Source organism: Halalkalicoccus subterraneus (genome assembly GCF_003697815.1).
In the GTDB taxonomy this organism is placed as follows: Archaea; Halobacteriota; Halobacteria; order Halobacteriales; family Halalkalicoccaceae; genus Halalkalicoccus; species Halalkalicoccus subterraneus.
Genome location: NZ_RDQG01000066.1, coordinates 1 through 49,239, shown reverse-complemented (window position 1 = coordinate 49,239; position 49,239 = coordinate 1). Strand labels below are relative to the sequence as shown.

The window sequence follows — 49,239 nt, the reverse complement described above, 5'->3', positions numbered from 1 at the left end:
CCGCTGACCGATGTCGAGATACGGCGTGATCTCGTCGAGGAAGTAGAAGTCGGCGTCCCGCGCCAGACACGCCGCGATCGCCACCCGTTGAAGCTCCCCGCCCGAGAGCTCGTCGATGCCCTGATCCATGACGGGTGAGATCGAGAGACGCTCGACGAGTTCATCGAGCGCGCCGCGCTCGTCGGTGTGTTCGAGCAACTGGCGGGTGTTGCCGTCGAACTGTTTGGGGATCTGGTCGACGTACTGGGGCTTTCGCGCGACGTTGACCTCGCCGTCGCGCACCTCGCGGATGTACTCCTGCAGTTCGGTGCCGCGATAGGCGTCCAGCACGGCGTCCCAACCGGGCGGCTCCTCGTACTGGCCGAGGTTCGGCGTGAGCTCGCCCGAGAGGATGTTGACTGCCGTGGACTTCCCGATCCCGTTGGGACCCAAAATCCCGGTGACCTGACCCTCGATGGGGATCGGGAGACCATAGAGTGAAAAGGCGTTTTCTCCATACCTATGGACGGGTTCGTCCTGCAGTTCCTGGGGCAGGTTGATGATCTCGATGGCGTCGAAGGGGCACTTCTCGACGCAGATCCCGCAGGTCTCGCCGAGACAGATCTCCTCCGAGATGCGGATCTGGTCGGGGCCGCCCTCCTCTGCGTCCTCACCGCGCTGGGTGATACACTCCTTTCCCGTCCGGTTGGGCGGGCAGTAGTTCGCACACTCGTAGCTACAGCGGTCGGGCTGACATCTGTCGAGGTCGACCACTGCGATGCTGTCGTCGGCCATCTCAGATCGAGGCCCCGGTGGTCAGCAGGATGCCCCAGGTGACGAACCAGAGACAGAACGTCATGAACACGACGAACACCCGGTCCTTGCCCGAGAACTCCTCGACGATTCCCGTCCCCTTCAACAGGGGAAACTGCACCAGAACGAGCGCACCGAGCACCGCGAGGGCGATGGGATCGCCGGCGTTGCTCGCGAGCGCCGAGGAGGCGACCCCCGCGCCGACGCCCGCGAGCGAGGCGATCGCCGTGACCGTCACCGCCCGGATATGGGCCGTGCGCTGTTCGACCGCTTCGGTTGCCATACACGAAAGTCGGCCACCGGGGCTCAAAAGCCGTTCGCTTACGCCCGCGAGACGGTGTGAGACGGATGCTCAACCTTTATACTCGTGGCGCGTTTCGGTTCGTAGTGATGACCGGAACGGATGCGGAAACGATCGAGGACCTCCCGCCGAGCGCGAAACTCGTCTTCAAAGTGCTCGAGTATAACGGGTCGCTCACCCAGAAACAGATCGTCGGCGAGTCGATGCTCTCGGCGCGAACGGTTCGCTACGCATTAGAGCGCCTCGAGCGCATCGACATCGTCGAGGAGGACATCTACTTCGCCGATGCCCGCCAGAACCTCTATACGCTCGACGAGCAGGCGGTCGTCGCCGACGGCGGCCCCGACGAAGCCTGCTGTGCCGAGTAGACTCACGGACCGTTTTCTGCGTCGGATTTCCTCGCGTGCCGAAGGCACGCTGCGGGAACCGTTCGTTGAAAAACCTCCGCGAAAAAACCGCCCCGCTCGTGTTGTGCCGAGTGATCAGGCGCCGACGACCGTGATCTGCTGACTCCTGTCGATCGCCCGCTCTAGCTCCTCTGCGATCGCGCTGCCCCGTGAGACCTGAATGTCGCCGCCGCGGCCGACGGTCGCGGTGAAGAGGTACTCCTCGCCGGCCTTCACCTCGACGGTCTGGCCCGTCTCGGCGCTCTCGACGGTGAGGCGGATGTGCCGGGAGGTGATCTCCGGGGTGACGACCTGCCCACGTTCCTGGCCGGTCGATCCGCTTGATCCACTGGAGTTCGGGTTCTCGTCGTGGGTCCGAACGTCGATGTCGATCCCGAGCCTGTTCTCGACGTCGGTGATCCGGCCGCCACCTTTGCCGATCACCGAGGAGATGTCGTCGTCCTCGACGTAGACGACCGCCGTGTTCGAGCCCCGGAGCTCGACGTCGACGTAGCCTTGGGCGATCGAGCGGATCTCGCGTTCGATCTCCTGGCGGGCGATCCGATCGACGCCGCCCTCGCTTTCCTCCTGTCCGTCGAGCGGGACGGTCACGACCTGGCGGTTGAACGTGTAGATCTCGTAGGCCGGCTCGCCCGTCTCGAAGTCCTCGATGACGATGACGGGTCGGGCGAGGTCCTCCTCGGTGAGCCCCGCAGGAACCTTCACCTCGGTGGTCACGTCGTAGACCGTGTGGACTTCTCCGGCCTCGATATATACGACGGTGTCGACGACCTGCGGGATCATACCCAACTCGACCCGGCCTACTAATCGCTGGAGGGCGTCGATCGCGCGGGTCGCGTGAACGACGCCGATCATCCCGACGCCAGCGAGGCGCATGTCCGCAAAGACCTCGAAGTCGTCGGTCTTCCTGACCTCGTCGTAGATGGTGTAGTCGGGCCTGACCATAAGTAAGGAATCGGCGGTTTTGGCCATCGACCCGCCGAGTTCGGTGTACTGGGTGATCTCGGGGCCGACCTGTAGGTCGCGGGGTTTCTCCATCGTCTTCACCGAGTAGCCCGAGTCGTTGAGGAACTCGGCGACCGCCTGCGCGAACGTCGACTTCCCGGCCCCGGGCGAGCCCGAGATCAGGATGCCGCGCTGGCGTTCGAGCATCCGCTCACGCAGTTCGTCGGCGGAGTCGTAGTCGTCGAGGTCGGTCTTGACCAGCGGGCGAACCGCGGTGATCTCGATGCCGTCCGCGAAGGGTGGGCGGGCGATCGCGATCCGGTAGTCGCGAAACTGGACGATCCTCATGCCCGGCTCCGAGAGTTCGATGAAGCCCTCGCTCGACTGTTTCGCGCCGTTTTCGATCTCGCGGGCGATCTCCTCGATCTCCGCTTCGGTCTGGACCTCCTCGCGGACGCGCTCGAAGCGCATCTCGCCGACGTCGCCGCGTTTGGCCATCGGCGCGACACCGGCCTTGAGGTGGACGCTCATGGTCTGGTCGTCGAAGAACTCCTCGACATCGAGGGTCCCGACGTCCTCGACCTCGGGCGAGATGTACTCGACGTCGAGCCCCTTGGCCTCGGCGACCTCGCTCTGGACGACGTCGCTCGTGACGAACGTGGCCTCCTGCTCGGCCGCGAGGTCACGAATGAGCGCGTCGATCTCGCCCTCCACCGCTTGCCCTTTCTCGATCGCGTCGGGCCTGCGGCCCACGTATTCGAGCTCGATCTCGCCGGCGTCCGCGAGTTCGGCGAGCGTCTTCAGCTCCTCCAACCCGCTCCACCCGCTGTCGATGCCCTCGTTGGCCTGGTGTTCGAGCTCGCCGACGACCGCCTCGGGGACGAGCACGGTCGCGCCGGCGAAGTCGCCGTCGCGGACCCGCGCGGAGACGCGCCCGTCGATGACAACGCTGGTGTCCGGAAGAACCTTCATACCTCCTCTAATAGCCGGACCGTTGATAAGGGTATTTCATCGGGAGGTCGGCCAGAAGAGATATCTATTCGGAATATCAGATGGACGTATGCCAACGACCCGACCCGCCCATATCGCCGAGCGGCCACGAGTGTGGATCGGGGTGTTCCTGTTCACGACGGCGGCGGTCGGCCTGTTGACCGTGCGGACGCCCGGCGACCTCGTCTACGCGCCGCTGATCGGAGCGATCGTGACCCTCTGTGGGGTTCTCGCGGCCATAGCCAATCAGGCCTTCTTCGGCGAGCGGACCGAGCACGTCGCGACGCACCAGCGCCTCTGGGCCGGCGTCCTCCTTGGAACCACGACGGTCGTCGGGGCGTTCGAGGTGGCGGACGGCGAGTCGGTGCTGTACGGAGCGTTCCTCGGGCTGTTCGTTGCGCTGCCGGTAAGCGTCGCCCTCCTGCTCGCCGCGAAGGTGAACCAGTGGCTCGTTCAGGGCCGCCGGACCGTATAGGAGAGTTCCTCGCTCTCTGCGGTGATCGTTCCCTCGTCGTGGTCGAACGCGAGGGTGTGGATTCGGCCGTCGAACTCGTGGAGCGGCATGCTACCCTCTAGACGGCCGTTAGCGTGGATCTCGACCGTGGCGTTTCCGATCGTACAGCCCACCAGATCGCTCTCGGTATGGAGATGGCCGTCCACATAGAAGCGCTCGATCTCGGTGACGGCCCCCTCCCAGTCGTCGATTCCGACGGTACGGTTGTGTTCGTCCATGGCCCTCGTAGGTCATCCACCTCGATAGCGGTTGATACCGGAACACGCAGGAGACGGCACCACGCTCACGGGTGTCGCGGATCTATCGAACGACGATGCTCGAACTCTACCAGGCGGAGGACTGCCCGAACTCCCGGGACGTCCGCGAGAAACTGAGCGAACTGGGGCTCTCCTATGTCGCGCACAACCCGCGGCTGGCGGAGGGAGAGGTGAAAAACGAGACCACGAAGGGGGCAATGGAGGCGATCGGCGGCGAGGACCAGATCCCATTCCTCGTCGACACGGATCGAGGAGAGGCGATCTACGGGAGCGACGTGATCGTCGAGCACCTCGAGAGTCACTACGCATGAGCGATCCCGATCTCGACCGAGTGTAGCCGGAGCGCCAGCACGCCCGTAGAAAGGATACCGGCGACCTCAGTGAATCGCTGCACGACATCACCCAGGCGTTCGACCGACTCGGCGAGGAGGGAAGCGAGCCGAACCCGAGTATCTGGATTCGACCACGACGAACCCGTGGGGCCCAAGAAGACGGCGAGGACCGGCGCTCCTCGAGCAGCCACGCAGTCCGGCGCCCACGAGGCGAGAATCCGCTAACACCTCGTGCGGACGTGCGATCACGTCCGACTGTATCGCGAGAACGCCGGCGAACTGAGCGAGGAGTGATTCTAAGGGGGCCGGCCCCCTCGGGTCGGATATGACTGACGACGTTCGCGACCTCACGCGAGATCTGGTTTCGATCCCGAGCCATGTCGATGAAACCGCCGCGGGCGATTTCATCGAGGACTGGCTGCGCGAGGAGACCGACGGCGAGGTGACCCGCGACGAGGCGGGAAACGTCTTCGCTCGAAGAGGATCGAAGCAGGGTCCGACGCTCGCGCTCGTGGGCCACCACGACGTGGTGCCGCCCGCCGAATCCCAGATCGAAAGCGGCGAATACGTCGTCGAGGAGCGCGACGGGCGCCTCTACGGCCGCGGGACTGCCGACATGAAAGGGGCAGTGGCCGCGGCGATGTGTGCCTTCCGCACCGCGGAGCCGACGGGCAAACTCGTCTTCGTCAGCTTCGTCGGCGAGGAAAGCGGGGGGATCGGTGCGCGACACGCCATCGAGAACGGGTTCGCGCCCGAATACGCGATCGTCTGTGAGGGCTCGACGAACTACTCGAAACCGGGCGTGACCGACGTGGTGGTCGCCCACAAGGGCCGTCGGGGCAGTACGATCACCGCCCGCGGTGCGGCGAGCCACGCGAGCGAACCCGAGGCGGGCGAGAACGCGATCTACCGGGCCTGCGAGGCCGTCGACGTGGTGAAGGGAATCGACGCACCCGAGGCCACGGTGCTCGGAAACCACCTCTCGGGATCGGTTGCGGTCACCGAGATCGAGGGCGGGTCGGCGATGAACGTGATCCCGGATCGCTGTACGGTGACGGTCGACGAGCGCACCGTCCCGGGCGAGCGCGCGCCCATAGAACGGGTGACGGAGCTGGAGGGCGTCGAGTGGACGATCGACCAGGACCTCCCGGCGATGGCCTGCTCGGACGATGGATTCGCAAAGCGGGTGCTTGAGGCCGCTCGGGCGACTCAAGAGGGGATTCCCGAACTCGTCTCGAAACCCCACGCGACGGACGCGGGCTGGCTCGCGGAAGCGGGGACCGCCTGCGTGGTCTGTGGCGCCTCCGAACCGGGTGAAGCCCATACGAAAGACGAGAGCGTCGCGCTCACGGTGCTGGACCGGTGTTACCACCTGTATCGCGAGTCGGCGCGGTTCGTATAGCTCGTTGATAGTTATGACGGCGGAGAGACAGATATTTGCACGTCGGCACGTAATCGGTGGGTGACGTGAGTCGCTCTCAGTCCCCCGGCCCGCCGCGGCCGAAACAGCGTCCCGAGACCGAAGAGACCGACACTGCCGACTGGAGACGCCCTCAACAGGTGTTGCTGGTCGCCGGCATCGCGCTGTTCGCGATCGGCATCATCGCGACGGTCGGGCTCCCAGCGCTGGATCTCGGTGCGTTCGGTACCGACAGCCCCGGCGGGGGCGGCGACTCGCCGCCCGGCCTCACGGACAACGACACCGACGGAGGGGCCGGTGACGCCGGCGGGAACGACACCGCCAGCGGCGGGGACAACGCTACCGAGAGAGACACGAATGACGCGAGCGACGACGCGGGCGATGACACCACCGACCCGCCGGACGACAGCGATGATACCGACGCCGACGGGAGCGACAGCAGCGACGCCGGTGACGAGGGAGACGGCGAGGATAGCAGCGATACGGGTGGGAGTGCCGACGAGGGCACCGACGACGGACAGGACGCGCCCGACGACGACGGCGATACCGACGCCGACGAGGGCGATGCGAGCGACGAAGAGGACGAGAACGACGGCGGCCTGCCGATCTTCGACGGCGGTGACAGCGGTGATGAGGAGGACCAAGATAGTCCGGAAACAGGCGATACAGACGATAGTAGTAACGACGTAGAAGATGAGGAAACCACAGGAGGGGAAGACGAAAATGTCGATACGACTGGTCAGGAAGGTGGAGAACTCTCTGTGTCGGGTAGAAATGTTGATCAAGGAGATGCAAATACCCAAAATGAATGGGTCGAATTTGAAAACACAGGTAATCAGGCACTTGATTTAACAGGATGGTCTGTGGATGAGGGGAATGGCGTTTCTATAGATCCATATACATTCTCAGAAACGATACTTGAACCAGGAGAAAGTATTCGTCTTGTGACGGGAGAAGGAGAAGATAGTTCAGAGACGGTGTACTGGAATAGTGAAAGACCAGTATGGGACGAAGAACAAGACACAATCACCGTTGAAAACGCGGCCAGTGAAGAAGTGCTTACAGAATCCTATGACAATTCTGGCGAAAATGAAGGATCTAGCAATGGGGAGAGTGGTTCGGGAGATAACGGTAGCAATACTAACGAACCTATTGAGGGCAACGAGACAGACAATAACAGTGACGACATGGATAGCGTCCAGAACGATTCCGACCAAAACAACGGAGCAGGCGACGGTGAGGCGGGAAATGAGAGCAGCGGCGTGAGCGACGGCGACGACGAGAGCGATACGGGCGAAGTCGCTCCCGACACCGAAACCAACGAAACCGAGGAAAGCGACGATCCGTCGGCCGGCGACGAGAACGACACCGAGGCCGGTTCGGGAAATGAAAATGGCTCCGGGGGCGAGGGCGTCACCGGGGCCGACGGTGAGGGCGACAGCAACGAAAGCGAAAACGACGGCCAAGACGCCGGTGGGACGGGAAATGAGAGCGGCAACGAGAGCGACGGCCAAGACGGGGACGACGTTGGAGACGAAAGCGGTGGGAGCGAGAACGGATCCGACGTGACCGACACGGACGACACCGATTCGCAGCCGTCGTTCGGCGAGCCGAACGACACCGACGACGAGGGAGAGAACGCGACGGAAAACCAGTCGGACGACACCGATAACGGCTCCGCGGACGGAAACGACACCGACGGCCTAGCCGTCGTCACCGGCTGATCGGATCGCCGCGACCACCGGGTTCTTGACGACCCGTTTCGAAACGTAGGTATGGCACAGTCCACGACGGACGGCGATACCTATGAGCAGTTCCTCGAGAAAGTACGGCGCATCGAGAACCTCGGCGCCGGCGCGGGCGTCCTGCAGTGGGACCAGGAGGTCAAGATGCCCGACGAGGGGATCGAGGCCCGCTCCCAGCAGCTTTCGACCTTGTCGGCGGTGATCCACGAGGAGTTCACCGACGAGGAGATGGGCGAGTACCTCGCGGACCTCGAACCGACGGCTCTCGACGACGAGCAGGCGGCAGTCGTTCGCGAGATCCGCCGCCAGTACGAGCGAAAGACGCACGTACCCACCGAACTGGTCGAGGAGATCTCCCGGACGACCTCCGAAGCGCTCCCGAAATGGAAGGAGGCCAAAGCCGAGGACGACTTCTCGATCTTCGCGCCGGTTCTGGAGGAGCTGATCGAACTGAAAAAGGAGTACGCGGAACACATCGACCCCGACGCCGACCCCTACGCGGTGCTCTTTGCGGACTACGAACCGTATATCGAGCTGGAGAAAGCCGAGGAGATGCTCACGCGACTGCGCGAGGAGCTCGTCCCGCTGATCGATTCGGTCGCTGACTCGGAGGCCGACCTCGCGGTCGACGCCTTCTCCGGCGAGTTCGATCCCGAAACACAGGAAGCACTGGCTCGGGACGCGCTCGATACCCTCGGATACGACTGGAATCGTGGGCGGCTGGACACCGCACCCCATCCCTTCTCGACGGGCAACCAGTTCGACGCCCGCGTGACGACGCGCTTCGACGAGACGGATCTCTTAGGAGGGCTCACCAGCACGATCCACGAGTTCGGCCACGCGACCTATACGCTGGGATTGCCCGACGAGCACTACGCCACGCCGCTCGGCGACTCGCGGGACCTCACCGTCCACGAGTCCCAGTCCCGGCTTTGGGAGAACCACGTCGGGCGCTCGTGGGCGTTCTGGGAACGATTCCTCCCGCAGGTCGAGGAACGCTTTCCCGATGTCGACGCGACCGTCGAGGACGCCTACGAGGCCGCCAATCAGGTCCACGACGACAACCTCATTCGCGTCGAGGCGGACGAGCTAACCTACCACATGCACATCGTCCTCCGGTTCGAGATCGAGCGCGAGCTCATCGAGGGCGACCTCTCGGTCGAGGAGATCCCCGAGACGTGGAACGAGAAGATGGAGGAGTACCTCGGGGTGCGCCCCGACACCGATTCCGAGGGATGCTTGCAAGACATCCACTGGTCGCACGGCTCCTTCGGCTACTTCCCGACCTACTCGCTGGGGAGCGTGCTGGCCGCCCAGCTGTACGCGAACGCCGACGAGGACATCGACGACCTCGACGGGAAGATCCGGCAGGGGGAGTTCGACCCGCTTCGCGACTGGCTCGTCGAGAACGTCCACCGCCACGGCGCGCGCTACACCACGCCCGAACTGATCGAGGAAGCCACCGGCGAGTCCTTCACCGCCGACTACTTCCTCGACTACGTACAGGGGAAGTACGGCGAACTGTACGATCTCTAGGAAGCACTCGCCGGCACAGGTGTTACCCGACCGGGGACTGAAACGACCATATGGCAGATATCGGCAGTCCGTTCGGTGTCGACCTCGCGACCACGACCTTTGGGGCGGGACTCTCGCTCGTGCTCTCGGCGGCAGTCATGCGATACGGCTACCGGATCCCCGAGTACAACAGCACGGAACTGCTGGGAATCGCGGGGCTCGGTCTCGTCGCGGCAGGGTTCCTGCTGGGGATCGTCATGGTGCTACGCGGGCTTCGATGAGCCGAATTACTCGACGCCGATGAGATAGATCGCGAGCGCGGCGAAAGCGATTCCCAGTAGCTTTCTCGCGGTGAGCGGCTCGTCGAGGACGGCGATACCGAGCAGCGAACTCGTCACGACGAACATCCCGAACAGGGGCACGACGACGCTGACCGGGCCGACCGACAACGCGTAGTAGTACGCGAGCAGGCCGACGGTGAGCGCGAGCGCCGCCGCGTACATGTACGTCGCCCCGGGCGAGACGAGGTGCGGCGTGACGCGCTCGCCACGATAGACGACGACGCCCGCCGCACCCAGCGCGAACGTCGAGGCGGCGATCAGCGTCACGACCGCGCTCGGAACGCTTCGGGTCGCGAGGTTCACGAGCGGCGGGAAGACGGTGTACGCCACCAGCGCGAGGACCGTCCAGCCGACGTAGTTCATACCCGACGGTCGGGCGCGGCGGACAGAAGCGTTGGGAAAGGCGACGGCGTGGTGCGCGGGTTCAGAGCCGCTCGGCCACCCACTCGGCGACGGCCCGGATCTCCTCGGGATGGGTACCGTGGCCCACCGGATAGACCTCGAAACGCACGTCCGCGCCCGCCTCCTCCAGCAGTTCTGCGGCGCGCTCGGCGCGCTCGACGGGGATGACCTGATCGCTCTCGCCCGCGCCGATGAACACCGGCCTATCGCGGGCGTTATCCACGCTGTCCTCGTGTGATTCGGCGAGATAGCCGTTCAGCGCGACCACCCAGTCGTATCGCTCGGGGCGCTCACAGAGCGCCGCGAGGCTCGTGATCGACCCCTGACTGAATCCCAGCAGGCCGATCCTGTCGGGATCGAGGTCGTACTCTTCGAGTGCCCATTCGACGAAGTCGTGGACGAGGTCGAGGCTCCGGCGGAACTCCTCGGGGTGGGGCTGGCTCGCGTGCAGCCCGCCCGCCGAGAGGTCGAGTTCGTACCAGGTGTAGCCGCCCTGAAGCCGATCGGGCGCGCGGACGCTCAGGACGTGGAGCTCGTCGGGCAGTCGCTCCGCGATCGGGAGCAGGTCCTGCTCGTTCGTCCCCCGGCCGTGGATCAACACGACCGCCGGAGCGGGGCCGTCGGTCGGGGTCTCGGGTGCGTTGCTGACGTGTTCGAGCGGGGCGTCGGCCATACCCCGCCTACGATCCCTCGATATAAACATCTGGCCGGCCCGAAAGGTTATGTACTGTCGTGTCATACCATACCACGTATGGCCACCGCACCCGACGGCGACGACATGTTCGACCAGTTCCTGTCCCAGCGCGGACACGAAACGGAACCGGTAGGGTGGGACACCGACTATAACAAGAAGCAATGTCCCGACTGTGGCGGCCTTCACGATCAGGCCGCGTCGAACTGTAGCGTCTGCGGCTGGGCGCCCCAGTAGCCGAGGGTCGACGGGCGGAACTGTTTATTGGTCGCAGTGTGTGAGGACGAACCGAATGCCCGAGTGTCAGAACTGTGGCTCGTTCGTGACCGAGGCGTACGTCCGGGTGTTCACGCCGCCGGACGTGGACGAACCGCGCGTCTGTCCGGACTGTGAGGACCTGATCCGCGACGGCGCGGAGATACGGGAGGCACGCTCCACACGGGGCGGCTGAGCGAATCCACCGGGCTTATCACCCACAGGCCCGTGAGTTGGTGCAATGGCTGACACACAGGTCACCCGACTGTTCGGTGGGCCGGGCAGCGGGAAGACGACGGCGCTGCTCGACCGTGTCGAGGAGATCCTCGAGGACGGTTCGGTCGACGTCCGTGACATACTGGTCGTCTCCTACACCCGGGCGGCCGCCGCCGAGATCCGCGACCGGCTCGCCGAACGCCTCGACATCTCGCCGCGAAGCCTGCAGGGCAACGTCTGTACGATGCACGCGAAGGCCTACGAGCTGCTCGACCTCTCGCGGGGCGACGTCGTCGGCGAGAAGCAGAAAAAGGAGTTCTGTGAGTCCTATGGGCTCGAATTCGAGGACGAGTACAGCGGCGCGGGCCGCCGGACCGCCCGCTCGACCACGCTCGGCAACAAGATCATCGCGACGAGCCAGTGGCTCCAGCGAACGGATAGAGAAGTCGGCGACTGGTACGACGTGCCCTTCCAGTGGAACGACGAGGAGGTGCGTCTCCCCCCCGAGCTCGACGAGAACTCGATGTCGGGCAACAAGTACACCCCGACGTGGCCCTCTGATGACGACCGGATCGACATCCCCGAGGCGATCCGCGCGTGGCGCGGGTTCAAGGGCGAGGAGAACCTCGTCGGCTTCGCGGACATGCTCGAACGGGTCAAGCAGCGCTCGTTGGTCCCGAACGTCGAGTATCTGGTGATCGACGAGTTCCAGGACATCACTACCCTACAGTACGCCGTCTACGAGGAGTGGAAACCCCACATGAGGGGCGTGTTGATCGCGGGCGACGACGACCAGGTCGTCTACGCCTGGCAGGGCGCGGACCCCGCGCTCCTGCTCGACGCCCAGGTCGACGAGGACGTCGTCCTGCCCAACTCCTATCGGCTCCCCTCGCGCATCCTCGACGTCGTGAACAGAGAAGTACGGCACATCGAGAAGCGCCAGGAGAAGGACCTCAACCCCCGCAAGGAGGGCGGGTTGGTCGAGGCCGTCGAGAGCCCCTCGATGCTGGATCTGGTGCGAAACGTCCGGGCGACGGTCGCGGAGACACCGGACGAAACGATGATGGTGCTCTTTCGGGCGCGCTACCAGATGTTCCAGTTCCTCGATGAGTTCATCAGCGAGGGGATGCCCTTCGAGCTGCTGACCGACCAGCGGATGTGGACCGACCGGCTCCAGCAGTTCATCGCCGCCGTCGAGAAGGTCGATAACGGCGAGGAGATCAACGGGCTCGAAGCCCGTCGTCTCGCGGACATGCTCGCCGATTCGGCCTTCAGCACGAACGAGCGCGACGACCTCTTCGACGAGATCGACGAACGAGAGGAGGCCGCGGGCGTCGACAGCGTCGCCGAGATCACCATCGAGCCCGAGGTGATCCGCGAGTACGCCCCGTTCGTCCCCGATCCGGTCTCGGCGGCGGACATGTCGAGAAAGATCACGAGCTTCCAGCGAAAGAGCGTCAAGGCCTACTTCGCGACGGGCACCTACGAGGGCGCGGACCCCGAGCGGATTCGAATCGGGACGATCCACTCGGCGAAGGGGCGTGAGGCCGACCACGTCTTCGTCGCGACCGATTTGACCGAAAAGGTCGTCGAACAGATGGCCGCAACGATCGAGCAGGAGCAGGTCCCCATGGAGGAGGAGTTCACCCGAACGACGAGCCCGGTACCGATGTTGACCGACAACGAGCGCCGGGTCTTCTACGTCGGGATGAGTCGGGCCCGCGAACGCCTCGTGTTGCTCGAGAACCTCGTCAACGGCGCGCCGACGCTGCCGCTCGACGTGTTGCTCTGCAACGAGCCCCGCGAGGAGTCCATCGAGGAGCTGATCGCGGAGGCCGACGCCCCCGAGGCCGAAGTCCACTAGATGAACGACGGGCCGCTCGATTCCGAACTCCAGGAGCGAAACGCCGACGCCTTCGTTCACGTCGGCGACTGCTTCGACGACGACCTCAGGTACCTCACTGGCTTTTCCGGCCCGGATCGCGACTACGCCTACGTTTACGACGGTGAGAACGGCGGGGCGACCCTCTGTACGCCCCGGCTGTTCGAGGAACAGGCCCGCGAGGAGTTCTCCGGTCGGGTGGTGAGTGTCGCCGAGCAGTCGTCGAGGACCGCGGGCGAGCGCGCCGCGGAACTCGTTTCGGGGACCGTGTTGGTCCCACAGGGAATCCCCCACGACGCCGCGCTCTGGCTCGAACGTGCGGGCTGCGGGATCGAATCGACCGACGTCGTCGAACGGATGCGGGTACGGAAAACCGAGGAAGAAATCGAGCGAATCAGTGGAGTACAAGACGCCGCTCAGGCGGGGATGGCCCTCGCCGAGACGGTGCTGGCCTCGGCCGAGGTCGGGGACGGAACTCTCAACTGGGACGGCGAGTCGCTCACCACCGAACGCCTGCGCCGCGAGGTAAACGCCGCGATGGCCCGCGAGGGCGCCGCCCCGGCGGGAAACACCGTGATCGGGGCCAGGGAAAGCTGTGCGGATCTCCACTTCACCGGCGACGTACCGATAGGACCCGGAGAAACCGTCCTGATCGATCTCTCGCCGCGCGGGCCGGCAGGCTACTACGGCGACCTCTCCCGAACGTTCGTCGTCGATTCGGAGGGCGGCTGGGAGCGACGGGCGTACGTCGCCGTCGAGCGCGCACAGGACGCCGCCTTCGAGGTGCTCTCGGCGGGAGCGGGGACGGTCGCGAGCGCGGTCCACGGGGAGACCGCCGCCGAGATCAGTGCATATGGATTTCGGCCCGACGGATCGCCGGGCTTCACCCACGGAGCGGGCCATGGCGTCGGGATGAGCCTCCACGAGGCGCCGTCGCTCCGGGCGGACCGGGAACTAGAGGCGGGAATGGTGCTGACGGTCGAACCGGGCGTCTACGACCCCGAAAAAGGAGGTGTTCGTATCGAGGACCTCGTGGTCGTCCGCGAGGAGGGGTTCGAGAACCTGACCGACTATCCCCGGTCGCTCGTCCCGCAGGTCAGGTCGTCCGACCAGTAACGGTTTCGACGACGGCTCCTGAGAGGATCGGATCCGGGTTCTACCTGTTGTGGCTCTCGTCAGTCGCCCCGGCGGAAGGGAACGAGCCCGCGAAGCCAGTCGCGGGGGCTGCCGATCCGGCGGACGATGTACTCGGGCAGAAAGAGCATCGCGACGGCGACGAGCAAGAACCCGGCGCCGAAGACCGGCCGGCCGGACGTCAGAAACTCGACGCCGATGACGCCGAGCGGGACGGCGAAGATCAGCCCCGAGCCCAGCTGGATCATGCTCAGGATGCCGGGGAGTTTCATGCCTCGCGTTGATCGTCGACGGCTAAAAACCCTGCCGGCCCCGAAGGGTCAACCCGCAAAGATCACTCCGAGCCGTCACGTTCGTCGTCCTCCTCGGGCGTCTTGGCGACCGTCCCGACGGCGGCTCCCGCGATGTCCCCGGGGAGGTCCATCGGCGTCGTGAGCGTCTGGGGGAGCCACACCATCGCCACCGCGACGACGACCAGCCCGCCGCCCAGTATCGTCTGGCCGTCGAGAAGCCGGTTCAGCCCGAACACGCCGACCGGAAGGGCGAACACGAGCGAGCCCGCCAGTCCGATCATATCCAGAATCCCCAGGTTCGCCATCGGCCGTCGGTAGACGCCCGATGACCATAACGTATCTGGCTCCCCGAACCGATGTCGGAACCCCGACGGAACCCTTTCGTGTCGACCACTCCAAGCCGAGGTATGTTCACCGGGATCGTCGAGGCGACCGGCGAGGTCCTCGTGAGGACCGAAACCGACGACGGGCTGCGCCTGCGGATCGGCTGTCCGTTCGCGAGCGAGCTCGAGGGCGGCCAGAGCGTGAGCGTCAACGGCGCGTGTCTGACCGTCGAGGAGAGCAGTGCCGAGGGATTTTCGGTCTTTCTCGCCGCCGAAACCGTCTCTCGAACCTATCTGGGTGAGCTCCGGGAGGGCGAGCGGGTCAACCTCGAACGCGCGATGCCCGCCGACGGCCGGTTCGACGGTCACGTCGTGCAGGGTCACGTCGACGGCGTGAGCGAGGTCCGAAGAATCGAAGGAGTCGGCGAGGACTGGCGCTTTTCGTTCTCCTTGCCCGACGACCTCGCGAACTACGTCGTCGAGAAGGGCTCCGTTACGGTGGACGGCATCAGCCTCACCGTCGCGGACCTCTCGAAGGGGGAGTTTACGGTCGCGATCATTCCGACGACCTACGAGGAGACGACGCTTCCGGGGAAGGAGGTGGGCGATCCCGTCCATCTGGAGGCCGACGTGATCGCGAAGTACGTCGAGCGGGTTAGCGCCCCGTATCTGGATCGAACTCGGTGAGTTCGGGGGTCGGCTCGTCCTCGTCGCCGCGCCGGACCCCGGCGTCGGCGTACGCCCGCCGGTAGGCCGAGATCTTCCGGTAGAGAAAGTAGCCCACCAGGCCGTCGTAGACGACGATGAAGCCGATCAGCGCGACGGCGGGCGTGATCCAGCTCGCCGCTCCGACGAGCAGGATCGGAACGACCCCCGAGAGCGTGTTGTACAGCGCGTGAAAGACCGCCGCGATCAACAGCCCCTTGATCACGATCGGGCCCCAGTCGTCGGGGTTGAACTTCGCCAGTCCGAGGTAGAAGCCCGCGATCGCCGAGTAGAGCACGTGACCCGGCCCCGCGAGCGCACGCACGGCGGCGGTGTCGCCCGCCATGCCGATGATCTCCGTGCCCGCCACGCCGGCTTCGAGCCCCTGCGTGATGTACAGCGCGTTCTCGATCGTTGCGAAACCCAGTCCGGCCGCGGCGCCGTAGACCGCCCCGTCGATGACGGCGTCGAAGCGGACGTCGCGGTAGGCATACAGACGCACCGCGAGCAGTTTGACCGTCTCCTCGACGGGGCCGACGACGAGGAAGAAGAACAGCGGCAGGCCGATCACCGCCGGAAGCACGTTGAACGCCGGCTGGAGGAGGGAGTTGACGACGGCAGCGAACATCGCGAACAGGATCGCCAGCAGAAAGCTCGCGACGAGCAACGAGAGGGGTTCCTCGGTGGTGACGTCCATATACCAGACGTACGCGGCGATGGCGAAGGCGGGAACCACCGAGAGCGCGACCAGCACGCCCACGATCGGGTCGGCGACCGCACCCAACCCACCGAGAACCAGCTGAACGATCAGGAAGGCAAGCGCCAGCAGCACGACGAGCGCCTTCGTGCCCGCGACGCCGATCCGATAGATCCACGCCGCGAGCGAGTCGAGCGCCGACCGGCGCTCCCACGTCGAAATCTCGTAGAGGTCGCGCGAGCCGCGCGTCTCGCGTTCGACCGGGTCTCGCTTCATACCCACAGTACGGAACGACACACCCCTAATCCTTTGGCCCAGCACGTAGCCCAGCGGTCAGTACGACGATACCCGCTTTCGCCGACGACTAGTCAGACTCAAACCGACCGCGACACGAACCCCAGTATGCACTTCGATCAGCGCACCCAGCGAGCGCTCCGCGAGGCCGGCCTCGACCAGGACGCGATCATCGAGGTCTCCGACCGCGTCGCCGAACTCGTCGAGGAGGACGCCACCCAGTTGGAGGCGTTCTTCGCCGAGCACGACACCGTTTACTCCGACATGGAGCTCGCCCACGGCCGCGAGGAGTTCCCCGAGCACGCCGTCGAGTTCTGCGATCTGTTCACCCACGGCGCCGATATCAGAGGGTATCTCCGCTTCGATACGTGGGGCGTGCCCGTCGAGGGTGGGCGGGTGCTCTCCGACGGGCTCGTCGAGCTCTCGCTCGGCCCGACGGTCGACGCCCGCGTGAAGTTCGCGGCCTCGCGCGACGCCCTATGAGGGTCGCGCTCCGGGGAATCTACACGACCGCGCTCTCCCGGCTGTTCTCCGAGGCGGGCCACGAAGTGGTGCAGGCAACTGAGCCGATCCACGAGCGTTTCGCGGAGGAGTTCCCGGATGGCCCCGCCAATCTCTCCTGTGCTACGAGTCGCGACCGCCAGGGCGTCTCGCTGTCGGGCGATCCGGACGCGGTCGCGGAGGCGAAAGAGCTGCTCGCCGTCGGGCGCGACGCCTTCCGGTGGGACGACCCGACCCCGCTGGGCTCGATCCACGAGGGGACCGTCGAGGGGACCCGCGGCGGCGGGGCGGTCGTCTCGCTCGACGGGGGCCGGAGCTACCTGCCCTTCGACGACACAGAGGGGTACGTCGAGAAGGGCGACACCCTTCGAGTCCAAGTCACGGATCCCGCCGCCCCCTGGAGCGGCGACGATCCACGCGTGTCGACGGCGATCAGCGCACGAACGCCCGGCGGGCTGGCGGCGCTTCGCGAGGGAGAGTCGGGGATCGACGCGCCCGACGCCGAGACCGCCGGACTGGTCGATCTGCTGTCGGTGGAGGTCCCGGACGGCTGGGGCGTCTCGCTCGGCCGGCGTGCGCGGGGGGCGGGCCTCGACGACCTGGACGAGGCGCTCTCGCGGGCGGCGGTCCTCGCCGGGGAGATCGAGGAGGGCGAGTCGAACCCGTACGCGGGTGCGTGGTGCTGGTTCGGTCGCGAGAGCCGGTTCTCGCTCGATGACGTTCGACGAGAGGTCACGACCACGATGGCGGGCCACCACCGGATCAAGGCCGGCTCGAACCGCGCGAGCGACGCCGTGGACTTCGCGGAGGCGCTCTGTGAGCCCGAAGGGTTCCCCTTCGACGCGGTCGCGAGCCAGTTCGGCCCTCAAACGGGCGACGGGCTCGCCATCGAGCACGGCAAACCTACTGGACGGGTGATCACGCTCGGACGCGGCGAGGTGACCGAGTACGACCCCGAAGGCTCGATCACGCTGCGCCGCGAGATGACCGCGGGCGGGAGCTACGACGCGCTCGACGTGCCCCGCGAGTCGGGTGACGTCGCGATCACCACCCTCAAAGAGGGGCGCTGGTGGTATCCGACGGTCTACGAGACCGGAGACGGCGAGACGAAGGGGACCTACGTCAACGTCTGTACGCCCGTCGAACTTTTTCCGAACAGCGCACGATACGTCGACCTGCACGTCGACGTGATCAGGAGAACGGACGGGACCGTCGAGCGCGTCGACGACGACGAACTGGACGCGGCGGTCGCTACAGGGCTCGTACGCGACGAGCTGGCCGAAAAAGCTCGCGACGTGGCGACGGCGATCGAGCGCGCGCTCAGCTAGCGTCGGGGACGTCGGTGTCCTTGTCCTCGACGTCTCGTTTCATCGACTCGCGGCGCGATTTGGCGTCCCGACCCGTTGCTTCGAGCAGGAAGCTGTTCTTGGCGTCGACCGCGTCGGCGGCGGCGTCGGCGTTGCCCTCGGCGATGACGTCCTCTGCGGGGCGTTCCTCGAAGTGGACCGCGAGTTTGTCCTTCTTGCCGCTGTAGGCGACCGCCCCGGCGACGATCCGCTTGAAGACGGGGTTGTCGGGGTCGTCGACCACGTGGAGGTCGCTGCCGTTGAACTCCTCGGTGTCGGTGATCGAGCCGAAGTACTCCTCGATGGTCCCCTCCATGTCGGGGATCCGCTCCTCGAGGTGCTCGCCGCGTCGCATCTTGTACTCTCGCATTGGCCTCCGTTCGACAGCGGCGGATTTACGGGTTTCGTCTCAGCGCTCGCCTTCGGAGAGATACCCCTTGTGACACTCCGGACAGATGTCGCCCGCCCGAAGCGACTCCCGGTCGTCGAGGCCGGAGGTCCCACAGTTCGGACAGAAAAGCGTCGTCTCACTGGCCGATTCGGGCGGCCGGTCCGGGGCGGGCCGCGGCCCCGCACTGACGAACGTCGGCTCCGTATCGCCAGCGTCCGTGCTCGACCCGCCCGAAGAGTCGATGATCTCCGCACCCTGGTCCGTCTGCGGGGTCAGCCCGCCGCCGAACTCGAGATCCGTCTTGCCGTCGGGCGCCTCCGCGTCGAACCCCTCGTCCTCGCCGTCGGTCTCGGGCCACCCGCTGGATCCGTCTCCACCCCGCGCGTCCTCCACGTCGGGCCAGGCACCCGAGTCGCGCTCGGTCCCGTCCGGTCCGTCGGCGGGCGCCCCGTCGACGATTTCGGTGTCCTCGTCGGCGGGATCGGCGTCGGCCCTCGCGTGGGAGTCCGTCCGCGGTCGGCTGTCGACTGGGCGGTCGGCTTGCGGGGACGGGGACGCGACGTCGGGACGGGGCCTGATCCCCGGTCCCCCGGTCTGCGCTTCGGCCGACTGCGGGGTGTCCTCCCGGATGGACTCGGTTCGCGATCCGGTGCGCTGGGTGACCTCGGTGTTCTCGCTGATGGTCTTTGCCTTCCCACAGTGGACGCAGCGTTCGAGTTCGACCACGCTGATGACGACCTCGTTGCCCCGCTCTTCGCGCTCGCGTTCGATCTCGCTTTCCCCGTACTCGTGTCCGAGAAGGGAACACCGAAGGCTCATGGCAGTACCTACCCGGTCAGGGCTAAAAGAGTACTGCTCCGTCAGAGGTCGGCGACCCGAGCGGCCCACAGTATAAATCCCCTCCCGACGGAGTGGGGGGTATGGGCGCAAAGCGGGTGCACCGGAACCGCACCGACAGCGAGGTCGCCGTCATCGACGCGCTCGTCGAGCGGCCGGACGGCGGGATGACTGTCCTCGAACTGCGGACCCGTGCGGACGTGACCATCGACCAACTCGAAACCGCGCTGAGCGAGCTGAAGCGCGACGACCTGATCGCCGTCGAGAAGAACGGCGACCGCACCGTCATCCGCCCCGACGAATCGGTCCTTCCCGACCCCGAGGCGGACTCGCCGTCGCTCCTCGACCGGCTGCGTGATCGCCTCCCGTTCTAAGCGCCACGCTTTACCGCCGCGACCACCGATTCGGAGTATGAGCGACACAGCGAGGGGACGACGGTGACCGTCCTCGAACCGTTCCACGAGAACCACGGTGCCACCTTCGAGGAGCGCGGCGGCCGACGGGTACCGCGCCACTACGGCCGCCCCGAGCGCACGCATCAGGCGGTGAGAAACGGCGTCGGGGTCATCGAGATGGCCTACGGCGTCCTGACGATCACCGGCGAGGACAGGGTGGAATACGTCGACAACGTCGTCTCGAACCACGTCCCGACGGACGACGGCGAGGGCACCTATGCGCTGTTGTGTGATCCTCAAGGCCGGATCGAACTCGATCTCTACGTCTACAACGCCGGCGAGCGTCTCCTGCTTTTCGTCCCGCCCGGACGAGCCCAGGAGCTGGCCGATGAGTGGCGCGAGAAGGTGTTCATTCAGGACGTCGAGATCGACGTCGCGAGCGACGACCTCGCGGTGTTCGGGGTTCATGGGCCGAAAGCGACCGAGAAAGTCGCGAGCGTGCTCAACAAGATCGGCGTCCCCGAGGGCGAACTCGTCTTCGACCGGGGGACGATCCACGACGTGGGCGTCACCGTCATCGCGGGCGACGACCTCGCCGGCGAGGACAGCTACGAGATCGTCTGTAGCGTCGCGGAGGCCGACACCGTCCTCGATACCCTGATCAACTACGGGTCCGGGGCGGTCCCCTTCGGTACCCGGACCTACGAAACGCTGACGCTGGAGGCCGGAACCCCGCTCTTCGCGAGCGAATTGAAGGGCCGGATCCCGAACGTGCTGGGGCTCAGGAACGCCGTGGACTTCGAGAAGGGCTGTTTCGTCGGCCAAGAGGTCATCAGCCGCGTCGAAAATCGAGGGGAGCCCAGCAAGCGCCTCGTCGGCCTGCGGTGTGAGGCGGTTCCCGAGGCGGGTGCGTCAGTTTCGGCCGACGAGGTGGTCGGGGAGGTGACCCGCGCGATCGAGAGCCCCTCGCTCGACGAACCGATCGCGTTCGCGCTCGTGGAGTTCGGGCTCGAAAGCGAAGAGGTGACGGTCGGGGACGAGACAGTGGCCGCGATCGTGAGCGAACTACCGTTCGTCGAGGGCAGCGGGCGCTCGGCGCGGGTTCCGAGCTATTAGGACCGCGAGAACAGCGCCTTCAGTTGGGCGCGCGAAAAGAGCGAGCTCGGACGGTCCATGTGAACGCCGATCTCGCCCGAGAGCGCACCGAGCCCCGCTTTCTGTACCGGCTCGGGCAGCGAGTAGGCCCGCCGGAGCCAGCCGCCCATCCGGATCTCACGGGAGAGGTCCGTGCGCCACGCTTTTTCGTAGGCTTTGAGGCTCGTCGGGTCCTCGGGGTCGATCCGCTCGGCGGCGTGGTCGGCGGCGGTCATTCCATACAGAATCCCGCCGCCGGTGAACGGTTTCGTCTGAGCGGCCGCGTCGCCGATCAGGAAGCCCCGGTCGCTGGTGACTCGCTTGGGTGGGCCGATCGGGATCATCCCCGAACAGACGTTCTCCGTGTCGGCGCCGTATCCCTCGGTGAACTCCTCGAACAGCCCGCGGACTTCCCGGCCCGGTGGGGCGCCGAGGCCGTACTCGACGCCGGCTTCGCCCCGTGGAATGCGCCACGCGAAGAATCGCGGGACGGTCAGGTGGACGTCGACGCGGTCGCCGTGGTCGGTCTCGTCGGTGAAGCCGAGCACGCCGTGGAGCAGCTCGTCGGGCTCGTCGATCCCGAGGTCGCGTCGAGTTCGAGAGATAGGTCCGTCACAGCCCGCGACCATCCGCGCGCGGAACTGCGCCGACCCGTCGGGCGTGCTCGCCGCGACGACGACGTGGTCGTCCTCCTCGATGACCGCCGTGACGGTGTGGCCTTCCCGCAGATCGGCGCCGGCATCGCGGGCGGCCGCCGCGAGGTGCCGGTCGAGCCCCACGCGGTCGATCACGTTCGAGATCGGCTCCTCCCGATAGAAGGGGTGGGACTCGCTTCCGGGTCCGTCGAGGTGGAACCGCGCGCCCGTGATCTCGTTCTGGAGCAGTTCCTCACGAGCGCCGTCGGTCGTGTATTCCCAGATGTCGGTGCTGACGTGGCCCGAACAGGCCAAGGGCTCGCCGACGGAGCCCTGCTCCAACGCGAGTACGTCGTAGCCCTCCTCGGCGGCGCGGCGGGCGAAGCGCGAACCGGCGGGACCGGCCCCGACCACGACGAAGTCGTACATGGACTGACTCTACCGGAGCACCGACTAAATACCTTCTCGCTTCCGCGGCGGAAACGAACGGAAACCGATCACCGGTTTCGAAGGCGGAAAGCGAACCGACGAAGGCCTTTGACCGGGTTTTTCAGACGACGACCAGCCCGCGCGGCGCCTGTCGCTCGAACTCCTCGGACCAGTCGATCGGGAGACGCGCCCAGGACTCCCCACCGTCCTCGGAGCGAAAGAGCCCGCGGTTGTTCGCGGCGTAGAACTCGCCCTCGTGGACCGCCAGCACCGCCCGGACGACGCCCTCACCCATAGGAAGCCCCCGATCATGGAGGCGCTCCCAGATGCCGTCCCGCCGACGATAGACGTACGAATCGGCAGAACCGGGGGAGTGGGCCGAGCGCGCCCCGCTCGCACTCGAAACGAGGACGGCATCGGGGTCGCTCGGATCGGGGCACACGCTCCAGCAGTAGCGGTGATCCAACCCTTCCTGCAGGTGAGTCCACGACTCGCCGCCGTCGTGGCTCTCGGCGTAGCCGTCGCCCGCCGCGGAGTAGACCCGTCCCGGGTCATCGGGATGGGTCGAAAGCGAGTGGTTGTCCCGGCGCGATCCGGGGGGACGCTCGCGCCACGTCCCGCCGGCGTCGTCGCTCACGAGTAGCGCGCCGAGTTCGATCCCGACGTACACTCGCCGAGGATCGTGCGGATCGAGTTCGATCCACCGGACGTGGTGGGTGTCCGGTCTGGGCGGGAAGTACCACTCGGGCTCGGAGGGCTGGTCGGTGATCCCCTCCACTCGCTCCCAACTGTCGCCGGCGTCCCGGGAGCGGTAGACCGCGCTCGGTTCGGTGCCGACCCAGACCGCCTCGGGGTCGTGGGGACTGACGGTCGCGCTCATCACCCGGTCGGCGTCGATTCCATCGCCGACTCGCTCGAACGAACGCCCGCCGTCGGCGCTTCTGAGGGGACCGTTCTCGAAGGTGCCGACGAAGACCCGCTCAGGAGCCTCGGGCGAGACGGCGAGACACTGGAGGTCGTACTCGCCGAGGCGGCGTTCGCTTCGCCAGCCGCTGTCGTCGTCCCCGCGGGCGACGAGCAGCGTGTTCCGCATGGCCGCATAGACGGTGGTCATACTCTGAACTACGGGATGCAAGGAAAAGAAGGCGCGGACGACCGAGCTTCCGCGGATCAGTCGTCGTCGGCGATCGCCGGCCGACGCTCGTCGGCGCGGGGGCCCTCGATGTCGACCGCGGGAAGCAGGTCCCGGAGGTAGCGACCCGTGTGTGAGGCCTCGATCTCGGCGACCGCTTCGGGCGTTCCCTCGGCGACGATTTTCCCTCCATTCTCGCCGCCCTCGGGGCCCAGGTCGACGATGTGGTCGGCGTTCTTCACGAGGTCGAGTTCGTGTTCGACCACGACGACCGAGTTGCCGTTGTCGACCAGCCGCTGAAGCACGCTGATGAGCTTTCGCTCGTCCTCGCTATGGAGGCCCGTCGTGGGTTCGTCGAGCAGGTAGAGCGTGTCACCGGTGTTTCGCTTGCCCAATTCCTCGGCGAGTTTGATACGCTGGGCCTCACCTCCCGAAAGCGTCGTCGAGGGCTGGCCCAGTCGCATGTAGTCGAGTCCCACGTCCGAGAGGAGCTGGAGGCGGCTCTTGAGCCGCGTGTCGTGTTCGAAGAATTCGAGGGCCTCCTCGACGCTCATGTCGAGGACGTCCGCGATGGTCTCGCCCTTGTACTCGACGTCGAGGGTCGCGTCGTTGTACCGCGATCCTCCACATGCCTCACAGGGCACGTAGACGTCCGAGAGGAAGTTCATCTCGATCTTCACAGTACCTTGCCCGCCACACTCCTCGCAGCGCCCGCCCTTAACGTTGAAGGAGAAGCGGCCCTTCTCGTAGCCACGCTGTTTCGCGAGGCTCGTCTCGGCGAACAGCTCGCGGACGTAGTCAAAGACGCCGGTGTACGTCGCGGGGTTCGACCGCGGGGTCCGGCCAATGGGCGACTGGTCGATCAACCGGACCTTCTCGATGGTCTCGATGCCCTCGACGTCGTCGTGGTCGCCGGGGTCGACTGACGTATTGTCGTTCATCCGGCGCGCGAGCGCCTTGTAGAGGATCTCGAACATCAGGGTGGACTTGCCCGACCCCGAGACGCCCGTGATCGCCGTGAACGCTCCCACGGGGATCTCGACGTCTATGTCCTTCAGGTTGTGCTGGCGCGCGCCCCTGATCGTCAGCGTCTCCTCGAACTCTCGCCGGGTTTCGGGCACCGGAATCGCCTTGCGCCCCGAGAGGTAATCGCCGGTGATCGACCGCTCCGCGGCACAGATCTCGTCGAAGTCGCCCTCGGCGACGACCTCGCCGCCGCGCTTTCCGGGGCCGGGGCCCATGTCGACGATGGTGTCCGCGCGGCGCATCGTCGCCTCGTCGTGTTCGACGACGATCAGGGTGTTGCCCAGATCGCGCAGCCCTTCGAGGGTGTTCAGAAGGCGGTCGTTGTCGCGCTGGTGAAGTCCAATGGACGGTTCGTCGAGCACGTAGAGCACGCCCACCAGTCCCGATCCCACTTGGGTCGCAAGCCGGATGCGCTGGCTCTCACCGCCCGACAGCGAGGAGGCCTCCCGATCGAGGGTGAGATATTCGAGGCCGACTTCCTCCATGAAACCGAGACGGGCACGGATCTCCTTGAGGATCTCCTCGGCGATCGTCAGATCGCGCTCGGAGAGGTTCGCCTCCATTCCCTCGAAGTGCGCAAGGGCGTCGCCGATGCTCATTCGATTGACCTCGGTGATCGCAGTGTCGTCGACGAGGACGTGTCTCGATTGTTCCTTCAGCCGGGTGCCCTCGCAGGCAGGGCACTCGGTGACGGCCATGTACTTCTCGATGTGCTCGCGCGTCGAGTCCGAGTCGGTCTCGACGTGGCGCCGGTCGAGGTTCGGGATAACGCCCTCGAAGCGTTTCTCCTTCCGCCGGGTGCCGTTTCGCGTCGAGCGCTTGAACACCACTTGCGAGTTCGTCCCGTAGAGGAACTGCTCTTGGACATCGTCGGAAAGCTCCTCGAAGGGTATCGACGGGCTCACGCCGAAGTGCTCCGCAACGGCGTCGATTCTCGTTCTGTAGTACGAGCGGTTGTAGCTCCAGGGTTCGAAGACGTTCTTCAGGGACTTCGAAGAGTCCCGGACGACGAGCGACTCGTCGACTTCCTTCGTTTTTCCGAGCCCCTCGCACTCCGGGCAGGCCCCGTAGGGGCTGTTGAAGGAGAACGACCGGGTCTCGATCGCCGAGAAGCGGAAGTCGCTGTTGGGGTTTCCGAGTTCCTCGGAGAACTCGATTACCACGCGCTCGTCGCCCTCGCCGGCGAGCGAGCCAGTCGAGCGGGTGTTCGAGCCCAGATCCATCCCATCGGGCGGATCGGGCACGATGAGTTTGAGGACGCCGTCGGCCTCCTCCAGCGCGGTCTCGACGCTGTCGGCGATCCGCGAGCGCGCGTCGGGCGCGATCTCGATGCGGTCGACGATCACGTCGATGGTGTGATCGTAGTTCTTGTCCAGATCGGGTTTCTCGAGCGTGAGGTCGTAGCTCTCGCCGTCGACCTCGACTCTGGAATAGCCCTCGCTGACGAGCTCGTCGAAGAGATCCTCGAAGGCGCCCTTCTGGTCGCGTGCGACCGGCGCGGCGATCATCGCCCGGGTCCCCTCGGGTAACGAAAGGATCCCGCGGACCATGTCCTGAGCGCTCTGCTCGCCGACCTCCTCACCCGTAATTGGGTCGTACTGCGTGCCGACCCGCGCGTACAGCAGTCGGAGGTAGTCGTGGAGTTCGGTGACGGTGCCGACGGTCGAACGAGGGTTGTTCGCGGCGTTCTTCTGGTCGATGCTGATCGCCGGCGAGAGCCCCTCGACCGACTCCACCTGCGGCTTGTCCATCTGCCCGAGGAAGTTCCGGGCGTAGGCGCTGAGCGACTCGATGTAGCGGCGCTGGCCCTCGGCGTAGATCGTCTCGAAGGCGAGCGAGGACTTGCCCGATCCGGAGAGACCAGTAACGACCGTGAACTCCTCGCGTGGGATCGACACGTCGAGGTCCTTGAGATTATGTTCCTCTGCCCCTTTGACCTCAATAAAATCCCGACTCATTGGGAGAACGGTATGGGTGCGGAGAGGGTATAGTCATCGGTTTCAGCGGCAAGCAGTGGGGACTAGTAGCACGATAGAACGGGAAACGGGGAGACGAACTGGCCGGCGGAATTAGCGCCGCGGCGGTGGTGACGGCTGGCCTCCTCGCCGTCGTCGGGACGATCTATCGTCGAACGCGTCGTCCTCGCCGTCTACCCCAATGTCACTTGCCGGTAGAGGGCCGCGGTTCGTTCGCCGATGGGTCCCCATGGGAACTCTGCCGCCCGCTCGTAGCTGTGTTCCTCCATTGCATCGAGACCCTCGCGTGCCTCGTAGGCGGCCGTCATCGCGTCGCGCAGTCCATCGGAATCCGTCGGGGAGTAGAGAAACGCCCCCTGCTCGCCGACGAGCGCGGGAATACAGCCCAATCGCGGTGCAACGAGCGGCTTGCCGAACGAGAGCCCCAACATCACCGATCCGGAGGTCATGATCTCCCGGTAGGGAAGGACGAGGACGTCCGCGGCGTTGACGTACGTCTGGATCTCCCCGTCGGGGACGAACTCGAGGACGCCCGCGGCGTCGGGCATCGTCGCGAGCCGTTCGACGAGTCGCTCGCGCAGTTCGTCGTCGCTCGGTCGCCCGGCGACGAGCAGTTTCGCAGAGAAATCGAGTTCGTCGAAGGCGTCGAGCAGGCCCGGTACGTCCTTGTACGGGCGGATCTGTCCGAAGAAGACGAACAGGAAGGTCTCCGGGTCGATCCCGAGGCGTTCGCGCGCCTCCGCGGTACTCATCTCGTCCGGATACGAGCCGATGTAGTTGCCCTCCTCGATGATCAGGACCGTCTCGGGATCGGCACGAAACAGCTCGACGACGGTTTCCTTCGCGCTCGGACACGAGACGGTGATCCGGTCGACGAGCGTGGAGAGGACGCGGCTGACGGCGTGATCGAGGCGGACGTGATGGCGCTCGTGGTTGTGTTTGTTGTGGACCGTCCAGACGAGGCCGACTCCCAAGAGTTTGAGCACCAGAACGTCGAGGAGAAACGCGACAGCCCGCAGGGCCGACCGGAGGAACTGGACCGCCCCTTCGAGCCGTGACTCGGAGTAGCTGGGGACGACGAAAAAGGGGTGAGTCCAATGGAGGTGAAGGACGTCGAAGCGCTCGCGGCGGTAGTTCCGGACGAACGGGAAGTACTCCATTGACTCCCCGATTAGGAGTGGGATACCCTGTTTCTCGACGCTTTCGAGCAGTCGGTTCTGGTAGTCGTTGCTCTCGAAATACGGGAGATGGAGCACTTTCATCGAGTTCGAGGACGGGATCGGGTGGGATATAATCGTCTATGGAGCGACCCGAGACAGCAATAGCGGTGTCTTGATATCCATAGATGGCGTTTTCAGTCGGTGCTAATGGAACTCGGAGGCTACATCCCTTACTGTGACGACCACCCCGAGAAGGCGTTCGCGGTGAACCTCCTCGGAACGCGGCGGCTACTGGAAGCCACACAGAGCGTGCCGTCGATCGAAAGAATGGTCTTCACATCGTCCACAGCGGTCTATTCGGCGCTCGACGGGCCGCCCTCGCAGGGCCAACTCGTCGACGACCCCGGGGGGATCACCGGATGAGCGAATGGCTCCCAGCGAGGGCCCGCGATCTGAGCCTCCGTACGCGAGAAGCCTATCGTGTGGGCGGGATCCGTCGTCTCGCGTGGAAGACGCTCGAAAAAGCGCTGTTCGGCTACCGGTGGCTTCCAAGCGATCTCTACTGGTGGCTCGCCCCGCGATACTACCGCCGGAGTCGGTCGTTCGAGACGGCTCGATATAACGCGCCGCTAGACCCGCTCAAGATCGAGTGGGTCGACCCGGCCCTGATCACCCACAACACGATGCGACCCCATCCCGCCTGGGCGGATCGGAAGGCGGGATTGGGATCGGTTCGAGGCGGCGACTGGGACCGGCCGGATCCGGACCACCCGATGCCGACGCTGGTCAGTGAGACGGACACCTACAAAATGCTCGAACAGCGCTTCGTCGAGGGCATTCCATGGGAGGAGACCGACAAGATACGGCGTCATCTCCGGGAGATCGACCGTGGGGAGGACACCCACAGCTGGAGCTCGCGGGCGGAGATCGCCCGACGGTGTGCAGCCTACGAACGCCTCTATAAGACCCTTCATCAGGACGGTTACCGGAGCCAGGAGTCGATTCAGCGCGATCGGGGGGACAGGGAGTTCTTGAAGAGCAGGACCGAGGAGGTCGTCGTGGACGTCGGGCGTGACGGTCAACTCCTCCACGTCGACGGCCGCCATCGCCTGACACTCGCCCAGTTACTCGGTATCGAGACGATTCCCGTCTGTGTTCTCGTCAGACATCCGGAGTGGATGACGGCTCGCGACGCCGCCTTCGGACGGAACACCGAGACGGACCATCCCGACTGCCGGGAGTAGACGAAGGCTCGGACCGACCGAATCGCAGTAGTTTCGAACGCCAAAACTCGTGTCTGCATTGATCCAGCCGTTGTACCACTACCAATCTGAACGTCCAGTTAGTCTGGAAGGGATCGTGAGTATAGTGGCGGTTGTATTCGCTAGTACTGTGCCTCGGTACGTTCTGACTCCTGAGCCCAGCCGATATTCCCACGGACGCGTGCCCATCCCCGCTTCCAGACGAGCCAGTATCCGGGAATCACGCCTGCTATGAATAGAACAACGTAATACTGTGCTTCGACTACAGGTGAGTACACAGTAGTCGCGATCACAGTAGCGAACCGCAGGACGAACCAGAGTTGCGCCGCGAGAAAATGGCTGATCACGAAGGTACCGACGAGTCGCTCGTTGACTCCGGCGGGTTCAGTCCTTGCCCCGATCCGGCTTCGGTAAAGCAGATACCCGATAACGAGGGGCTGAAGGACAGTACACCCGATTGCCCACAGAATTTCACGCTACTCCCTCGCTCGGTAGCGTCAAGGAAAACCCAGTAACCGACGAGAACTAAGAACACTACGTGAAACAGGTTAAAGGGGGATCCGAAAAGGTTCGAGAATATCTGATTCACATACAAAAATGATTTTTATATGATATAATACTTCGCCCGATCGGGGAGACTACCAGCAACGAAACCACGTTCACTTCCTTGAACGGGCTTTTGATGACGGAACAGATGTAGTGAGAGACGGTGGCGGGAGTTGCGTGTGTTGTACGTCCGCATGAGGTGGCCCACCTCATCGCCGACGAATGGACCGACTGGATCCGTACGAACCGGGCCCGAGGAACTCGTGAAATCGATTTCGATATCGTCGAATAGAATTCATTCGAGAGCCGCGAGATGCTCGAACTCCCCGTCGCGAACCGTCCGGACGAGTTCGTCCTCGTCGATTTCGGGGACTTGCCCCGGGTACTTGCGCTCGAAATACCCGAACAGGTTGCGAACGTCGCGCGCGAGGAACTCCGTTGCGTTCTCGTGGTCGGCAGGGACCACTTGTGGCCAGTCGAAGATCGTGATCCCGTCCTCCGCGACGAAGACGTTGTACTGGCTCATGTCGGCGTGGACGTATCCCAGTTTGTAGGCCGTCGTCAGTTCTCGGAGGATCATGTCGAGGATCGGGCGCACCTGCTCGGTATCCAGCCTCGTGCGTGAGAGTTCGACCCCGTCGATCTTCTCCATGATCAGCGCGTGGCGGTTCTGGTCCTCGGGACGCGGAACCGAGACGTCGGGATAGAGCGCTTCGAGGGCCTCGTACTCGCGTTCGGCGGCCTTTCGGGCGGTGTAGAACCACGAGAGGTGCTCCTTTTCGGACGTGTAATCGCGTTCGCGGCGAACCTCTCTGAAGTTCGTATACCCCTCGCGGTGGAACTTCAGGGCCATCGGACGGTAGGACTGGACCTCGAAGACGTCGCTTTCCTTTCCGACCCCGAGGGGAACCCCAAATCCCTCGATGGTTCCTCGCTGGGAGAAGGTGCGCAGTGCGAGTGCGTCGTAGCCGTCCATCCGGAGACGGATCCCTTCGTACTGGATGGTCTTTCGTTCGACGAGCTTGCGATCCAGACAGCGATCAAGCCGGAAGTCGACCTCTTCGGAGGAGAGACCCGAAAAACGGGGAAGCTTCTCCCGGTCGACCCACTCGCTGAACCGCATCCCGTGTTCGACGCCGGACAGCAGATGGAAATCCTCGGCTGCGAGCTCCTGCATGACGCTCGCGACGTTCCGTGTCATTGACGCCGGTAGGAGCGACGCCCCTAAAAGCCCCGCGAGGAACGATGAATCAGATAGGACGATATAAAACCGCTGGTCGAGCAGAAGTTCGGAGAATGGATTCCTACAAACTGACAAATAACTGAAGTTATTAGCGTGAGTTAATCACGGTCGCAATCTCTTCGACCAATAGTCTGCCCCTCGGAGAGCTGTGGCTTTGCTCAGCCAGCCCTGACCACAACAGCCGACGCTACGGACAGGAGCATCGTCACGGAGCTTGCACAGACAGTCGAGAGGTAGTCGGTCAATACACGGACCGCTTATTTATTTCATTTACTAGAAATATCGAATGGATCTAGTATTCAATTGGGAGTAGGAGTAATAGATCCTATGGCGACTCCAGATGGATTAGGCGAGTCAAGAACGGGAAACAAAAGCGGGGTTCCCAATGCAATTGGATATATGTTTACCGCCTTCATTATCACGGCGGTGTACTTTTACTTGGTTCTGGAAAACTCTACAGTACTGGGTAGGTCTCTATATTATAATATTCATGTGTATCTATGGTGGCACGGTTATCTAGCGATGTTGGTAATTACTGCGACTGGCGCCACCCTCTACACGGAGAGCATCGGACGGCCGCTTGGACTCTGTTACGGGTGCGGAGCTGGGCTCGGACTCAATCTAGGTGGGATTGGTATCACAGCCGGACCACCAAGTCTGCTCTTCCGGTTGGGGTGGGCAGTAGTGCTGGGCGGGGCTATCGCAGTGATCGTCGGCGGAGTAAGTGCAACGCTTGCGTATATAACTTCTAAGTTAGAACCTGCGGGAACACCCGAATGAGGATATCGCTGTCCAACCTGACGTTCCATTACACCTAGACAGAGGCGAGTACAGTGGCGAGTGTTGTTAGTTGTATTGATACGTTCCTGCATTGCCTGAAACCATCTGACTAACGGTAATTCGACTTTCTGAGAGTAGTTTCTGGGTAGCGGCGGCGCTCTTCTCGCCGACTTATTTTCACATCATAATGCGTTTATTCTATCACGTCAATTTTATGTTCGTCCTATGATTCGAACATCACTTTCCATAGGCCTGGTTTTCGTTGATATTAATCATTATCTGTTTGTAGATCCGGCAAGTTCCGAACCTCTGGAGATGATTCGATGGCGGTAGCTTGATTATACCGTCTCCGAACCGTTGGGACATGACCGGGGAGCTACCACGGATCGGTCTGGGGACCTATTCGGACACGAACCGCGAGCAGTGGATCGATTGCGTCGAGGCGGCTCTAAACGCGGGCTATCGCCACGTCGATACCGCCCAAGTCTACGAGAACGAGGAGTACGTCGGACGGGGGATCGAGCGGGCCGACATCGATCGCGAGGACGTGTTTCTCGCGACCAAAACCGTTCACATCGACGTTCCCGGTCCTGAACGGTCGGACATCGTCGGCTCCGTCAAGGAGAGCCTCGAAAAGCTTCGGACCGACTACGTCGACCTGCTATACGTCCACTGGCCGGCGGGTTGTTACGACCCCGAGACGACCCTCGGCACGTTGGACGAGCTTCGCGAGAAAGGACAGATACGCAACGTCGGCGTCTCGAACTTCGAGCCCGAGCAGCTCGACGAGGCCCGCGAGATACTCGATGCGCCGCTGTTCGCGAATCAAGTGGAGTGTCATCCGTACCTCCAGCAGGAGGAACTACGCGAATACGCCGCCGAACACGACCACTGGCTGGTCGCGTACTGCCCGATCGCACGCGGCGAGGTCTTCGATGATCCCGTTCTCGGGTCGATCTCCGAGGTCCGTGAGGCGACGGAGGCACAGATCGCGCTGGCGTGGCTGCTCTCGAAGGAGAACGTCGCCGTCGTCCCGCGCTCGACGAGCGAGGACCACATCCGAGAGAACCTCGCGGCCCGGGAACTCGAACTGACCGAGGAGGAGATCGCCCGGATCGACGGCATCGACCGGGAACACCGGATCATCGACCGCGACTACGCGCCGTGGAACTGACGCGAGACGTGAATCACCCGTCATCGAAGTAAAGACCCTGCCGGACCGAATCGAGATATGGATGACGCTCACCCGGTGTTTGCAGCGTTGTATGACCCCCTGACGAGGGTTGTAGAGAGTCGATTCCGCCCGCATCGAGAGTGGCTCGCGGCCGACCTCTCCGGGCGCGTGCTCGATCTCGGCTGTGGGACCGGCGCGACCGTTCCGTACCTCTGTAATCGCGGGCTGGAACTGGACGCGGTCGATCCCGATCCACACATGCGATCGCGGGCAGCGAATCGGGCCGCCGAGCTCGACTGTGCGATCTCGATCGAGGACGGGACCGCCGAGTCGTTGCCGTACCCCGACGGGACCTTCGACGCGGTCGTCGTCTCGCTGGTGCTCTGTAGCGTCGACAGCGTCGAGGCGAGCGTCGAGGAGATCGTTCGCGTGCTGAAACCCGGTGCGGAGTGTCGCTTTCTCGAGCACGTCCGCGCGGAGGGCTGGCAGGCGACGTTCCAAGAACGGCTGACACCCTGTTGGCGACACGCCGCAGGCGGGTGTCGATTCGACCGGGACACCCCCAAGTGGTTCGTTTCGAACCCCGACCTCGAAGTCGAAGCCCTCCAACGCGTCTCCGTCGGGATCCCGCCGGTAGCGCCGATCATCCGGGGGCGAGCCGTGCGTTCGTAATCGGAATGCCCTTCTATAGGCATCGTGTGCCTACACGAAACGGGCGATGTTATGACGACCGATGAAACGGCAGCCGTCGACGCGTTAGAACGCCTCGGACTCTCGAACTACGAGGCGAAAGTATTCATTGCCTTGCAGAGACTGGGGACCGGAACGGCGCGCGACGTCTACCGTGTCTCGGAGATCCCACGCTCGCAGGTCTACGGGGCCGCGGAGAACCTCGCCGAGCGCGGGCTGATCGAGGTCCAGCACTCGACGCCGATGCAGTACCGGCCGGTGAGCCTCGACGAGGCCGAAGAGCTCCTCGCCGAGCGCTTCGCAAGCGAGCGCGATCAGGCGTTCGACTATCTCGAATCGGTCCGCGAACGCTCGGAGCCGGGTGGCGAGGAACGGGAGGACATCTGGTCGGTCGACGGCGAGGAACACGTCACCGACCGGATCGAGCATCTCGTCAGGACGGCCGAGAGCCGCGTCGTCTTCGGGGCCGACTCGACGGATCTAGTTACGGAGTCCCTTAGAGACGCGCTTTCGGACGCCGAAGAGCGCGGGGTCGAGGTCGCGATCGTCAGCGAGGATTCAACGGTCCGGGCGCTGTTCGAGGACGGAGCGATGGCGGTGTACGCCTCCCCCGAAAACCTCCGCAACGAGCGCGCTGCGAGACTGGTCGTCGTCGACGACCGGGCGGTTCTGTTGAGCGTACTCGGGGACGGCGACGACCGCGAGGCGGCCTTCTGGAGCGAATCGAGCGGTTTTGCGACCGTTCTCGTGGAGATCCTCACCGGCTGGATCGAATCGACTGTCAAGTAATCCGAAGGGCTTAACCGTTATTCGGGGGTAGAACCGTGTACGCTGGGAAACGGGCACCAGCAGGCACCTGCAACCGTCGGGTCGCAGGCAGGGATGTGGTCTACGGGGCTCGACACGCCGCGCGGACTGAACCACCCAACGCCCGTGGTGATACCCAATGGCACGAAGCTTCTACTCACACATCCGAGACGCATGGAAGAACCCCAAGGAGGGGGCACTGGGCGAACTCCAGTGGCAGCGAAAACAGGAGTGGCGCGAACAGGGCGCAATCGAGCGCATCGAGCGACCCACACGCCTCGACCGCGCGCGGGATCTGGGCTATAAGGCCAAACAGGGCGTCGTCCTCGCACGCGTCAGCATTCGCAAGGGCACAGCCCGCAAGCAGCGCCACAAGGCCGGGCGACGCTCGAAGCGCCAGGGCGTCACCCGCGTGACGCGCAACAAGAACCTTCAACGGGTGGCCGAGGAACGGGCGACCCGGACGTACCGCAACCTGCGGGTGCTCAACTCCTACTCGGTGGGCCAGGACGGCTCCCAGAAGTGGTTCGAAGTGATCCTCGTCGACCCCGAGCACCCCGTGATCGAGAACGACGACGACCTGAGCTGGATCTGCGGGTCGAGCCAGGAGAACCGCGCGCTGCGCGGTCTGACAAGCACCGGCAAGCAGAACCGCGGCCTCGGCACGAAGGGCAAGGGTACCGAACACACCCGTCCGAGTCGCGACCGCTAGGACGTCGAACGGTTTTTCGCCGCGCTGCGAGCTACGAGTCGTCGGACGCGAGGTCGTACGTCCAGTCCTCGTAGCCACCGGCCATCGATTTGACCTCGGCGTCGCTGTAGGCCTCGATCAGCCGAGCGGCCTGGACCGAGGATTTGCCGAGATAACAGGCGGTAACGACCGTCTCAGACCAGTCACGCTCCTCGACCAGGTCTTCGAGTTCGTCGAGCGGGACGTTCTCCGCACCGGGAATGTGACCCTCGGCGTAGGCGTCGCGATCGCGGACGTCGATCACGTCGACCGATTCATCGGCGCGTTCGGCCTCGACGTCCCCGGGATCGATCTTCCCGATCATCGTCGCTTGAGGGAGATCCGGTACGTCCTCCGGCATGTCCGTGAAGTCGTCGAGCGATGGTCCACTCATGGTGTCGTATAGTGTCGGTCGCGTCTGATGCGTTTATCGAACGATACGTCTCGTCTCGGAGGTGCAGTCAGATCACACACCCACGTCACGGTAGATCCAGTGGGTCGTCGCGTAGATGCCGGCGACGATGTCGATACTGGCGATAACGGAATGGATCACGGGTTCGGCGAGCCCCGAGTAGATGTTTCCGATGTTGCAACCGGGGCGAGCCGCGAGCCCGCGACCATCATGAAGCCGCTATACCGACGGCGTTCGGCACGCGCTTTCGCTTGGGGACGCGGATCGAGAAGGCGACGCACCAGACCGCCGCGAGAAAGGCACCGACGATCACCGCCGTGAAGGCCTGCGTGAACCAACACAGATGGCCTACAGGGACCCCGACAGGGGCTACCCGATTCGAGATCGGCTACGGCTTTATCACCCTCGCCGCCCTAGGAACGGTATGGCGGACCTCTCGCTCGATCCCACCCAACTCGACCGCTACTCCAGACACATCATCATGGACGAAATCGGACCGGAGGGTCAGGCGAAACTGCTCGACTCGCGCGTGCTCGTCATCGGCGCGGGCGGGCTGGGTTCGCCGATCATCCAGTACCTGGCCGCGGCGGGGATCGGTACCCTCGGGATCGCCGACGACGATAGCGTCGAGCGCTCGAACCTCCAGCGCCAGATCGTCCACGGGGACGCCGACGTCGGCGAGCCGAAGGTCGAATCGGCCCGAAGATACGTCGAGCGGCTCAACCCCGACGTCACCGTCGAAACCCACGAGATGCGGGTGGAACCCGAGAACGTCGAGGACCTCATTTCCGAGTACGACGTGGTCGTCGACGGGTCGGACAACTTTCGAACCAGGTATCTCGTCAACGACGCCTGTACCCTCTCGAACACGCCGTTTTCCCACGGCGCGATCTACAAGTTCGAAGGACAGGCGATCACGTTCCCCGCCGGAGAGGGCAAGGATCGGGGACCCTGTTATCGGTGTCTGTTCCCCGAGGCTCCGCCCGAGGACGAGGTGGCCGACTGTGCGAGTACGGGCGTGCTCGGCGTGCTCCCGGGCACCCTCGGCTGCATCCAGGCGACCGAGGCGATGAAGCTCGTCCTCGATTTCGGCGAGCCCCTGGAAGGCCGGCTGCTCGCATACGACGCCGCCGACATGAGCTTCGAGGAGGTCCCCGTAAGGCGGAACTCCGACTGTCCCGTCTGTGGCGACGATCCCATCGACTCCATCGAGAGCGTCGAGTACGCCACGGAGGGCTGTCGTGTGAGCGCGGACTGATCAGGCCCCGAACACGGCGGAGTCGTACACCGTCGTCAACACCGCGAATGGCGCACCGGCGTTCGATTCGTCGTCGTTGACCTCGTCGGCGTTGAACCGAAAGGAGAGATCGAGGCGTTCGGCGATCGCGTTCAGGTTGTCGGTCTCGTCGAGCCCACGGAAGTTCGCCTGATCGTGCAGGAAGAGCGCGCCGCCGCCCTCGACGAACGCCGCGAGCGCGTCGAGTTCCCCGGAGTCAAACGCCCGTGGCGGCGTCGTGATCACGAGCCCGTCCGCGTTCGCGAGGGTCAGTCGATCGACGGCGGTCGTCGGTTCGACCACGTACCCCGCTTTCTCGGCACGTTCGCGGAACGATCCGAAGGCGTCGAGCGACCAGTACTGGTCGTGGGAGCCGTCCCAGTAGATCCGTTTGCCCACGACCAGCGTGTCCCACAGCGAGAGCAGCGCTCGCCCGTTCGACTCGGCGTAGGTCGCGTCCCCGCCCTGTTTTGCCGGGTCGGCGACCAGCATCGAACCGATCCCGGCTACACGTCCGTCCAGGGAAACCAACGGGATCCGATCGCCGTACTCGGTCGGGTCAGTCCGGCTGGCGGCGAAGTTGTACGCGGTCGGTTCGGCCCACGCGGCGACGACGCCGTCATCCGCGAGCCGCCCCCCGTCGGGGGCGAGCTGGCTGGCCGGCGAGTAGAGCCTGAGCGGTGGACGATCGGAGGAGGGGGCGGCACTGACAGCACCGGTCGCGAGCCCGAAGCCCGCACCGGCGGTGGCGAGGAACGTTCGTCTGTCCATACCCCGCCATTCTCCGACCCCGGTAAATGCTTTCAGGTATTTCTAGTATGGAAATTATATCGGAAACGGGGTCGTTCGGAACCGCTTTGGGGCGGTCGGCGGTAGTCAACGTATGGAGCGAACGGAGCGGGAGTGGCGGCTCGTCCGCGAGGAGTCCCAGGAGGGGACGATCAACATGGCGCTCGACGAGGTCGCGGCCGCCACGGCCGCCGCAGGCGGCCCGAGAACCCTGCGGGTGTATCGCTGGGAACCGAGTACGCTCTCGCTTGGCTACCATCAGGATCCCGCGACCGTGGACTGGACCTTCTGCGACCGGGAGGGAATCACCGTCACGCGGCGGCCGACCGGCGGCGGGGGGATCTACCACGACTCGTGGGGGGACATCTCCTACTCGATCGTCGCGCCCGCGGCGGAGTTGCCCGGGAACCTAATGGAGACGTACGAACTGCTCTGCGAGCCGATCCTCGACGCCTTCGAGCGACTGGGCGTCGAGGCGGGGTTCGCCGAGGAATCTCAGCCGGAGATCCACCAGCCGGCCTGCTACCTGCGGGAACTGCATCCGGCCCACGACGTGGTCGCGGGCGGGAAGAAGCTGAGCGGGAACGCCCAGTACAGGCGGAAGGACGCGATCATTCAGCACGGTTCGATCTCCTTCGAGTCGCTGCCCGAGCGCCATCTCTCGGCCTTCGCGAACCCCGAAACGACCCCCGAGGAGTTCGAAGCGCGTGTGACGAGCCTTCGACAGCAGGGGGTCGACGGTCGCGAGCGGGCCGTCGAGGCGCTCGAGGAGTCCCTGAGAGCGTGGGCCGGCGCCGAGGAGGGGACGTGGAGCGACGCCGAACTGGCGGCCGCCCGCGAGCGTGCCGACGGGAAGTTCGCGAGCGAGGCCTGGAACCGGGACGGCGACGATCCGCTCGACTGAAAGCCCCCGAGCGGGGAATGGAGGTATGGAAGAAGTCGTCCGCGCGAGGGGTCACGAGAACGTCAGTGCCGAGCACGCGAGTACCTTCGAGGTCACGACCGACGACTGGCTGACGCCCGCCGGCGACTGCATCCTCGCGGTCGAAGCCGACCGCGCGCCCACGGAGTTCGACTCCGAGTTCGTCGAGGCCTGCCGGGACGAGGACGCGAAAATCACCGTCACCTTCGAGGCTGACGGTCACGTCGAGGAGGTCGTCGGACGGGGCCATCCCGACCTCACCTTCGAGAACGAGCGAAGCATGGTCGGGCGCACCAGCGAGTACGTCGACGGGCGGACGTTCGTGGTCGGTGCGGGGACGGCGGCGGCGGGGTTCGACCGGGAGTTCGTCGCGGCGCTGGCCGACGGCGCCGACCTGACGGTGCGGGTTCGAGTCGAGTAGGGCGATCAACAGCCGGCCGTCCCGATGGGACCCGACACGGGCGCGTCATCGCTTTCGTACCGAACGTCCTCACCGAGCATTGGGAGCTGTAGCGCGTACTCGAAGACGACCGAGAACGACTCGAAGGGGTTGGAGAGGAACCCGCCCGCGCTCTCGACTCCGTCGAAGAGCACGCCGGTTCGCAGCGAAACGATATCCGTATCGGTCGTTGAGCCGAGGAGTTCGACGCCCAACCCACCAGGATCACCGAGGTTCGTAAGCAAGGAGAGGTGAAGCGTCAGATCGACCCGCGTCTCGTTGCCGACAGAGAACTCGTAGCCGGAATCGGGAAAGCACCGATCGGCCGGTTCGCTCACCATTGATGCGCCCGCGACCCCAATGAGCGATGCGGAAACGACGATGGCGGTAACCACCCACACGAGGGGTGGGACGTTCATGCGGGAGGTCGGTCGCCAATATTTATTACTATTTTGCCACTAGTTCGGGGTTAGTACCCCGATAACGCGGGAGTGCAAACGGCGGTTTTTGTACGATCAAGCCTCAAAGAGCGGTATGGCAGACGAACCGGCCGAGAACATCAGCGGCGGCCCCGGCGGCGGGAGTGAGGCGACGTTCGATCCGAGCGAAGCCGACAGCCGCACCGAGGCGGTGATCGATAGATTGGGGGAGCGTTACTGGCAGAAAACGTATGGAGGACAGGACGCCTTCGAGTGTCTCGTCCGTACTATCTTGAGCCAGAACACCTCGGACAAGGCGAGCCAGCCGGCCCACGAGTCGTTGATGGAACGGTATTCCGATGGAGATCTAGTCGAGGCCCTTGCCGAAGCTCATCAGGACGAACTCGTCGAGACGATCAGTTCGGCGGGGCTCTACAACCGGAAGTCGGAAGTGATAATCGCGGCGGCCGAGGAGATCCGCGAGGAGTTCGGCTCCGAGGCCGAGTTCGACGCGTTCGTCCGTGACGGTGAACCGGAGGTAGTTCGCGATCGGTTGCTCGAAATACACGGTGTCGGACCCAAAACCGCCGACTGCGTGCTGCTCTTTTCGGGCGGTCGGGGCGGCGTCTTCCCCGTCGATACCCACGTCCATCGGATCTACCGGCGCATGGGGATCGCCCCGCCCGACGCGGACCACGAGGAGGTCCGTGAAATCCTCGAAGCGCAGGTGCCCGCCGAGAAGTGCGGGTTCGGCCACACCGTGAGCATCCAGTTCGGCCGGGAGTACTGCTCGGCGCGCAAACCCGCCTGCCTCGACGGCCCCGAGGCCTGCCCGATGTACGACCTCTGTGACCGGGTCGGAGTCGACGAGGTGAGCGAGACGGCGGTCGACCCCGCCGAGGCCGACTAGCGCGGCTCCGTTACGGGCTCGAACCACTCGACTAGAACCGTTGAGAGCCGTTCGCGGGCCACTTCGTCGGGGATTTCGGAATCACTATCGCCTCGCTGGGGACCGTACGGTCCGAACTGGGCGTGGTTCATCCCCTCGATCGTGACGATCTCCGTACCGGGCGGGAGGTTCGCACGCGAGTCGCGTTCGCGCTCGGCGTCGATCACGCCGTCCGCGGTCCCAAGAACGCTCAGGCCCCGAGTCTCCGACTCGCTCAGATCGCTCGCGCAGTAGGAGCCGAAGAGGACGAGCCCCTCGACCCGCTCGCCGTCGGCGTACTCGCAGGCCATCGCGCCGCCCAGCGAGTGCCCGCCGACGTACCATCGCTCGATGTCGGGTTGAGAAGCCATCACCTCGTCGGCGGCGTCGATATCGAAGACCGCGAAGTTGAGCGGCATCTCCGGGACGATCACGACAGCGTTTCGTTCGGCGACGAGCGGCGCGAGGTGCGGGAGGTAGCTCTCGGGGGCGACCCGAGCGCCGGGGTAGAAGACTAATCCAACGGTATCGTCGGTGAGAGGACCATCGGAGAGGAGATAGCCCGTCTCGGTTTCGGTGACTGAGACGCCGGGTGCGAGGTCTGCGGGATCCTCGTCGGGCCCGTAGGGCGTCTCGGCGTAGACGAGGCCGACGAGCGCCGCGGCGACCAGCACCATCGCAAGGGTGACGGCCGTGGCGCGAGCGAGCCCGCGGGTCGAAGCCATACGCGGGACGCGCGCCGCGGGGAGATAAAGGGGACCGTCCGACGGGGTCAGGCCGACCGGCTCGCGGCGAACGTCGCCACTCCGACGAGGAGAAAGGCGAGAAGCGCCATGTTGGGGATCGAGAGCCCGAGCAGTTCGTACTGGATCGACGTACAGCCCCCGCCGACCGTGCAGGCCCCGCTTCCGACCCGCTGGATGGTCGAGTGGTAGGCCGCGACCGTCCCACCGGGAATCGCGAGCGCGAGCGCGGTGGCGGAGACGGTGGGTCGGTCCTCGAACGCCGCGATCCCCAGAACCGGCACTAGCGGGTACATGAAGATTCGCTGGTACCAGCAGAGGTCGCACGGCGTCAGGCCGAGCACCTCGCTGAAGTAGAGGCTCCCCGCCGTGGCGACCGCCGCGAGGAGAGTTCCGAGGGCGAGCCACTTCCGCGAGCCAAGCCGGCGCATTGGTCCCGTTTCGCGCCCTAGCGTGAGAACGGTTACTGTTCGGCGGCTATACGGTTCGTTGCGGTTCGATTGCTGTGTGGACGCGGTGGCCGGTGCGAACGCGGGCGGCATGTCTCGCCGCCCGCGTGAGCGGAGCGGGGAAAGGCTGGCGTCGCCGAGAGCGGTGCGCGATCGCGCACCGCGACTAGGCCGAACCTGGCCGGAAATGAAAAGGGCGAGGCTGACCCGCCAGGGTCAGCCGAGGGCTTTCACTTGAAGCGGAACGTTTCCAAGTTCTTCGGGGAGAACGTCCGCATGTTGTAGTTGTGGTACAGCGCCGAGGAGAGGTCCTGGACCGAGCGCTCATCGCCGTGGACACAGAGCACCTTCTCCGGGCGGGGGTTCATCGTCTTGACGAAGTTCTCGAGGCCCTGGCGGTCGGCGTGACCCGAGAAGCCATCGACGGTCTCGACTTCGAGGTTCAGCTTGAGCCGGTCGGCGGGGCCGCGGCTGTTGCCCATCGCGATCTCGTCGCGGCCGCTCTGGATCCGCCGGCCCATCGTGCCCTGGGCCTGGTAGCCCACGAACACCATCGTGTTGTCCGGGTCCGGTCCGAGGTGTTCGAGCCAGGACATGATCGGCCCGCCGGTGACCATCCCGGAGGTCGAAAGGATGATACAGGGCTCGCCGTCGGCGACCTCCTGGCGCTCGTCCTCGCCGCGGTCGATGTGGTTGAAGTAGTCCGCGAGGAAGGGGTTCTGGTCGTCGTGGAAGATCCGGTCCCGGACGTCGTCGTTCAGGTACTCGGGGTAGGTGGTGTGGATCGCCGTCGCCTCCCAGATCATCCCGTCGAGGTGGATCGGCATCTCGGGGATCTTGTCCTTTCGCATCGCCTCCTCAAGGACGAGCATGATCTCCTGGGAGCGCCCGACGGCGAAGGCGGGGATGACGATCTTTCCGCCCCGGTCGTAGGCCTCGTTGATCGTCTCGACGAGGTTCTTCTCCGAGTCGCTCTGGTCGGTCTGGTAGTCGTTACGTCCCCCGTAGGTCGATTCGAGCACGAGCGTCTCGACGCGCGGGAAGTCGTTGACCGCACCGTTGAGCAGGCGCGTCTCGTCGTAGTGGATGTCGCCCGAGAACGCGACGTTGTACATCCCGTTACCGATGTGGAAGTGACAGACGGAACTCCCGAGGATGTGGCCCGCGTTGTGCATCGTGAGCTTGACGTCGGGCGCGATGTCGGTGACGTCGCCGTACTCGATCGGGATGGTGTGTTTGATCGTCTCTCGAACCATCTCCGAGGCATACGGCGGCGTGCGGCCCTCCTTTGCGGCGACGTCCAGATAGTCCAGTTGGAGCAGCCCCATCAGGTCCCGTGTCGGTTCAGTGGTATAGATCGGACCGTCGTAGCCGTACTTGAAGAGGAGGGGGAGCAGCGCCGAGTGGTCGAGGTGGGCGTGGGTCAGCACGACCGCGTCGATGGAGTTCGCTCCCGATCCGAGCGCTTCGGGCACCTGCAGATAGGGGACCTCGCCCTCCGCGCCGGGTTTGTCACCACAGTCGATCAGGATCCGGGTGTCGGCCGTCGAGAGGATGAAGGAGGCCCGTCCGACCTCGCGACAGCACCCGAGGGTCGTGATCCGGACCCACTGCTCGTCGGAGAGTTGCTCGCGGTGGATCTGGCGGCCGACCCGCTCTAAGATGTCGCGCCGATCGTCGCGCTCCTGTTTGAGGAAGTTCCGGACGTTCGAAACCGTCGGGGACTCGATGGGTGGCGTGCGGACGACCTCGGGCGTCCAGCCCACCTCCTTGGTGATCTCCCGGAGCGTCGAGCCGTGGCGGCCGATCACCATGCCCGGTTTCTGGGCCTCGATGACGACCTCGCCGGTGTCGGCGTGGAAGTCGAGGTCCGTGACACCGGCGTCGTCGGGGATGACCGATCGGATGCGCTCGCGGGCCTTCTCGGGCGGCGCGAGCACGTCCGGATCCGGGCGGACGGTGATGCGTTTGCGAAGCTTGCTCGCGAGTTGGCGAACCAGATCGCCCTGCTGGGCGAACTTCTTTGGCTCGCGCGTGTAGACGACGAGCTCCGGCCCCTCGTAGGTGACGTCGGAGACGGAGATGTCGGCCGGGATTTCGTTTCTGATCGTTTCGAGTGCGTCGTCGAGTTTCTGATCTACCGTGCTCATAGGTGAGACTGGAGTCGCGGGCGCGCCGCCACGCCGGAGGAGCGTCGTCGAGCGATCGGGTCGCTCGTGACGGTCGATCCGTTCGAACGTGACATTGGAGACATCGTCAGTGGACGCGATACAGCTACCAGTGGCGATACCGGTCTGGGCCCCGGACACTGCCGAGGAAAACCCGCTTGCTCGACGGTATGACGTTGGTATTATAAAATCCCTTCGGCCTAACGCACGCCATGCAGCTCACACCGGCGGGAGTCGAGGCGCAGTTCGACTGGATCCATGACCGTCACTCGACCGTCGTTCCGCTCGTGAACTCGGTTCGCGCCGACCTCGGCGAGGCCTTCGCCACCGAGGTCGACCCGATCTCGGCCGAAGGGTATCACGAAGCCATCGACGCGGTCGGCGCGAACGGTGACCGCGCGGTCAACGTCGCCGCGCTCGTGGCGATCCTCCGCGAGCTCGACGTCGAGGGCGACTATCCGGGGTTCGTCGTTGACGAGCTGTTGGGCCGGGAGCTGGCCGCGATGATCGCCGGCGACCAGCCCCGCCGGCTGCTGGCCGAGGCGACGTTCCACTACGCGGACATCCACCATCACGCCGGCGAGGGGGCCGGCACCGACGACCTGGAGGCGGCGCTCGCCGCCGGCGTCCAGACGCGGTTGCCGGGCTGGAACTGGACCGAGGCCGAAAGCCCGTTCGCCGTCGAGCCGAACCGGAAGCACTGAGGCGGGGACGGCACAACGAGGGGTTGAAACCCATCGGTAGCGTATCGCCGGCGATGCGGACGCTCTACGCGCTGACCCTTGCGGGTATCACCGGCGTGCTCGTGCTATCGGCGGCGATGGCGGCCTGGGGGTCCGCGCCGGCCGCCCTCGTGGCCCTCAACAACGTCTGGCTGCTCGCGACCGTCGCCCTCGTCGTCGCTGCGGCGATCGCGCTGTGCAACCGGTTTTTCGCGTACATCTCCGGTGGACACTGACCGGCACCGGAGCCGCTACATCGACGCGGCACCCGTGGGCCGCGACGGTCACGGCCCGGCGACCGCATCGAAGACCGGCATTTCGAGGACGGTAAGGAGGGTGTAGAGCGCGGCAGTGTGATCCTCGCCGGCCATGTGAGCGTCGTGACACCGGTAGGCGGCCTCCCGGTCGAGAAACGGGAGGTCGCGGAGGAGGTCGTCGTTTCGGGCGAGGACCTCGCGACCGAAGCCGCGCTCGCGGAGTACCGCCCTGCGGTCGCGCCACGGTCCCCGCGAGTAGTACGTCTGGGGGAGGCGCTCGTCGGCGACGTGCTTTCGCCAGAAGAGCGACCCGTACTTGGTGAGGTGGTCGATGGGAAACGGGCTCGTCGGGCGGACCCCGGTTTCGGAGTGGGGAACCGCCGAGAGCGCAGGCGAGAGCGCGCGGAGGGCGGCGGTGATGACGTCCCGGCGGATGTGGTAGCGCGCGGGCATCGAGCGGGCCAGATCGATGAACCGGTTGTCGAGAAACGGGGCCCACTGGGGGGCCATCTGGGAGAGTCCGAAGTAGTGATAATCGCTGTCGTTCGACAGCGGATAGTACGACTCGAAGAGCGCGAGGTCGGAGGGCGAGGAGTACTCGATCCCGTGGAACGTCACCGATCCGTCGGGGCGTTCCGAGAGCCGCGAGCGCAGGACCGAATCCAACTCCGGCGGCGTCTCGAGAAACGGCGGGAGCGATCCGCCGAGCGCGTCGAGGGCGTCCTCGACGGAGTCGATCCGGCGTTCGACCGGTACCGAGACCGATCCGACCGAGCCCAGATCGAGATCGAACGACGGGACGAGCCCGCCTTTGAAGAACGAATCGCCGTACAGCCCGGTGACGAGGACGTCACACTCCGCGCGGATTCGCCCGTCGAACCCGTTCAGATGCGCTTGGTCGAACCGACCGTTGAAGTTCATCCGCGAGGGGACCCGTTCGAGCATGCGCTCGATGTGGTCGTCGGGCCGTCTGAGTAGCCGAAAATCGGCGTCACCGAGGAAGGCGACGCGTTCCGCGGTGCGGGCCTCGCGGCTCATCCAGTCGGCCAGATGATAGGCAACGGGGATGTCGCCCGCCGCGAGGAGGAGCCGCGAGTCGCTTCCGCCCGAGAGGAGGATGCCGTAGCGCCGGTCGTCGGCCGCTCGCTCCTCGAACACCCGCTGGAGAAGCTCGACGAACCGGTCGACGAAGTACGAAAACGACCGGTCGATCGGATCGTATTCGAGGCGCCAGTAGCAGTCGATACCGAGCGAGCCGGAATCGAGATCGATCGTCGCGATCGCCCCCGGTGGAAGCGTCGAGATAGCCTCGAACGGGGTATCCACACCGGGAACGCGGTTGAAAGCGAAATACGAATACAGTCCCTCGGTGTCGAGGGCCGGGTCGACGGCCGGGTGAGCGAGAACGGCCTGGATGCTGGTCGAGAAGACGACCCCGTCGTCGAGCTCGGCGTAGTAGACCGGATGCGACCCCAATCGGTCGGTAGCGACGACGAGCCGGTTTCGGTCGCGCTGATGGATGAACACGCTCGCGGTAGCGTTCATCCCAGCGGCGAACTCGAGGCCGTGGGTGCGGTACAGGTCGGCGGCGTACTCCGATGCGCTGCAGCGGAACCCGTACCGGTTCTCGTAGGTATCCCCCTCGTAGCCGTGGACCTCGCCGACCGTCCAGACGGTATCGTGGCCGTCGGTTCGAACCGAATCGGGCGACCGATCGTGAGTCGCCGTGACGATCTGGAGCCGGTCGGCGGCGGTCGTTTCGATCGTTTCGCTCCCGTCCCACAGCAGCGGCTCGATCCGCGCCGCGACCTCCTTTTCGAGGTCCCCCGCTACGCCCCAAACGCCGACCATACGCGAGTGTAGGAACGACAACACGAATAGTTACCGACACGCTAAGACGAACCGGACGGTCAACGGCAAGGGAGAGATCGACGGAACGAGCCGACAACCGTCGGTCGCGAATACCGCGGGTTTAAGCGAATCGTCGGGCACCAACGAATATGAGCAACGACCAGGAGCTCGGCATCACCGAGTCGAAGGAGCACAGCCCCGGCGAGTGGTACGCCGAGGTCGTCCGGAAGGCGAAACTCGCCGACTACGCACCGATGGGCGGCTTCATCGTCACCCGGCCCCGCGGGTACGCGCTCTGGGAGGCGATCCAGTCCTACCTCGACGGTCGGTTCAAAGAGACGGGCGTACAGAACGCCTACTTTCCCCTCTTCATCCCCGAGAGCTACCTCGAGCGCGAAAAGGACGTCGTCGAGGGGTTCGACCCCGAGGTCGCGTGGGTCACGCAGGGCGGCCACGACGAACTGGAGGAACGACTCGCCGTGCGCCCGACCAGCGAGTCGATCATCGCACCCTTCCTGAGCCAGTGGATCCGCAGCCACCGCGACCTCCCCATGCGAGTCAATCAGTGGTGTTCCGTGGTTCGGTGGGAGGCCACCGAGACCAAACCGTTCTTCCGAACCAAGGAGTTCCTCTGGCAGGAGGGCCACACGGCCCATCGGGACCATGACGACGCCTGGGAGGAGACGATGACCAGACTGGAGCAGTACGAGGACGTCTACGAGGACGTGCTCGCGATCCCGGTGATGCGCGGTCGAAAGCCCGACCACGACAAGTTCCCTGGCGCCGAGACGACCACGACCGTCGAGGCACTGATGCCGGACGGCAAGAGCGTGCAGGGCGGGACGAGCCACCACCTCGGCCAGTCGTTCGCGGAGGCGTTCGACATCACCTTCGTCGACGAGGACGAGGAGGAGACGGTCGCACACACCACCTCGTGGGGCCTTTCATGGAGGGCGATCGGCGCGCTGATCATGACCCATTCGGACGACCAGGGGCTCGTCCTCCCGCCGACGGTCGCCCCCGAACAGGTCGTCGTCGTCCCGATCTGGCAGGAGGAGAACCGCGAACAAGTCTTAGAATACAGCGAAGGGATCGCCGACGAACTCGACGATGCGGGCTTCCGCGTCGAGTTGGACGACCGCGACGAGCGCAACCCGGGCTTCAAGTTCAACGAGTGGGAGCTGCTGGGCACGCCACTTCGCCTCGAAATCGGCCCCCACGAGGTCGAAGACGACGAAGTAACGGCGGTCCACCGCCCCGACGGGGTGAACACAGTCGAAGGGCGCGAGGGGATCGTCGAGGCAGTCGAGGAGCACCTCGACACCGTCTACGCGAAACTGTACGCTACCGCCGAGGAGAACTTGGAGGAGAACGTCCGCGAGGCGGAGAGCCGCGAGGAGATCCTCGGGACGATCGGCCGCTTTGGTGGGTACGTCCGCGCACCGTGGTGCGGCGAGGAGGACTGCGAGACCGCCATCAAAGAGGAGATCGCCGCCGAGATCGTGATGGTCCCGATGGAAGGCGAGGAGCCAGAGGGCGAGTGTGCGATCTGTGGGGAAAGCGCGGAGGAGACGGCCTACTTCGCGAAGTCGTACTGAATCGTAGCGCCCGAACGGTTCCGAAACATCGACTGATCGGCCGGAATCGGCTTACGACCCGTCCACGAGGTCACTCCAGAACGGTTTCAGTGAATTTTTATTACCTTTTGGGATATATATTGTTATGATGGATATACGTAACGTCCTTAACAAAGTCAGCTCGAACAGAGCGGGGCGGATCGGCGCCCTCATACTCTCGTTGCTGTTCGTCGCGCCTATATTGTTCGGCCTCTTCTACAACGTAGTGAACTTTATCATCGGAGTCCTCGGTATAGGAACACCGATACCGTTCTATGCGACGGGGATCGTTCTCGTCGCCTCAATCTTCTTCGCAGTCCGGGGCTCGTTCGAGATAGTCGATCGGTTTGTATACTGACTACAGTGCGCGTGAGGAGTATCATTTCCCAAATGATATCGTTCTTATTTCTTCGACCGCCGCAGAGGATTATAACATATGCACGAACTATCTACCGGCTGTTTCGGTAGCGAGGATATTGAATGGATAGGAGTTCGACAGAGTGGATTATGGAGGAGAGAGCAGACGAATGCGGTGGGAAACGAGTGAAGGTTCACGAATTAGAGTCGCGTCGAAAGGGGATCTATTAACAGACCTATACCATATGAGAAGGCGTGAAGTCCGGGGGGACAGAAACTCCAACGTTAAAGCAGACGGACGTCCGATAGATAGGAGAAAACCTCTCGAAACCGGTCGCCTCTCAGATCTTCATCAAACGGATGTTAATACATCCTGGTTGTTCATGAGTGACATAAGGATCATAATATGGCATTAACAGATCCTTAGTCCTTCAGGAACACGTTAATAAGGGTGAGAACCCCCTGTGACAGTATGACCAACCACGCTAGCGGGACGACTACCCAGCGGGGGCTCGCTGACCCGACCGACGAGCGATCGAACTGCGGGGTCGGCGTCGTGATGGATCTCGACGGGGGGGCCGACAACGGTGTCGTCGCGGAGGGGCTCGAACTGCTTTCGAACCTCGAACACCGGGGGACGACCGGTGCGGAGGAGAGCACCGGCGACGGGGCGGGAATACTGCTTCAGCGACCCGACGACTTCTTCGCCGAGGTTCTCGACTGCGAACTTCCCGAGACGTACGCCGTCGGCTCGTTTTTCCTCCCGCAGGGAGAGGAAGCACGCGCGGAGCTTCAGGAACTCGTCACGGAGACGCTTTCCGACCACGGCGTAGAGGTGTTCGCGTGGCGTGACGTACCGACGGACAACACCGAGATCGGCCAGACGGCACTCGATTCGGAACCGGACGTGTGGCAGTGTTTCGTACAACCGCAAGAACTCTCGGGGGACGAGTTCGACCGCGCGCTCTACGTCGGTCGCCGGGCACTCGAAAACCGGGTCAAGGAGGCGGAAAACGAGGAATGGAGCCGGTTTTACGTCTGCTCGCTGGACCGGAAAACGGTCGTCTACAAGGGGCTGTTGAAGGGCGAGCAGGTCCCCGATTACTACCCCGATCTGACCGACGAGCGAGTGACATCGACGTTCGTAATGGTCCACGAGCGCTTCTCGACGAACACGCTCGGCGCGTGGCATCTCGCCCACCCCTACCGGAACATCATCCACAACGGCGAGATCAACACGATCCAG

55 protein-coding genes and 2 pseudogenes are annotated in these 49,239 nt (G+C 64.6%); 32 read left to right on the top strand and 25 right to left on the bottom strand.

All coding sequences use genetic code 11. The features are described from left to right. Positions 1-774 (bottom strand): ATP-binding cassette domain-containing protein (locus EAO80_RS14970; RefSeq protein WP_122090674.1); only part of this gene is annotated, 774 nt, incomplete at its 3' end. Position 775: 1 nt separating this feature from the next. Beyond that, positions 776-1,075: an EMC6-like membrane protein gene (locus EAO80_RS14965; protein WP_122090673.1), complete on the bottom strand. Its 300-nt coding sequence runs from the start codon at positions 1,073-1,075 to the stop codon at positions 776-778. A gap of 107 nt (positions 1,076-1,182) precedes the next feature. Between EAO80_RS14965 and EAO80_RS14960 the strand changes: the two genes are divergently transcribed. Next, complete coding sequence (locus EAO80_RS14960) at positions 1,183-1,461, top strand: winged helix-turn-helix domain-containing protein (protein ID WP_122090678.1); 279 nt, start codon at positions 1,183-1,185, stop codon at positions 1,459-1,461. Between the two features lie 114 nt (positions 1,462-1,575). On the opposite strand, the gene EAO80_RS14955 is transcribed toward EAO80_RS14960, so the two are convergent. Then, a complete protein-coding gene (locus EAO80_RS14955; protein ID WP_122090672.1) occupies positions 1,576-3,417 on the bottom strand; it encodes a PINc/VapC family ATPase in 1,842 nt (613 codons plus the stop codon). A gap of 88 nt (positions 3,418-3,505) precedes the next feature. Between EAO80_RS14955 and EAO80_RS14950 the strand changes: the two genes are divergently transcribed. Then, entirely contained in the window at positions 3,506-3,910 is a 405-nt protein-coding gene (locus EAO80_RS14950) for a hypothetical protein (RefSeq protein ID WP_122090671.1), read from the top strand. Here the strand turns inward: EAO80_RS14950 and EAO80_RS14945 are convergent. Beyond that, a complete protein-coding gene (locus EAO80_RS14945; RefSeq protein ID WP_122090670.1) occupies positions 3,889-4,167 on the bottom strand; it encodes a hypothetical protein in 279 nt (92 codons plus the stop codon). The two genes, EAO80_RS14950 and EAO80_RS14945, sit on opposite strands and share 22 nt — an antisense overlap. A gap of 95 nt (positions 4,168-4,262) precedes the next feature. On the opposite strand from EAO80_RS14945, the gene EAO80_RS14940 reads away from it, so the two are divergent. Beyond that, on the top strand, positions 4,263-4,517 hold the full coding sequence (locus tag EAO80_RS14940; protein ID WP_122090677.1) for a glutathione S-transferase N-terminal domain-containing protein: 255 nt from the start codon (positions 4,263-4,265) through the stop codon (positions 4,515-4,517). Here EAO80_RS14940 and EAO80_RS19865 read toward each other — a convergent pair. Then, positions 4,508-4,729, bottom strand: coding sequence for a hypothetical protein (locus EAO80_RS19865; RefSeq protein ID WP_162994032.1), 222 nt, complete (start codon positions 4,727-4,729; stop codon positions 4,508-4,510). The genes EAO80_RS14940 and EAO80_RS19865 overlap by 10 nt on opposite strands. Positions 4,730-4,863: 134 nt before the next feature. Here EAO80_RS19865 and EAO80_RS14935 point away from each other — a divergent pair, with 134 nt between their 5' ends. The 4 genes from EAO80_RS14935 to EAO80_RS14920 all read left to right on the top strand — a co-directional run bounded on the left by EAO80_RS14935 (position 4,864) and on the right by EAO80_RS14920 (position 9,499). Then, on the top strand, positions 4,864-5,940 hold the full coding sequence (locus tag EAO80_RS14935; protein ID WP_122090669.1) for a M20 family metallopeptidase: 1,077 nt from the start codon (positions 4,864-4,866) through the stop codon (positions 5,938-5,940). A gap of 65 nt (positions 5,941-6,005) precedes the next feature. Continuing rightward, positions 6,006-7,682 carry a lamin tail domain-containing protein gene (locus tag EAO80_RS14930; RefSeq protein WP_162994031.1) on the top strand — a complete coding sequence of 559 codons (1,677 nt, stop codon included), beginning with the start codon at positions 6,006-6,008 and terminating at the stop codon, positions 7,680-7,682. 51 nt (positions 7,683-7,733) lie between these two features. Next, positions 7,734-9,239: a carboxypeptidase M32 gene (locus EAO80_RS14925; RefSeq protein ID WP_122090667.1), complete on the top strand. Its 1,506-nt coding sequence runs from the start codon at positions 7,734-7,736 to the stop codon at positions 9,237-9,239. A gap of 50 nt (positions 9,240-9,289) precedes the next feature. Further along, positions 9,290-9,499 (top strand): hypothetical protein, encoded by a 210-nt coding sequence (locus EAO80_RS14920; RefSeq protein WP_122090666.1) that lies wholly within the window; start codon positions 9,290-9,292, stop codon positions 9,497-9,499. A gap of 6 nt (positions 9,500-9,505) precedes the next feature. Here EAO80_RS14920 and EAO80_RS14915 read toward each other — a convergent pair whose 3' ends face one another. Both EAO80_RS14915 and EAO80_RS14910 read right to left on the bottom strand, forming a co-directional pair. Further along, entirely contained in the window at positions 9,506-9,922 is a 417-nt protein-coding gene (locus EAO80_RS14915) for an EamA family transporter (protein ID WP_122090665.1), read from the bottom strand. Between the two features lie 61 nt (positions 9,923-9,983). Then, positions 9,984-10,634, bottom strand: coding sequence for an alpha/beta hydrolase (locus EAO80_RS14910; RefSeq protein ID WP_122090664.1), 651 nt, complete (start codon positions 10,632-10,634; stop codon positions 9,984-9,986). A gap of 78 nt (positions 10,635-10,712) precedes the next feature. On the opposite strand from EAO80_RS14910, the gene EAO80_RS19860 reads away from it, so the two are divergent. Genes EAO80_RS19860 through EAO80_RS14900 form a run of 4 tightly spaced genes read left to right on the top strand, consistent with a single transcriptional unit; the run spans position 10,713 to position 14,121 of the window. Continuing rightward, complete coding sequence (locus EAO80_RS19860) at positions 10,713-10,889, top strand: HVO_0416 family zinc finger protein (RefSeq protein ID WP_162994030.1); 177 nt, start codon at positions 10,713-10,715, stop codon at positions 10,887-10,889. A gap of 55 nt (positions 10,890-10,944) precedes the next feature. Then, a complete protein-coding gene (locus EAO80_RS19855; protein ID WP_162994029.1) occupies positions 10,945-11,103 on the top strand; it encodes a DUF7563 family protein in 159 nt (52 codons plus the stop codon). A 45-nt stretch (positions 11,104-11,148) separates the two neighbouring features. Beyond that, positions 11,149-12,987, top strand: a complete 1,839-nt coding sequence (locus tag EAO80_RS14905) for a UvrD-helicase domain-containing protein (RefSeq protein ID WP_122090663.1) — start codon at positions 11,149-11,151, stop codon at positions 12,985-12,987. Next, positions 12,988-14,121: a M24 family metallopeptidase gene (locus tag EAO80_RS14900; RefSeq protein ID WP_122090662.1), complete on the top strand. Its 1,134-nt coding sequence runs from the start codon at positions 12,988-12,990 to the stop codon at positions 14,119-14,121. A 59-nt stretch (positions 14,122-14,180) separates the two neighbouring features. Here the strand turns inward: EAO80_RS14900 and EAO80_RS14895 are convergent, their stop codons facing one another. After that, positions 14,181-14,411 (bottom strand): DUF7533 family protein, encoded by a 231-nt coding sequence (locus EAO80_RS14895; protein WP_122090661.1) that lies wholly within the window; start codon positions 14,409-14,411, stop codon positions 14,181-14,183. A gap of 62 nt (positions 14,412-14,473) precedes the next feature. Continuing rightward, entirely contained in the window at positions 14,474-14,737 is a 264-nt protein-coding gene (locus EAO80_RS14890; protein WP_122090660.1) for a DUF7533 family protein, read from the bottom strand. A gap of 102 nt (positions 14,738-14,839) precedes the next feature. On the opposite strand from EAO80_RS14890, the gene EAO80_RS14885 reads away from it, so the two are divergent. Continuing rightward, on the top strand, positions 14,840-15,442 hold the full coding sequence (locus EAO80_RS14885; protein ID WP_122090659.1) for a riboflavin synthase: 603 nt from the start codon (positions 14,840-14,842) through the stop codon (positions 15,440-15,442). Here EAO80_RS14885 and EAO80_RS14880 read toward each other — a convergent pair. Beyond that, positions 15,411-16,433, bottom strand: a complete 1,023-nt coding sequence (locus EAO80_RS14880) for a PrsW family intramembrane metalloprotease (protein WP_122090658.1) — start codon at positions 16,431-16,433, stop codon at positions 15,411-15,413. The genes EAO80_RS14885 and EAO80_RS14880 overlap by 32 nt on opposite strands. 126 nt (positions 16,434-16,559) lie before the next feature. Between EAO80_RS14880 and EAO80_RS14875 the strand changes: the two genes are divergently transcribed. Both EAO80_RS14875 and EAO80_RS14870 read left to right on the top strand, forming a co-directional pair. Next, entirely contained in the window at positions 16,560-16,934 is a 375-nt protein-coding gene (locus EAO80_RS14875; protein WP_122090657.1) for a DUF7532 family protein, read from the top strand. Beyond that, the gene (locus EAO80_RS14870) at positions 16,931-18,280 is read left to right on the top strand and encodes a DUF402 domain-containing protein (protein WP_122090656.1); all 1,350 of its coding nucleotides are present in this window, start codon (positions 16,931-16,933) and stop codon (positions 18,278-18,280) included. Before EAO80_RS14875 ends, EAO80_RS14870 begins: the two co-directional genes overlap by 4 nt. Here EAO80_RS14870 and EAO80_RS14865 read toward each other — a convergent pair. After that, positions 18,273-18,668 (bottom strand): DUF5611 family protein, encoded by a 396-nt coding sequence (locus EAO80_RS14865; protein WP_122090655.1) that lies wholly within the window; start codon positions 18,666-18,668, stop codon positions 18,273-18,275. The two genes, EAO80_RS14870 and EAO80_RS14865, sit on opposite strands and share 8 nt — an antisense overlap. A gap of 39 nt (positions 18,669-18,707) precedes the next feature. After that, on the bottom strand, positions 18,708-19,508 hold the full coding sequence (locus EAO80_RS14860; protein ID WP_122090654.1) for a DUF7093 family protein: 801 nt from the start codon (positions 19,506-19,508) through the stop codon (positions 18,708-18,710). 101 nt (positions 19,509-19,609) lie between these two features. Here EAO80_RS14860 and EAO80_RS14855 point away from each other — a divergent pair, with 101 nt between their 5' ends. Together EAO80_RS14855 and ygfZ are read left to right on the top strand one after the other, a co-directional pair. After that, complete coding sequence (locus tag EAO80_RS14855) at positions 19,610-19,900, top strand: DUF6432 family protein (RefSeq protein WP_122090653.1); 291 nt, start codon at positions 19,610-19,612, stop codon at positions 19,898-19,900. Positions 19,901-19,963: 63 nt separating this feature from the next. Then, positions 19,964-21,037, top strand: coding sequence for a CAF17-like 4Fe-4S cluster assembly/insertion protein YgfZ (gene ygfZ / locus EAO80_RS14850; protein ID WP_122090652.1), 1,074 nt, complete (start codon positions 19,964-19,966; stop codon positions 21,035-21,037). Here ygfZ and EAO80_RS14845 read toward each other — a convergent pair. The 4 genes from EAO80_RS14845 to EAO80_RS14830 form a co-directional block, all read right to left on the bottom strand. Further along, positions 21,034-22,119 carry a geranylgeranyl reductase family protein gene (locus tag EAO80_RS14845; protein ID WP_122090651.1) on the bottom strand — a complete coding sequence of 362 codons (1,086 nt, stop codon included), beginning with the start codon at positions 22,117-22,119 and terminating at the stop codon, positions 21,034-21,036. The genes ygfZ and EAO80_RS14845 overlap by 4 nt on opposite strands. A 121-nt stretch (positions 22,120-22,240) precedes the next feature. Beyond that, on the bottom strand, positions 22,241-23,233 hold the full coding sequence (locus EAO80_RS14840) for a WD40/YVTN/BNR-like repeat-containing protein (protein WP_122090650.1): 993 nt from the start codon (positions 23,231-23,233) through the stop codon (positions 22,241-22,243). Positions 23,234-23,289: 56 nt separating this feature from the next. After that, the gene (uvrA, locus tag EAO80_RS14835; RefSeq protein WP_122090649.1) at positions 23,290-26,235 is read right to left on the bottom strand and encodes an excinuclease ABC subunit UvrA; all 2,946 of its coding nucleotides are present in this window, start codon (positions 26,233-26,235) and stop codon (positions 23,290-23,292) included. A 191-nt stretch (positions 26,236-26,426) separates the two neighbouring features. Next, the gene (locus EAO80_RS14830; RefSeq protein ID WP_122090648.1) at positions 26,427-27,515 is read right to left on the bottom strand and encodes a glycosyltransferase family 4 protein; all 1,089 of its coding nucleotides are present in this window, start codon (positions 27,513-27,515) and stop codon (positions 26,427-26,429) included. A 105-nt stretch (positions 27,516-27,620) separates the two neighbouring features. Between EAO80_RS14830 and EAO80_RS14825 the strand changes: the two genes are divergently transcribed. Both EAO80_RS14825 and EAO80_RS14820 read left to right on the top strand, forming a co-directional pair. Then, complete coding sequence (locus EAO80_RS14825; RefSeq protein ID WP_122090647.1) at positions 27,621-27,836, top strand: NAD-dependent epimerase/dehydratase family protein; 216 nt, start codon at positions 27,621-27,623, stop codon at positions 27,834-27,836. Then, entirely contained in the window at positions 27,833-28,657 is an 825-nt protein-coding gene (locus EAO80_RS14820; RefSeq protein ID WP_122090646.1) for a ParB N-terminal domain-containing protein, read from the top strand. Before EAO80_RS14825 ends, EAO80_RS14820 begins: the two co-directional genes overlap by 4 nt. Positions 28,658-29,516: 859 nt before the next feature. On the opposite strand, the gene EAO80_RS14810 is transcribed toward EAO80_RS14820, so the two are convergent. Further along, positions 29,517-30,422 carry a serine/threonine-protein kinase RIO2 gene (locus EAO80_RS14810; RefSeq protein WP_122090645.1) on the bottom strand — a complete coding sequence of 302 codons (906 nt, stop codon included), beginning with the start codon at positions 30,420-30,422 and terminating at the stop codon, positions 29,517-29,519. Positions 30,423-30,791: 369 nt separating this feature from the next. On the opposite strand from EAO80_RS14810, the gene EAO80_RS19850 reads away from it, so the two are divergent. The 5 genes from EAO80_RS19850 to EAO80_RS14790 all read left to right on the top strand — a co-directional run bounded on the left by EAO80_RS19850 (position 30,792) and on the right by EAO80_RS14790 (position 34,627). Next, a complete protein-coding gene (locus EAO80_RS19850; RefSeq protein ID WP_162994028.1) occupies positions 30,792-31,244 on the top strand; it encodes a hypothetical protein in 453 nt (150 codons plus the stop codon). A gap of 364 nt (positions 31,245-31,608) precedes the next feature. Further along, complete coding sequence (locus tag EAO80_RS14805) at positions 31,609-32,418, top strand: aldo/keto reductase (RefSeq protein ID WP_122090644.1); 810 nt, start codon at positions 31,609-31,611, stop codon at positions 32,416-32,418. 57 nt (positions 32,419-32,475) lie between these two features. Further along, entirely contained in the window at positions 32,476-33,090 is a 615-nt protein-coding gene (locus tag EAO80_RS14800; RefSeq protein WP_122090643.1) for a class I SAM-dependent methyltransferase, read from the top strand. Between the two features lie 51 nt (positions 33,091-33,141). Beyond that, positions 33,142-33,897, top strand: a complete 756-nt coding sequence (locus EAO80_RS14795; protein ID WP_162994027.1) for a TrmB family transcriptional regulator — start codon at positions 33,142-33,144, stop codon at positions 33,895-33,897. A 157-nt stretch (positions 33,898-34,054) separates the two neighbouring features. After that, positions 34,055-34,627 (top strand): 50S ribosomal protein L15e, encoded by a 573-nt coding sequence (locus tag EAO80_RS14790; RefSeq protein WP_122090641.1) that lies wholly within the window; start codon positions 34,055-34,057, stop codon positions 34,625-34,627. Positions 34,628-34,658: 31 nt separating this feature from the next. Here EAO80_RS14790 and EAO80_RS14785 read toward each other — a convergent pair whose 3' ends face one another. Together EAO80_RS14785 and EAO80_RS20970 are read right to left on the bottom strand one after the other, a co-directional pair. Next, a complete protein-coding gene (locus tag EAO80_RS14785; RefSeq protein WP_211330723.1) occupies positions 34,659-35,039 on the bottom strand; it encodes a rhodanese-like domain-containing protein in 381 nt (126 codons plus the stop codon). A 72-nt stretch (positions 35,040-35,111) separates the two neighbouring features. Further along, a pseudogene (locus EAO80_RS20970) lies at positions 35,112-35,370 on the bottom strand (YeeE/YedE thiosulfate transporter family protein); the annotation flags it as partial. A gap of 111 nt (positions 35,371-35,481) precedes the next feature. On the opposite strand from EAO80_RS20970, the gene ubaA reads away from it, so the two are divergent. Continuing rightward, entirely contained in the window at positions 35,482-36,315 is an 834-nt protein-coding gene (gene ubaA, locus EAO80_RS14775) for an SAMP-activating enzyme E1 (protein ID WP_122090640.1), read from the top strand. On the opposite strand, the gene EAO80_RS14770 is transcribed toward ubaA, so the two are convergent. After that, the gene (locus EAO80_RS14770) at positions 36,316-37,104 is read right to left on the bottom strand and encodes a DUF4350 domain-containing protein (protein WP_122090639.1); all 789 of its coding nucleotides are present in this window, start codon (positions 37,102-37,104) and stop codon (positions 36,316-36,318) included. A 112-nt stretch (positions 37,105-37,216) separates the two neighbouring features. Here EAO80_RS14770 and EAO80_RS14765 point away from each other — a divergent pair, with 112 nt between their 5' ends. Both EAO80_RS14765 and EAO80_RS14760 read left to right on the top strand, forming a co-directional pair. Next, positions 37,217-38,026, top strand: coding sequence for a lipoate--protein ligase family protein (locus EAO80_RS14765; protein ID WP_122090638.1), 810 nt, complete (start codon positions 37,217-37,219; stop codon positions 38,024-38,026). Positions 38,027-38,051: 25 nt separating this feature from the next. Further along, positions 38,052-38,465 (top strand): DUF371 domain-containing protein, encoded by a 414-nt coding sequence (locus tag EAO80_RS14760; protein ID WP_122090637.1) that lies wholly within the window; start codon positions 38,052-38,054, stop codon positions 38,463-38,465. A 5-nt stretch (positions 38,466-38,470) separates the two neighbouring features. Here EAO80_RS14760 and EAO80_RS14755 read toward each other — a convergent pair whose 3' ends face one another. Continuing rightward, a complete protein-coding gene (locus tag EAO80_RS14755; protein WP_122090636.1) occupies positions 38,471-38,902 on the bottom strand; it encodes a DUF7332 family protein in 432 nt (143 codons plus the stop codon). 115 nt (positions 38,903-39,017) lie between these two features. Here EAO80_RS14755 and EAO80_RS14750 point away from each other — a divergent pair, with 115 nt between their 5' ends. Next, on the top strand, positions 39,018-39,812 hold the full coding sequence (locus EAO80_RS14750; RefSeq protein WP_122090635.1) for an endonuclease III domain-containing protein: 795 nt from the start codon (positions 39,018-39,020) through the stop codon (positions 39,810-39,812). Here the strand turns inward: EAO80_RS14750 and EAO80_RS14745 are convergent. The 3 genes from EAO80_RS14745 to EAO80_RS14735 all read right to left on the bottom strand — a co-directional run bounded on the left by EAO80_RS14745 (position 39,809) and on the right by EAO80_RS14735 (position 43,172). After that, positions 39,809-40,555 (bottom strand): alpha/beta hydrolase, encoded by a 747-nt coding sequence (locus tag EAO80_RS14745; protein WP_122090634.1) that lies wholly within the window; start codon positions 40,553-40,555, stop codon positions 39,809-39,811. The two genes, EAO80_RS14750 and EAO80_RS14745, sit on opposite strands and share 4 nt — an antisense overlap. A 47-nt stretch (positions 40,556-40,602) precedes the next feature. Continuing rightward, positions 40,603-41,004 (bottom strand): disulfide bond formation protein B, encoded by a 402-nt coding sequence (locus EAO80_RS14740; protein ID WP_122090633.1) that lies wholly within the window; start codon positions 41,002-41,004, stop codon positions 40,603-40,605. Between the two features lie 248 nt (positions 41,005-41,252). Further along, a complete protein-coding gene (locus EAO80_RS14735) occupies positions 41,253-43,172 on the bottom strand; it encodes a beta-CASP ribonuclease aCPSF1 (RefSeq protein WP_122090675.1) in 1,920 nt (639 codons plus the stop codon). Positions 43,173-43,402: 230 nt separating this feature from the next. On the opposite strand from EAO80_RS14735, the gene EAO80_RS14730 reads away from it, so the two are divergent. Together EAO80_RS14730 and EAO80_RS14725 are read left to right on the top strand one after the other, a co-directional pair. Then, entirely contained in the window at positions 43,403-43,894 is a 492-nt protein-coding gene (locus EAO80_RS14730; protein ID WP_122090632.1) for a hypothetical protein, read from the top strand. A gap of 53 nt (positions 43,895-43,947) precedes the next feature. Continuing rightward, positions 43,948-44,148 carry a hypothetical protein gene (locus tag EAO80_RS14725; RefSeq protein ID WP_122090631.1) on the top strand — a complete coding sequence of 67 codons (201 nt, stop codon included), beginning with the start codon at positions 43,948-43,950 and terminating at the stop codon, positions 44,146-44,148. A 48-nt stretch (positions 44,149-44,196) separates the two neighbouring features. On the opposite strand, the gene EAO80_RS14720 is transcribed toward EAO80_RS14725, so the two are convergent. Further along, positions 44,197-46,020 (bottom strand): asparagine synthetase B family protein, encoded by a 1,824-nt coding sequence (locus EAO80_RS14720; protein ID WP_122090630.1) that lies wholly within the window; start codon positions 46,018-46,020, stop codon positions 44,197-44,199. A 149-nt stretch (positions 46,021-46,169) separates the two neighbouring features. On the opposite strand from EAO80_RS14720, the gene proS reads away from it, so the two are divergent. The 3 genes and pseudogenes from proS to EAO80_RS14705 form a co-directional block, all read left to right on the top strand. Continuing rightward, complete coding sequence (proS, locus tag EAO80_RS14715) at positions 46,170-47,618, top strand: proline--tRNA ligase (protein WP_122090629.1); 1,449 nt, start codon at positions 46,170-46,172, stop codon at positions 47,616-47,618. Between the two features lie 127 nt (positions 47,619-47,745). Then, entirely contained in the window at positions 47,746-47,994 is a 249-nt protein-coding gene (locus EAO80_RS14710) for a hypothetical protein (RefSeq protein WP_162994026.1), read from the top strand. 471 nt (positions 47,995-48,465) lie between these two features. Continuing rightward, positions 48,466-49,239, top strand: a pseudogene (locus tag EAO80_RS14705) (glutamate synthase subunit alpha); the annotation flags it as partial.

Coding starts and splice junctions, on each gene's coding strand:
- EAO80_RS14860 (WP_122090654.1), bottom strand. CDS start 19,508: ATGAGCCTTCGGTGTTCCCTTCTCGGACACGAGTACGGGGAAAGCGAG.
- EAO80_RS14760 (WP_122090637.1), top strand. CDS start 38,052: ATGGAAGAAGTCGTCCGCGCGAGGGGTCACGAGAACGTCAGTGCCGAG.
- EAO80_RS14730 (WP_122090632.1), top strand. CDS start 43,403: ATGCAGCTCACACCGGCGGGAGTCGAGGCGCAGTTCGACTGGATCCAT.
- EAO80_RS14965 (WP_122090673.1), bottom strand. CDS start 1,075: ATGGCAACCGAAGCGGTCGAACAGCGCACGGCCCATATCCGGGCGGTG.
- EAO80_RS19855 (WP_162994029.1), top strand. CDS start 10,945: ATGCCCGAGTGTCAGAACTGTGGCTCGTTCGTGACCGAGGCGTACGTC.
- EAO80_RS14925 (WP_122090667.1), top strand. CDS start 7,734: ATGGCACAGTCCACGACGGACGGCGATACCTATGAGCAGTTCCTCGAG.
- EAO80_RS14880 (WP_122090658.1), bottom strand. CDS start 16,433: ATGAAGCGAGACCCGGTCGAACGCGAGACGCGCGGCTCGCGCGACCTC.
- EAO80_RS14825 (WP_122090647.1), top strand. CDS start 27,621: ATGGAACTCGGAGGCTACATCCCTTACTGTGACGACCACCCCGAGAAG.
- EAO80_RS14735 (WP_122090675.1), bottom strand. CDS start 43,172: ATGAGCACGGTAGATCAGAAACTCGACGACGCACTCGAAACGATCAGA.
- EAO80_RS14840 (WP_122090650.1), bottom strand. CDS start 23,233: ATGACCACCGTCTATGCGGCCATGCGGAACACGCTGCTCGTCGCCCGC.
- EAO80_RS14740 (WP_122090633.1), bottom strand. CDS start 41,004: ATGCGCCGGCTTGGCTCGCGGAAGTGGCTCGCCCTCGGAACTCTCCTC.
- EAO80_RS14830 (WP_122090648.1), bottom strand. CDS start 27,515: ATGAAAGTGCTCCATCTCCCGTATTTCGAGAGCAACGACTACCAGAAC.
- EAO80_RS14945 (WP_122090670.1), bottom strand. CDS start 4,167: ATGGACGAACACAACCGTACCGTCGGAATCGACGACTGGGAGGGGGCC.
- EAO80_RS14960 (WP_122090678.1), top strand. CDS start 1,183: ATGACCGGAACGGATGCGGAAACGATCGAGGACCTCCCGCCGAGCGCG.
- EAO80_RS14875 (WP_122090657.1), top strand. CDS start 16,560: ATGCACTTCGATCAGCGCACCCAGCGAGCGCTCCGCGAGGCCGGCCTC.
- EAO80_RS19860 (WP_162994030.1), top strand. CDS start 10,713: ATGGCCACCGCACCCGACGGCGACGACATGTTCGACCAGTTCCTGTCC.
- EAO80_RS19850 (WP_162994028.1), top strand. CDS start 30,792: ATGGCGACTCCAGATGGATTAGGCGAGTCAAGAACGGGAAACAAAAGC.
- EAO80_RS14855 (WP_122090653.1), top strand. CDS start 19,610: ATGGGCGCAAAGCGGGTGCACCGGAACCGCACCGACAGCGAGGTCGCC.
- EAO80_RS14790 (WP_122090641.1), top strand. CDS start 34,055: ATGGCACGAAGCTTCTACTCACACATCCGAGACGCATGGAAGAACCCC.
- EAO80_RS14955 (WP_122090672.1), bottom strand. CDS start 3,417: ATGAAGGTTCTTCCGGACACCAGCGTTGTCATCGACGGGCGCGTCTCC.
- uvrA (WP_122090649.1), bottom strand. CDS start 26,235: ATGAGTCGGGATTTTATTGAGGTCAAAGGGGCAGAGGAACATAATCTC.
- EAO80_RS14750 (WP_122090635.1), top strand. CDS start 39,018: ATGGCAGACGAACCGGCCGAGAACATCAGCGGCGGCCCCGGCGGCGGG.
- EAO80_RS14805 (WP_122090644.1), top strand. CDS start 31,609: ATGACCGGGGAGCTACCACGGATCGGTCTGGGGACCTATTCGGACACG.
- EAO80_RS14810 (WP_122090645.1), bottom strand. CDS start 30,422: ATGACACGGAACGTCGCGAGCGTCATGCAGGAGCTCGCAGCCGAGGAT.
- EAO80_RS14890 (WP_122090660.1), bottom strand. CDS start 14,737: ATGGCGAACCTGGGGATTCTGGATATGATCGGACTGGCGGGCTCGCTC.
- EAO80_RS14725 (WP_122090631.1), top strand. CDS start 43,948: ATGCGGACGCTCTACGCGCTGACCCTTGCGGGTATCACCGGCGTGCTC.
- EAO80_RS14745 (WP_122090634.1), bottom strand. CDS start 40,555: ATGGCTTCGACCCGCGGGCTCGCTCGCGCCACGGCCGTCACCCTTGCG.
- EAO80_RS14820 (WP_122090646.1), top strand. CDS start 27,833: ATGAGCGAATGGCTCCCAGCGAGGGCCCGCGATCTGAGCCTCCGTACG.
- EAO80_RS14865 (WP_122090655.1), bottom strand. CDS start 18,668: ATGCGAGAGTACAAGATGCGACGCGGCGAGCACCTCGAGGAGCGGATC.
- EAO80_RS14920 (WP_122090666.1), top strand. CDS start 9,290: ATGGCAGATATCGGCAGTCCGTTCGGTGTCGACCTCGCGACCACGACC.
- EAO80_RS14765 (WP_122090638.1), top strand. CDS start 37,217: ATGGAGCGAACGGAGCGGGAGTGGCGGCTCGTCCGCGAGGAGTCCCAG.
- EAO80_RS14915 (WP_122090665.1), bottom strand. CDS start 9,922: ATGAACTACGTCGGCTGGACGGTCCTCGCGCTGGTGGCGTACACCGTC.
- EAO80_RS14720 (WP_122090630.1), bottom strand. CDS start 46,020: ATGGTCGGCGTTTGGGGCGTAGCGGGGGACCTCGAAAAGGAGGTCGCG.
- EAO80_RS14940 (WP_122090677.1), top strand. CDS start 4,263: ATGCTCGAACTCTACCAGGCGGAGGACTGCCCGAACTCCCGGGACGTC.
- EAO80_RS14885 (WP_122090659.1), top strand. CDS start 14,840: ATGTTCACCGGGATCGTCGAGGCGACCGGCGAGGTCCTCGTGAGGACC.
- proS (WP_122090629.1), top strand. CDS start 46,170: ATGAGCAACGACCAGGAGCTCGGCATCACCGAGTCGAAGGAGCACAGC.
- EAO80_RS14935 (WP_122090669.1), top strand. CDS start 4,864: ATGACTGACGACGTTCGCGACCTCACGCGAGATCTGGTTTCGATCCCG.
- EAO80_RS14895 (WP_122090661.1), bottom strand. CDS start 14,411: ATGAAACTCCCCGGCATCCTGAGCATGATCCAGCTGGGCTCGGGGCTG.
- EAO80_RS14795 (WP_162994027.1), top strand. CDS start 33,142: ATGACGACCGATGAAACGGCAGCCGTCGACGCGTTAGAACGCCTCGGA.
- EAO80_RS14910 (WP_122090664.1), bottom strand. CDS start 10,634: ATGGCCGACGCCCCGCTCGAACACGTCAGCAACGCACCCGAGACCCCG.
- ubaA (WP_122090640.1), top strand. CDS start 35,482: ATGGCGGACCTCTCGCTCGATCCCACCCAACTCGACCGCTACTCCAGA.
- EAO80_RS14870 (WP_122090656.1), top strand. CDS start 16,931: ATGAGGGTCGCGCTCCGGGGAATCTACACGACCGCGCTCTCCCGGCTG.
- EAO80_RS14755 (WP_122090636.1), bottom strand. CDS start 38,902: ATGAACGTCCCACCCCTCGTGTGGGTGGTTACCGCCATCGTCGTTTCC.
- EAO80_RS14905 (WP_122090663.1), top strand. CDS start 11,149: ATGGCTGACACACAGGTCACCCGACTGTTCGGTGGGCCGGGCAGCGGG.
- EAO80_RS14710 (WP_162994026.1), top strand. CDS start 47,746: ATGGATATACGTAACGTCCTTAACAAAGTCAGCTCGAACAGAGCGGGG.
- EAO80_RS14900 (WP_122090662.1), top strand. CDS start 12,988: ATGAACGACGGGCCGCTCGATTCCGAACTCCAGGAGCGAAACGCCGAC.
- EAO80_RS14845 (WP_122090651.1), bottom strand. CDS start 22,119: ATGTACGACTTCGTCGTGGTCGGGGCCGGTCCCGCCGGTTCGCGCTTC.
- EAO80_RS14770 (WP_122090639.1), bottom strand. CDS start 37,104: ATGGACAGACGAACGTTCCTCGCCACCGCCGGTGCGGGCTTCGGGCTC.
- EAO80_RS14950 (WP_122090671.1), top strand. CDS start 3,506: ATGCCAACGACCCGACCCGCCCATATCGCCGAGCGGCCACGAGTGTGG.
- EAO80_RS14800 (WP_122090643.1), top strand. CDS start 32,476: ATGGATGACGCTCACCCGGTGTTTGCAGCGTTGTATGACCCCCTGACG.
- EAO80_RS14785 (WP_211330723.1), bottom strand. CDS start 35,039: ATGAGTGGACCATCGCTCGACGACTTCACGGACATGCCGGAGGACGTA.